Below are 56,827 nucleotides of genomic sequence, written 5' to 3'. Positions count from 1 at the left end.
GGGCCGCACGTGCCGCATGTGACGAGAGCACAAATCTGCCACCGCCTCTGCCGCCGGCTGATGCTGCTCACGTTCAAGGGAGTTGACGTCAATGAACAGGCGCGATGCGTTGGCCGTCCTGATCGGACTGTCTGGCGCTTTGTCTTTCGCTTTCGACACCGCTGCCCATAGCGAGGAGGACCGCCTCGCCATCAAGGGCTACGACCCTGTAGCCTATTTCACCGAGGCCAAGCCGATGATCGGCGATCCGCAGTATCAGTATGAATTGGATGGCGCCTTGTACCGCTTCGCCTCGACGCGCCACCTCGATCTCTTCAAGGCCGACCCTGATCGATATCTGCCACAGTACCAAAATTGGTGCACTGCGGCACTATCGAGGGGCTACAGGTTGGTTGCTGATCCGAACAATTGGGTGATTCACGAAGGCCGCCTGTACGTTTTCGGAGGGCCGGCCGGTCCAGGGAAATTTGCTGCCGATCCGGCGGTTATGGTGAGCAACGCAGACGCGAATTATCCGCGATTGCCGGATCTTCCTAAATGGCCACCGCAATAGCGCCTCACAAGCCCGCCCGCCTGAGTCCCTCCTTCAGATACGCCGGATAGGCCGGATCTCTGAAGCGCGAGCCAAGAAAGTCAAAGCTCATATCGAGCTGCGGCAGGCGTTGCCGTATCTCGGTAACGTAGAGGGCCGCCTGCTCCTGGCGCCCAAGCTGTGCCGCTGCCGCTGCGGCCGGGACATTGAACATCGGGAAATTCGGAAACCGGGAGATTCCACGTTCGGCGACACGCAGGGCATCTTCGTGCCGGCGTGCGAGATAGTAGCTGATGGCGAGATCGAAATGATAGTTCGGCTGGAGCATCGGATCGTATTTCAAAGCCAGCTCAAGCGACTCGATGGCGCCGGGAAGGTCCCCATCAAACGATCGGAGGGTTCCCCGGACCGCCAACGCATTGGCGTCACTCGGATTGAGATCGATCGCACGCTGCAGCGCGTTGCGCGCCTGATCGTATTCGGTGCGGATCAGCAGGATGCGACCAAGGGTGCGGTGCCCATCAGGCTCATCGGGAGCGAGCGCGATAGCACGGCGGGCGAGTTTCTCGGCACGGGCAAGCTCGCGGTCGGGGAACTCCGTCCAGCCCAGAACCACCTGCGAGTAAATGGCTTCGCCTAGAAGAGCATGGGTGGTGGCATAATTCGGATCCAGTTCGATCGCCTTGGTCATCAACTCTCGAACCTGTCGATTGGCGGTCCGAGACGCGGCATGGCCGACAGCTCGGGCGCGCAACAAGAGGTCGAAGGCGTTCTGGTCTGGTCTGGCTTCCTTGAAATGACGCTGCACCTCCACCTGAGTGATATTGGCCGCCAGCGTGCCAGCAATGTGCCGCGCGATGCTGTCCTGAAATTCGAACAGGTCTGACAGCTCGCCATCATATCGATCAGACCACAACACGGTAGCAGCGTCCGCGTCAGTCAGCTGCGCGGAGATCCGCACGCGGTCCTTGGATGCTTTGATGCTGCCGTCAACCATGTATGCTGCGCCAAGTTCGGAGGCGATTTCGGCCTGCCGCGCCTGCCCACCCTTGTACCGCAAGACGGCATTGCGGCCGATCACCCGCAAGTTCTTGAAGCGGCCGAGGGCATTGATCACCTCTTCGGTGACGCCGTCGGCGAAGTACTCCTGTGCCTCGTCGCCGGTCTGGTTTGTAAATGGCAGCACGGCGACGATGGGAAGTGTAGGGCCGCTGTCTGGTTTGATTGTCGCGGGACTCGCGGCTTGCTGTTCTGGGGCAGGGGCTCGGCCCAGACCGGACCAGGTGGCCAAGGCTGCGATGGCGATGAGGATCACGGCCAGACCGGCCATCGCCAGCGGAAGTCTGCTCGCCCTGCCGCCCCGAATACCGGAAACCCGTTTGATCCCTGTTGCTGATGAAGCCGGGTCGATCCGGTAGATCCTGACGGGGTTGGCGATGTTCTTCAGGTGCTGCTCGCCGGCGTCGAACGCCTCAATGTCGAGCTTGTCCCGCACCTGCCGGTAGGCATCGTCGGAGAGGCAGATGCCGCCCGGCTCCGAGATCTGTTCGAGACGCGCAGCGACGTTCACACCATTGCCGAAGATATCGCCGTCTTCGATGATGACGTCGCCGATGTTGATGCCGACGCGCAGCTCGATGCGTCGTCCTTCCGGAACGGCCCTGTTTCGCTCGAGCATGGCGCGCTGCACGGCAACGGCGCAGGCCACCGCCTCAACGACAGAGGGAAACTCCAGCAGCAGACCGTCGCCGGTCGTCTTGATGATATGACCCTTGTGCTCGGCGATGAGAGGGTCGATCAGCTCCTTGCGGTGCGCCTTGAGGGCGGCCAGCGTCTGCGTCTCGTCCTCGCCCATCAGGCGCGAGTAACCTACGACATCGGTCGCGACGATGGCGGCAAGGCGACGTTCTGCTGTGGAGCTTGGCACCTCGGCTCCCCGGTCGATCTGGATCTCTCGCCATTGTAGCCCACGACGCCGGAACCGTCGTGGCGAATCGCCAGTCTCTCTCCGTCGGTCGCACGCCGATCGGGGGTACCCGCATTGTGGATCAGAACCGAAAGTCGACCCCTAGCGGATGGCAAGTCGTTGATTTCCAAAGGAGTGGGGTCATGATCGGCGCCGATGATGAGCCCACCGAACCTATGAATTTGCCCGCAAAGTCGTGCGCTTGCTGCCGCCAATCGGCCCGGGGGTCTCAACTTTCGGGGCTAATTCACAGTCTCGCCTCGCGAAGGTCCGCAAGGAGATCAACGTGACGACGTTGCCGGATGTCACCGTGTAGGTCCGGAAATGGCGCTCTTTGCTCGTTTCCGGCGACAGATTCAAGCGGCAAGGTTCTCGGCCATTGGCGGCAGCCAGCCTGATTGAGTTTGATCCTAATCTTAGAACGCTGCCCTCAAAGTTTCAAAAAGCGTCCTTTGCGCTTCCATTGGACGTGCGGCGCTCTCGGATCGGAACCCGAATATTCTCAGCTATCGAGTTCGGACGTTCTCGAGCGTTTGTAGCCGATAGCCGGGATGACACAGTTTGACCGAAGCAGTCACTCGGATCCCTATCCTGCCGCTCGAAAGAGGGCATTCAAGGGAGGTAGACTTCTGACCGCGTCCCATCTCGTTCGATCGGAAATGATCCCTGGCGCGAACTGACAGCGTTGGCACCCTGCGCTGTGGCTGATCGCTCAGCTAGTGAGCAAGTTGCTTGTAGGAAAAGAGCCAAAGCCTCGCTCCTTGTTTGCGTTTGAAGGCGGCGTCTGTCGATTTGAGTTGTGTTTGACACGGGGGCGCTATGGCAATAGCGTGCTTAACTGGTATCAAAGGTATGCCAAGTGATTGGTGTTCAGATCAAGCAGCGGAAGCTTTCGGACGAGGTCGCAGAACACCTCGAGCGGATGATCCGCAAGGGAGAACTGGCCGAAGCCGAGCGGCTGCCGTCGGAACGGGAGCTCATGCGGCAGTTCGGGGTCGGGCGGCCCTCAATCCGTGAGGCGCTGCTGCATCTGAGCAAGATGGGCCTTGTCGAGGTGAGATCCGGCGAGCGTGCCCGCGTCACCCGCCCCACGCCCCAATTCGTAATCGACGCCCTTTCAGGGCCGGCGCGACACATGATTTCGGCCCCGGGCGGGGTTCAGGACTTCCAGAGCGCACGTTTGTTTTTCGAGGTCGGGCTTGCCCGCAACGCCGCTGTGAATGCCACGCCAGAGGACATTGAAAGCCTTAAGGCGGCGCTAGAGGTGAACCGGCAGTCGATCGGCGACCTCACGCGCTTCGAACGCACTGGCGTGGACTTCCATTACGTGCTGGCGGTCATCACCCGCAATCGGATCTTCACGGCTATCCATGCGGCGTTGGCCGAATGGCTGCTCGAACAGCGGCGGACGACTTTGGCCGAAGGTGAAGACCGCAAGGCCTACGAGGCCCATCGCCAGATTTTCGAGGCGATCGCGGCGCGCGATCCGGACGAGTCCGAAGCGGCGATGCGCAGGCATCTGGAATATGTGTCGAGGCGCTATCTGGAAATCGCGAGGCCCATGTGATGACCAGCTTCGTCGTCTGGGTCGATTTCCGCCTCAAGCCGGGCGCCCGAGACAGCTTCCGAAAGCTCGTCGACGCCAATGCGACCGCGTCGGTACGCAACGAGGTCGGCTGCCGCCGCTTTGACGTGACGGAGGCGCGCGGCGAACCGGACCGGGTCGTGCTCTACGAGATTTACGACAGCGAGGCCGCCTTCGACGAACACTGCCGGACGGCGCATTTCGATGAATTCAACACGCACAGCGCGCCGCTCGTCGACACCAAGTTGGTGACGATCTGCGACCTCGTTCTCGAAGCTACGCCTTGAAGAAAGCATAGCCGGATTGCTCTTTGGGCGAAGGGGAGGAAATGTATGTCAGAGCCTAGTCTCAAGGGGTTGGCTGCGCACCGACGGGTCAAGCTCGGCACACTCGTCGCCGAATTCGCGACGCCGGGAATCGGGCACATTCTGAAATCCGCCGGCTGCGACTTCGTCTTCTTCGATATGGAGCATTCGGGCTTCAGCGTGGAAACGGTGAAGAGCGCGATCCGCTATTTCGAGGCGGCCGACCTGCCGGTCATGGTGCGTGTGCCCTCGCAGGACTACCATTTCCTCGCCCGCGCCATGGACATGGGCGCTGAAGGGCTGATCGCGCCGATGGTGAGTACGGTCGAACAGGCTCAGCACATCATCAATTCGATGAAATACCATCCTGCTGGCGCTCGCGGCGTAGCGCTACAGATCGCGCATGACCGCTACCGTCCGGGCTCGGTCACAGATAAATTCGAAACGGCCAACCAGCGCTCGGTGTTTATCTGCCTGATCGAGACCGCCGACGGCGTCAAGAACATCGACGGCATCGCGGGACTGGACGGGGTCGACTGTCTGTGGGTCGGACATTTCGATCTGTCGGTCTCACTCGGCGTTCCCGGCGACTTCGCCCATCCGATCTTCACCGCGGCGATGGACAAGATCGTTGCCGCCGCCAAGAAGCACAACAAATCGCTTGGACGCCTGGTACCAACCGTCCAGCAGGGTCACGACTTTTACGCGAAAGGCTTCGATTTCATCTGTTATTCGGGTGACGTCTGGGTTCTGCACGATGCGATGGCCGACGCGGTCTCGAAGATCCGGGCCGGGTGCGAGTGAGGCGGAGGAGACGATGGCCAACACAATGTTCAGGGTGGCGCTCTCCGGTGATTTCCGCAAGCCGGACGGCGCGCCGACCTATCCCGACTTCGACCTGGAGCCGCTGCGCAATGCGCCCGGCATCGAGATGGCGTTCCTGGAGCCGAACAATCCGCTGCGCGGCGATCAGCTTGAGGACTTCGATGCATTGATCCTGCTCAGCCATCGCTTCGATGCGACCAGTGTCCCCAAGAGCGGCCGCCTCGCCGTCGTTGCCCGTTTCGGAGTCGGCTACGATACCGTCGACGTCGAGGCCTGCACCGCCGCCGGCATCGCCCTTGTCATCACGCCCGACGGGGTGCGGCGGCCGGTCGCCGTATCCGTCATCACCTTCATGTTGGCACTGACCGGCAAACTGCTCACCAAAGACGCGCTGACCCGCAAGGGGCCTGCCGGGTTCAATCAGCGTTCGGATCATATGGGCGTTGGTCTCGTCGGGCGTACGTTGGGGGCGCTCGGCATCGGCAATATAGGCGCCGAGGTCTTTCGCTTGGCCAAGCCCTTCGACATGAAATTCGTCGCCCATGATCCATTCGCCGACAGCAAGTTCGCTGCCGAACTGGGCATCGAACTGGTCGGGCTGGAGGATCTGTTCCGCCGCGCCGATGTGCTGTCGGTGAGCTGTCCGCTAACGCCTCAGACCCACCACATCGTCAATGCCGAGCGGCTCGCCCTGATGAAGCCGACGGCTTACCTGATCAATACCGCGCGCGGTCCGATCGTCGACCAGGAGGCGCTGACGGAAGTGCTGCAGGAGCGCCGCATCGCCGGCGCGGGGCTCGACGTGCTGGAGCAGGAGCCGCCGGATGCCGACGACCCGATCCTCAAGCTCGATAACATTATCCTGACGCCGCACGCGCTCTGCTGGACCGACCAGTGTTTTGCCGGAAACGGTGCTGCGGACGTCAAGGCGGTCATCGAGGTGCAGCACGGCCGCGAGCCGCGCGGCGTGGTCAATCGCGAGGTGCTTTCAAGCGAGGCATGGAAGAATCGGCTGGCCGGTTTCGCCGCCCGCTTCGGGACATAGGGGTACGAGCATTCGGCGCGCCGCCACAGGCTTCGCGGCGGCTTCACGGGAGAAACACTCGATCGCCGCGCCCGCGGACGAGTGAAGGCAAACGAAAATGGGAGGACCAAGTACTATGAACGATCATGAAAAACGTGACTTTCAGGCAGGCCTCGAAGCAGAGGTCGACGCCTTTATGCGCGGCGAAACCACCCGCCGAACTTTCATAACCCGCTTCGGCCAGATGACCGGCATGCTGGCGGCGTCCGGACCGATCCTCGCCATGATGACGGATTGGGCGCTGGCGCAGCAGAAGCTCGAACTGGCAGACGCCGCTTCACCGCTCGGCCAGGCGCAGGCGGCGGCCATGAAGGCGTCGATGGAAGGCCCGGCGGATGGTTCCGCCTTCCGCGCCGTCGAGGCGGCCAAGGCGCATTCGGGCGTCACGCTGAACATGACCTACGAGGCAGGCCTGCAGGCTCTCGACCCGCGCAATTTCAGTGGACCGATGTGGGAGCAGCTTACGGGCATGAAGTCGAACGTGGTCGAACTGTCGAACCCGGACCAGTACTCCAAGGCGGTTGCCGAGCACATTGCCGGCTCAGGCGCCTATGACGTCCTCGACATCTCGCCAGCCTGGACGCCGTCGCTAGCCGATGGCGGCGTCATCGCACCCCTCGACGATTACATCGCCAAATACATGAACCCGGCCGACCTCGAGGACTATCATCCTCTTTACAAGGCGCTGCCGACCTACAAGGGCAAGATCTGGGGCTTCTTCGACGACGGCGACATGTTCGCCCTCTACTACCGCAAGGACATCTTCGAGGATCCGAAGATGGTGGAGGCCTACCAGGCCAAGTTCAACGCCAAGCTGGCGCCGCCGAAGACCTGGGAGGAATATGCCCAGATCGCCCAGTTCATCACAGACCAGCTGGCGCCGAACGTTTATGGCGCTGGCCATTTCCGCAAGGCGGGCAGTCCCGGCAACCAGTTCGACTTTCTGCAGCAGTACCGCGCCAACGGTGGAAAACTGTTCGGCGACGACATGAAGGCCGGCTTGGCTTCGGATGCCGGCGTCAAGACGCTGCAGAACATGATTGCAGCCAATGCGGCGTCGATCCCCGGCAACAATGAACTCGACGCCGTCTCGCTGTGGGCGGCGTTCCTGACCGGCAAGGTAGCGATGATCTACTCCTGGCCGCCGTCTGGCCGCATGGCCGCGAACTATTCGCAGTCGGCCACCGCAATCAACTTCATCCCGCAATCGCAGATCGCCGGCAAGGTCGGCTACGCGGTCGTGCCCGGCAATCCTGAACATGCGACCGGCTACAACAAGGCGCTGTCGGCGGATTCGGCGAACCCCGAAGCGGCCTACCTTTTCATGCAATGGGCCTGCTCGCCACCCGTCTCGCTTGCGCGCTGCATGCTGCCCTACGCCCTGCGCGATCCCTACCGCATCTCCCACTTCAAATCCGAGCTTTACGGCGCGCTGTTCCCGAGCGCCAAGGAGTATCTGAGCAATCTTAACAACTCGGCCAATGTCGGCCTCCTCGACCCGATCATGCCCGGCGCACAGGACTATTTCCTAAGCATCGACCGCATGTGCACAGCTGTGTGGGCCGGTGCGGATCCGAAGGCGTCGCTAGAAACAGCGGCGGCCGAGTGGAATGAGACGACCGACCGGCTCGGCGTCGATTCGCAGAAGGCATTCTACACCGAGTTCCTGAAACTGCCGGGTGCTACTGCCGACAACACGGTGGAGAAGCTCGGCATGGCGGTCACCCTCTGAGCTCGGCCTGCATCAGGGACGCCGGCCGGCATTCTTGACCAAAATCGGTGTTGCGGGCGCTTGGTCCGCAACACCTCGTCGCAACCGCCAGGCAGGTTTTGGGATGTAATCGATGCAGCATACCGCAACCATCAGTCGCTTGAAGGCCGCCGGCGCCCCGCCACGGCTGTCGGGCTTCGCAAATTGGGCGGACCGCCACTTCAAATGGCTGCTGGTGGCGCCAGCAGTACTGCTGATCCTGGCGCTCTCGGTCTATCCGCTGCTGTTCTCGCTGGTCGTGTCTTTCATCAACTATGATTTCCAGGTGCCGGGCCACGCCTTTGTCGGATTGAAGAATTTCGAGCGCGTCGTCTTCGATCCCGTCGCGCGCTGGTCGCTTTTGCTGACAGCGTGGCTGTCGGGGATTAGCGTCGCTATCGAATTCGTTCTCGGACTTCTCGTGGCGCTGACCATGGTTCGCAGCTTTCCGGGCCGCGGCGTGATCATGTCGATCCTGATCGTGCCGCTGTTCATCAGCCCGGTCATCGTCGGCCAGGCCTGGACGCTGCTGCTGCAGCGGCCTTTCGGGCCGACCAACTACATCTTGACGCAACTTCTGGGGCAGGAGGTGACGATCGGCTGGATGACCGAATCGCCATGGCTCTATGTTTCGCTGATCATCGCCGATGTCTGGCAGTGGACACCGTTCATGTTCGTCATCCTGCTCGCCGGGCTTACCGCCATTCCGCCGAACCTTTACGAGGCGGCGGAACTCGACGGGGTCAATGCCTGGCAAGCGTTCTGGGCGATAACCCTGCCGCATCTTGCGCCAATGATGCTGCTGGCGCTGACCTTTCGGCTGCTCGATGCAATCCGCATGTTCGATACTATTTTCATCATGACCGGCGGCGGGCCAGGCACGCGGACCTACACAGCTTCCTACTATCTCTACACGGTCGGCTTCACCCAATTCCATCTGTCGCAGGCGACCGCCGGAAGCTGGTTGTTCCTGATCTTCACCGCGCTCGTGGTAATGCTGCTGGTGCGACGGCTTTTGAAGACGGAGCCGGTCTGATGGCGGCCGTCGCGCCTGTCCGTCGCCCGAAACGCCGGTCGATACCGGTCGGCCGCATCCTGCTGCTCGGCTTCTTCCTGGTCTTCGTGTTGTGGCCGCTCTACTGGATGTTCAACACCTCGATCAAGCCGAGCGACGACTATCTCACCGTGCCGCCCGTCTGGTTCCCAACCGCACCCACCCTTGTCCACTATGAAGCTGCGCTGTTCGCCTATCGCGGCCTCGACGGGCTGATCAACAGCCTGATCATCTCGCTGTCGGCAACGGTGCTCTCGGCCCTGTTCGGCACGCTGATGGCCTACAGCCTGGCGCGCTACAACACCGGCGGCCAGCATCTGTCGTTCTGGGTGCTGTCGCAGCGCTTCCTGCCGCCCATCGGCATCGTGCTGCCGGTGTTCCTGATCTACCGCGGCGTTGGCCTCTACGACACGCATATCGGCCTGATCATCGCCTATACGGTGTTCACGCTGCCGGTGTCGGTATGGATGATGTTCGCTTATTTCCGCGGCATGCCGAAATCGATGGAGGAGGCGGCCCTTGTCGACGGCTGCACGCGGTGGGAGGCGTTCTGGCGCGTCGCAGTGCCGCTCGCCGCGCCAGGCATCGTCGCGGCGGCGGTCTTCGCCTTCATCGCCTGCTGGACGGAGTTCTTCTTCGCGCTGATTCTGACCAGCCGCACTGCTTTCACGCTGCCAACGGTGTTTCGCGCCTTCATCGGTTTCCAGGGCGCGCAATATGGCGAGGCGGCAGCCCTGGCCATCGTCTCCCTCGTACCGTCGATCGCGCTGGGAGTACTTGCCCAACGACATCTCGTGCGCGGGCTCACGCTCGGCGCTGTTCGCGGATAGAAAGGGTCGGCATGGCCGAAGTCAGGATCACCGGCTTGCACAAGCGCTACGGCGCCTTCCATGCCGTGCGCGGCATAGACCTGGACATTCGCGACGGCGAGTTCACCGTGCTGGTCGGCCCGTCCGGCTGTGGCAAGAGTACGCTGCTGAGGACCATTGCAGGGCTGGAGGAGAGTTCGGAAGGCACGATCGAGATCGGCGGCGAAGTGGTCAACGATTTCCGACCGCGCGACCGTGACGTGGCGATGGTGTTCCAGGACTATGCGCTTTATCCCCACATGAACGTGGCGAAAAACATTGGCTTCGGCCTAAAGGCGCGAAAAATGCCGAAATCGGAGGTGGAGACGCGCGTCGCCGAGGCGGCGCGCATGCTTGGCATCACCCCGCTGCTCGGGCGCTTTCCGCGCCAATTGTCCGGCGGGCAGCGCCAGCGGGTCGCCATCGGCCGCGCCATTGTCCGCAGCCCGCGCATTTTCCTGTTCGACGAGCCGCTGTCCAACCTCGACGCGCAGCTTCGCGACGAGATGCGCGGCGAGATCAAGCGCCTTCACCAGGACATTGCGACAACGATGATCTACGTCACCCATGACCAGATCGAAGCGATGACTCTGGCTGACCGCATCGTGCTGATGCGCGACGGAATGATCGAGCAGCAGGGCGCGCCGCTCGAGCTGTTCGAGCGCCCCGCCTCGACCTTCGTCGCTGGCTTTCTCGGTTCGCCGCGGATGAGCTTCCTGCCGGGCACGCTGAAGTTGGACGGCAGCGCTGCCGCCATCCGGCTCTCCGAGGCGCTGCTTCCGGTCGCCCCCGGCCGGAGCCTGAATGGCGCCATTGACGGACAGGCGGTGCTGCTTGGACTGCGGCCAGAACATCTGACGCGCGCGCATGCTGCGACACCTGCGCAGGGCACGTTTCGCTACGACGCAACGATCGACCTGCTGCAGCCGACCGGCTCGCGCAGCTATGCGACCTTCCGCCTGGCCGGCGCGCCGGTGATGGCGGAACTGCAGGCGCACGACGTCAGTCGTCCCGGCGAGAGACTGCCGATCGACATCAACATGAACCGGGCCTCGATTTTCGACGCCAAGACCGAGAGAGCGATTTGACCACGGCAGCACCTCGAGCAATCCGCTTGTGTGGGACCGAACAGGTCGATCCGCAGTTGCGGACACTGCGCGCGGGACCCTTGTCGGTCGAGTTTGACAATGGGGCGATACGCTATGTGCGGATCGGCGGGGTCGAGGTTCTGCGCGCGATTTCATTTCTCGTACGGGACGAGAACTGGGGAACCGAGACGCCCGTTCTCGATGACCTTCAGATCGATGAAAAGCCGGATGCGTTCAGCGTCGCCTATCGTGGAACATGCGCGGGTGCGTGCGGTCGGCTGGTCTACCAGGCGCGGATCGCAGGCGGGAGCGACGGTGCGATGTCGTTTGTGGTGGAGGCAGAGCCCGAAACTGACGTATTGACCAACAGAACCGGCTTCGTCGTGCTGCATCCGATCGAGGGTTTGGCCGGCAAGCCGGTAAAGGTGCTGCACGAGGACGGCCGCGAAAAACTCTCGCTTTTTCCGGACACCATCGATCCTAGGTGTCCGTTCACCGACATTCGCGCGCTTTCGCACGAGATCGTGCCTGGAATCTGGGCCACATGCACCATGGAAGGTGACGCCTTTGAGATGGAGGATCAGCGCAATTGGTCCGACGCCTCCTACAAAACCTATGTCCGTCCCCTGCGTCGCCCGTGGCCCTACAGATTGCCGAAAGGCGAGAAATTCACGCAGGCCGTCCGACTTCAGCTGTTGGGAACGCTCCCTGCCGGGTCTTCCAAAAACCCCGATCCATCCATCAACCTGACGATTGGCAGAGCCATCGGTCGAGTGCCCCGCATTGGCATCGGCGTCGCTGCCGACGAGGCGAAGCACGCGTTTGAAGTCGCCGAGCTCATTCGACCATTGGCTCCGCAGTGGGTGGTCTGCCAAGTCGATCTCCGGTTCGGGCACGGCCAGGATGAACTTGAAGGTTACACCGCCCTGGCACAGTTGACCGGCGCTGGCGTCGTACTTGAGATCATCACCAAGGGCACGCTCGATCCTTTCGGCGAATTGGCGCCTCTCGCGGATGCTGTCCAAAGCCTTCGCCTCAATCCAGAAGCTGTCTCCGTCTTTCCGGCGCAGGACATGAAGTCGGTGCAGCCGGGAGCACCGTGGCCGGCGATGCCCACCTTCGAGCAAAACTACGCCGCCGCCCGCCGGGCTTTCCCCGGGGTGCCGCTGGGCGGCGGCATGGCCGCATACTTCACCGAGCTAAACCGCAAGCGTCCGCCAACCGGAGCGCTCGACTACGCAACCTTCACCACCTGTCCAAACGTGCATGCTGCAGATGATGTCTCCGTAATGGAGACGCTTCAGGCTATCCCCCATCTGATCCGCTCTACCCGTGCTTTCATGGGCGACCGCTTGCCCCTGCGTATAGGTCCCAGTCAGCTAGGCTGCCGCGAGAACCCCTACGGCAAGTCCACTGCGCCGAATGAAGCGAACGGTCGCGTCTGTCTGAGCCGCATCGATCCTCGGCAGCGCGGCCTGTTCAATGCGGCTTGGACAGTCGGATATTTCGCGGCCTGCGCGCACGAGGGAATCGAGGCCGTCGCATTCGGCGACTTCACCGGCCCGTGCGGATACGTCTACAGGAAGGCCGATTTCGTGCAGCCGTGGTTTGACGAACAGGATGGCCGAATGGTGTATCCCGCTTTCCATGTCATGGCAGGCCTCTCAAAACTCAGTGGGGCCACCCTGCTGTCCGTGGCAACTTCCGGAGCTGACACCATCGCGGAGATCGCGGCCGAAAAAGACGGGCGCACGACGCTGTGGCTCTCGAATCTTACTGCCAAAAAGCAATCAGTGCAGCTTTCGGATACGCCGAACAGCGCCCGCATTGCTCTTCTTGCTGCCGACCAGTTCGAGCGGGCGGCAGCCGATCCGAACTTCATGGAAAGTCCCGGAAGACGGTTGGATGACCAATTCATCTCTCTTGACGCCTACGCCGTGGCGCGAGTCGATCTCCACCGTTCGTCTTCGACATAGCCCGGTGGACGGTAGATTGGTGGGGTTGATGTAGCGGAGAACAGAGTCAACGTCCGCTCTTGCGTTCAGTGTCGGATGCCCGTTATGGCGCTCTTTGCTAGGTCCCGCCGACCAGTTCAAGCAGCAAGGTTCTCGGCAATTGGCGGCAGCCAGTCTGATTTGAGTTTGAGCCCAATCTTCGAAACGCTGCCCTCAAAATTTTGAATGGCGCCAGCGCCCCGGGGCATGCGGCGGGAGCACCTTCGCGCCACGCCACGCGGTTCAACGCCCCGAGGGGATAATAGCGTCACACTTGTTACTCCCACTGGTCGTTTTCCGGTGCCAAACTATTTTAGGCCCAACAACCAGCGATGAGCAGCGAATGAGCCGTGCTTCAGCGACGCGGGAATTCGCCCAGATCAGGAGGAAGCCATGACTTCAGCAGCCAAGAGCGAACGGAAAAGTGGACAGACTGCCATGCGCACGCCACCGGTGGTGTCGCCGCAGGAGTGGGAAGCGGCCCACGAGCAGCTGCTCGTGAAGGAAAAGGCCCAGACCCGCGCCCGTGACGCGCTGGCCGCCGAGCGGCGGCGGATGCCGTGGATGGTGGTGGAGAAGAATTATGCGTTCGAGGGGCCTGACGGGAAGGTGAGCCTGCTCGACCTGTTCGATGGTCGGCGTCAGCTGATCGTCTACCGCGCCTTCTTCGAGCCGGGAGTGTTTGGCTGGCCCGACCATGCCTGCCGCGGCTGCTCCATGGTGGCCGACCAGGTCGCCCACCTCGCCCATCTGAACGCCCGTGACACCACTCTCGTCTTTGTCTCGCGTGCGCCGCAGGCGGATATCGCGCGGTTGAAGGCGCGGATGGGCTGGGAGATACCATGGTTCACCCTCACCGACAGCTTCGACGCCGATTTCGGCGTCGACGAGTGGCACGGCCACAACGTGTTCATCCGCGACGGCGACCGCGTGTTCCGCACCTACTTCATCAACAACCGCGGCGACGAGCAGATGGGCGGCACCTGGAACTATCTCGACATCACGCCGCTGGGCCGGCAGGAGGTCTGGGAGGACTCGCCCGAAGGCTATCCCCAGACCCCAGCCTACAAATGGTGGAACTGGCACGACAGCTACGCCGCGGATCCGGCAGCCGACAAGAAGTGGGCCGAGGTGTCGGAGGCCGGAGAGGCGGCGTTCCGGGAGGCGAGCACGAAGCAATGAGCCAGACCTGATCCGCTGAGATCGACGGCGGCGGCGTCGAAACGCAGGAATCCTCTTCCCAGCGGCGCTGGCGCGGCGGCTCATGAGCGATCCCTGCGCTGTTGCCGTGTTGTTCCCCCAACCGGACAACCTCGGAGGGCGTCCGGCGGTAGTGCTGGATCAAGTCAATTGATCACGGCCGATTCACGCTGTTCGTCAGCCCATTGACGTACATGACCAGGTTCAGCGGATCGAACCTGAGGCCGTGGAACTTGGCCGCGAATCGCCCGCCGCGGTCGATCACGTGCGTCACCAAGCCATGCATCTGCTGGCCGCCTTCGAGCGGATCGAAACGGACGTTGTATTGCTCGGACAGCTTGCGCGTCGCATCCTCCGCCTGCCCTTCGCGGGTGGTCAGGAAGGTCCAGTTGCGCGGGTCGAGCCCGTGCGCTTCGCCGTATCCCTTCATGACCTCGGGCGTGTCTGACTTCGGGTCTGTCGTCACCGTCAGGAACTGCACCAGGTCCTTCATGGGCGTTTCGTTGACCATCGCCTGGACGCGGGCGATCAGGTCGGAGTGCAGCGGGCAGACGTCGGTGCAACTCGCGAACACGAAATTGAGTACAACGACCTTGTCGGCGAAGTCCGAGAGGCGGACCGGATTGCCTTCGTCGTCGGCCAGATCGAATCCCGGCGCTGCGGGAGCGTCGATCGCCTGGAAATACTTCTCCTCGCTGCCCATAAGCCTGTCGAGATCGGCGCCCGGATGATGGGCAAATGCGGGAAGCGCGAGGACAGACGTGACGGCCATCGCGGCGAGAAGTGTTTTTCTGTTCATCTCCGTTCTCCGGTTTGGTCGAGTTCTCGTACGATGATCCCTTCGAAGAAGGAAACCATCTCGGGGGTGTCCCATTCGGCGGGTCCGGCGAGCCGCGCGAGCTCGTTTCCGTCGGGGCCGATCAGAAGCGTGGCTGGCAGGCCGAACAGTCCCAACGCGCGGATCGCAGTCCCGTCCTGGTCGATGAAGACGGGGAGTTTGACCCCGATCTCGTCGAAGAACTTCCGGACTGCGCCGGCTCCCGCTCGGTCCACCGAAAGGGCGACGACATCGAATCCCTCGCCGCCCAGCCGCCCCTGAAGGCGGTTGAGCGTGGGCATTTCGGCCCGGCAGGGCGCACACCAGGTCGCCCAGACGTTGAGCAGCACCATCTTGCCGCGCCAATCTTCGAGAGATTGCGGCTCTCCCGCCTCGTCGGCGAGGATGAGCTCGGGCAAGGGCTGCGGCTCCTCGTGCAGCGGCATCACTGTCGGTTCCTGCGCGTGCGCGTTGCCCACGGCCACAACGACGGCAAGTATCAGCGTCGACAGGATCGTCTTCACTGCGTCTTCTCCTGCTCGCGGCGGCTCATCTCCGACTGGTAGGCGCGCTCCCGCTCCGGCCATGTGCTCTTGATGAAGGCGAGAACGGCGCGGATCTCCTCGTCGCTCAAAATGTCCTCGAATCCCGGCATGGTCGCTAGCGTACCCGTTGCCCACCACGGCGGCTGGACCCTCTTTGGTGATCCGGAACAGCACCCCGTCCGGGTGGTGCCAGGTGTGCCCGGACGCATCGTGCGGCGGGGCGGGCATGCGTCCCGAGGGAAGCTGCCTCTTCCAGTCAGGCTGGCCTTCGAGGCTGGCCCCGTGGCAGGAGGCGCAGTTCGCGGAATAGAGCTGCCGTCCCCGCGCAATTGCCGCGGCCTCGCTTGCTCCGAACGACCAGATCAAAGCGAGGGCGGCAACTCCCAAGAGCGCCGCGAAGCCGAGGACAACAGCCTGCCTGCTCATTTGCGGCCGCTGAAGAACAGGTACTTCACCAAGGTCGCGACCGCGAGAACGAGCGCAACTGCGAGCAGGAGCCAGCCCACACCCATGCCCAGCATCATGCCGCCCATGCCTTCCATCATTCCGCGGTCCATCGTTGTCGGCTCCTTTTCCGCGTCTCGTTGCAGGCCTATTCCCGCGCGTATACGCCGCCCACGCTGCCAGACTTGGTGATCTCCAGCATCTCGAACGGCGCTTCCTTGGTGCCGCTCATTCCCGGCGAGCCCATTGGCATGCCGGGCAGCGTCACGCCATTGATGTCGGGCCGCTCCGTGAGCAGCTTCTTGACCGTGCCGACGGGGACGTGGCCGCTGACGACGTAGCCATCCACGAATGACAGGTGGCAGCCCTGGAATTCGTCCGCGATGCCTGCCTCGCGGCTCATCTCGGCGAGGTCGTGGGTGGCCTTGCTGGTGACGGTGAAGCCGTTCTCCCGCAGGTACTCGGCATAGCCTTCGCAGCAGCCGCACTGCGGGTTCTTGTAGAGACTGACGTCCTTCTCGCCCGCGAGCGCCGGGACGGCAGCCCAGACGAAGGAAGCGAGGGCGACGGCATTCAGGATAGTACGCATTTTCGGTTCTCCTTTTGAGGGATTGGTCAGGCGACGCGGAAGACGCCCATCATCCCGGCGGCCTGGTGTTCGAGTATGTGGCAATGGAGCATCCAGTCGCCCGGATTGTCGGCAACGAGGGCGATCTCCACCCGCTCGCGCGGAGACATGAGCACCGTGTCCTGCCACTCGCGGTGCTTGCTCGGCTTGCCGTTCCGGGAGATCACCCGGAAGGAATGGCCGTGCAGGTGGATCGGATGATGCCAGGCCGTCGCGTTGGTCATCGCGATGGCATGGCTCTTGTCCCGCGCAAGCGTCAGCATCGGGTCCATGACGTGCCCTTCCGCCGCGATGCCGTTGATGAACCAGATGCCGCCGGAGTGCATCATGTTCATCATGCCGCCCATGCTGCCCATCATGCCGCCAACGGCGCCGGGGAAATGCTTGCGCGTGTCGCCCATGCTGCCGCCCATCTCCTGCATGACCATGGCTCCCATCATGCCGCCGTTGAAGGTGACCTCGTGCCGGACGGCCGATGCAAGGTCCGGCTCCGGCAGCGGGTTGGGCGGGAGGGCGACAGGCCAGTCGGGAGCCGCCTGCCTGAGCGGATTACCGGCATAGGCTAGGTCGACCAGGCGGTATTCGAGGCCCTCGTAGAAGCGGTCGATCACGGAAACCCGGCTTCCGGCGTCAGCCGTCATGTCGAGGATGAGGTCGGCGCGCATCGCGGGCCCCAGCACGACCAGTCCGCCTTCTGGCGCATGCGGCTCCACTGGCTGCCCGTCCAGCGCAATGACGGCAGGCTGATGGTTCCCGAAGTCGAGGCCGAAAATGCGGGCGTTGGCGGCGTTGATCAGCCGCAGCCGGATGCGTTCTCCCTTTCGCACCTGAAAGACATCCGGCACGCGGCCATTGATCGTGACCGTGTTTCCGACCCGGCCGTTGTGCATCATGTCATGGCGGTTGCCGAAGTCTTCCCGCATCTCGGCGGTTTTGGTCAGCCGCCAGTCGGACAGCACCCATGTGACTTCGCGGTCGACCCGGATGGGATCGGCTTCCTCCACGATCAGCGGGCCGTAGAGGCCTCTGCCGACCTGCTCGAAACTGCGATGGTGCGGATGGTACCAGAAGGTGCCTGCGTCGACGGCATCGAACTCGTAGGCAAAGGTCTCGCCGGGCCAGATCGGCGCCTGCGTGAGGTGCGGCACGCCGTCCATCGCGTTCGGGACTCGCAAACCGTGCCAGTGCACCGTCGTCTCTTCGTTGAGTTTGTTCTCGACCGCCACCCGCAGGCGTTCTCCCTGGCGGATGCGAATTTCCGGACCGGGCAGGCTGCCGTCATAGCACCAGATGGGGGTATCGCCATGCGGCTCTGGCGCGATCTGGGCGCGTCCCGGTCCGGCGCGGATCCGGAACTCGCGAAGGCCTGCGGCGTCGGATCGCGGTGGAAGCACCACGCCCGCCGAAACGGCGGCGGCCGATGCGAGGAAGGTTCGACGCGTCAGCGCCGGCACACGTGGATAGGGCATTGGATCAACCATTCCGGAATAGGATTTTTTGACGCGCGGACGTAGCCGGGCGCGTCGACGGGTCGGTCGCGAGCGGATGCCGCGGCCGTGTCAGCTCAGGAAGGTGGTTCGGGGAGGATAGGGCTCAGGCGGACCGGTGCGGCCGTCGGACGGTTCGCCGGGAGGCAAGGATACGATACCGGCGAAATGCGGCAGCTCGGCCGCGGCAGGCGTGCAGATCGCGACAAGCGAGGTAACGCAGAACTGGTCGCATGCCGACGTCTGGCCGTCATCGCCGGGACAGTCCTGGCAGTCGGGCATGTCGCCGTCCATCTCAGCCATCGACATCTTCAGGGACATGTCCGTCAAAGCCGCGGCATGCGCCGCCGTGCCGAGGGCGAAGGCCGCGAGGAAGAAGACTGCGAGGATGCGGACGAACCTGCTCATTGGGTAGACAGTAGTCCTGGCTCTGCGCCGTGTCCAGATTCGGTCGCAGGTGAACCATGACCGCCGCAAACGGATGCCGACGGGAGGCGATTTGTTGCAGGCTGCCTTGGAATGTCTGACTAGGTTCCGGAAATTGTCTGGCGTGAGATTATGACCGCCTTTGGTGCCATTGCGCTGGCTTCTGGACCGCGGCGGCATTAAGCGGTTCCGAGTAGCCTAAGACGCGAAGTCCGCTAGTTATGATTCTAGAGTGGCCGGCCGGCGCGGATCATGGAGCGTGCAATTGCGAGCTGCGCCCCGACCTCGGCGTTTCCTTTTGCGGGAGCCGCGCCGCCTTCACTGAGTTGGAAGCGGCTGTGGAAGGGCCTCCAGCATGCCGGCGAGGCGGCCAAGGAGATGAAGAAGCGGCCGACGATGCAGTGGGTTAAGCCGGGTTCACTAGCGTCACGCACCGCTGTCACGGCAAGAACAATTCGCACTCCGAGTTCCTTGTGTCGTCAGGCAGTTATCCATCCGGCCCTAGGCTCAAAACCCAACGGAAGATCAGTTGACTTTGGGCCGCAACGGCTCATCCTTGACTTGTTGGCCTACCTTTCCGACCAACTTTTGACAGGGAGGAAGCAATGGAAGCCGTCAATCGTAGATCCACACTTGCACTCGGTCTTACAGTGGCCGCAACGCCACTGATCGCTTGGGCGACCCCAGCCGCCGCACAGACTTACGGCCCCGATGAGGGCAAGGAGGTCGGCCCCGGTGTCAGAGTTGTAGCGCTTGGTGAGCGGGCTTCGGTCATACCAGCTTATAAAACGGTCATGCTACGCGATGTTGTAATCCAACCCGGGGCGAAGACGCCGGACAACGTGATGAAGAATGACATGCTCTGCCACCTGACCGAGGGAGAACTTTCTGTCGTTCAGAACGAGAAAAAGTTCACCGTCAAGAAGGGCGATGTTTGGACCTGCGCCAAAGCAGATACGACCGAAGGCACCCAGAACACGAGCAGTGCCGTCGCAATCATGCGGGTCATCGATTTGATGCCCGCATGAAGTAAGCGATGGGTGGAAGTGTGGCTATGGCTGCCCTAAAAGAGAAACCCGAGCGCCTATCTGTCGTGGTGGGGGCACATCCAGCGACGGGCCGCCTTCCATCCCGGCCATTGTCGATCACCGGCTGATTGAGTTTTGACCCTAGTCCCCCGACAGCTGCTTGATCTGTTTCCTGATTTCCTTGGATCGCCACGCGAAACGATGGCGATGATCGCCAGTAGTTCGGCCAGTTCGCGGCGGCGGCGCAACCGGCGAACAGCAGATCTCCCCGCGTCCAGCCTGCTCCCAGCATGCAGTCGACGATCGCCTGAAAGCTTGGCTCCATCGCCTCCTGGCAGTCGATCTCACGGTCGGGATAGTCGCCCTGTCCTTCTCGCTCGGTTCCGCCTCGCCGATGTCGAGCTGCGGTATTTGGGCGACAGCTATCGGGAGCGGCTTCGATAGGAGAGACCCCAGCAATTGGATGCACGCATTCGGCTGGGACAAAGCCGCTGGAAGCGGCGACGATCGCTTGCAGGGCTCAGATCGCTCCGCCGCCATTCATGCCGACTTGACGATCGACAATGTGCGTTTGTAGGTGGCCGGTTTGGTGCGGAAATTCGCGGCGGGAGCAGGTCGGCCGACGTGAAAGCCCTGGATCTTATCGATGTCGAAGTCGCGGATAAGGGCCAGCTGCTCGTCGGTTTCCACCCCCTCGACCAGGATTTTATGGCCGCGATTTCGCACCAGGGCAATAATGTCCTGCAGCATGGCCTTGCCCCTTGGGGTGCCGCAGTCATGCAGGAACGAGCGGTCGATCTTCACCGTATCGAAATCGATGAGACGAAGCCATGAGAGGCCCGCGAAGCCCGTCCCGAAGTCGTCAAGCCATACCCTGACGCCCAGCAGCGTCAGGTCGCTGATGCAGCGCAGAATGTCGGAGTGCATCTCCATCTCCAGCCCTTCGGTGATTTCGAGGGCCAGCCTGCTGCCGGCGACGCCGGTCTCGCTCAAAATCGTCGCAACCGAAGCTGCGAAGCCGGGCGTCTTGAGCTGAATTGGAGAGACGTTGACGCTGACGACACGGACGTGATCGTCCGCCAGGAGTTCAGTGCACACTGTCCTTATGGCCCAGCGCCCGAGTTCCAGGACCGCGCCGGTTCGTTCCGCAACAGGAATGAACAGACTCGGCGGAACCGATGTGCCGTCCAGCATTTTGAGGCGCATCAGAGCCTCGACGGCTTCAACCCGGCCAGACGCCACATTCTGGATGGGCTGATAGACGAGTGAAACGAGATCCTGGCCGATCGCGATCTTCAGCAAAGCCGCAATATTCTCGCTCTCGTCGCTGCTCTGGGGATCGTTTGGATCGAACAGCCAGGTACAATTGCGACCGCCTGCTTTTGCCAGATAGAGCGCACGATCAGCCTCGTGGATGATCTTCTCCAGCTTGGCGCCGGTCTGCGGCCTGGTGAAGGCAGCACCAACGCTCACCGTCACCACCGAGGTGCCGTCCCTGCGCTGCTGGTGGGGAAGCGCGAGGTTCTCCACCGTGCTTCGAATGGCTTCCGCGAGACCTGCAACCTGTTCCTTTTTCTCCATGCGAGCCAGGACGATGAATTCTTCCCCGCCGTAGCGGCCGATTGAGCCATTGTGGTGCTTGATCATTTCGGCAAGGGCATTGGCGACAAGTATCAGGCAGCGGTCGCCTTCCTGATGTCCGTAGTAGTCGTTGAACCTTTTGAAGAAGTCCACGTCGATGAGTATCGCCACAAAACCGCTGCCATGCCTTTGCCAGTCGCTCCAGTAGTCGCGCAGCTTCTCGTCAATCGCCCGCCGGTTCTCCAGGCCCGTAAGCGGATCGGTTCTCGACAGACTCAACAGCGCCTGTCCGCGCTCGGTGGCTTCCTTGTGCTGGATTTTGGCTTCGAGGGCGTTGAGGAAGACGTTGTAACGTTCCTCGTTCAGCTTCCAGTTAACGTAAGATGTAAATGTGAAGCATGATATGTAGAAAGTTCCAAATACCATCTTGTATGCTAATGCGGAAGGCACAAAGTAGTTTACAATATACAGTATTATTAGAATTATACTTGAAGTCACGATAGACAGGCTGAATTTAAACGTGAAAAATAGATTTGCGCTCATCATAAAGATGGTGCCGAAGACCATGTAATAAGAGACGCTTTCCTTGTCCGCGCCCATAACCGCTGGGGACAACCAACCAACATAGCCAAAGATGATGGCAGCGGCGCAAGTCACGTCAATCCATTCCGTGGCGACCCCCCGGCGAAGTTGTGCTTCCAGGGTCAACAGCGCCGTCACTCCGACCGCGAAGCGGGCCGTGATCGTATAGAGTGCGACATCCGGTATCAGCAGCAGATCCGTTGCCGAAAACAGCAGGTAGATGGTAACGGCGATCCAAAGCCCCGGCCTGGCGTCCATTCTTCGCTTCGCCTGGCCTTCCTCTCGGTAGAGTTTGCGGAGCTCGTCGGACCGCGGCTCGTAGCGCCGCTCAAGCGGTTCCGCATGGGCCATATCGGCCAATGCGGATGACGCATATTCGTTCGTCACCCTAAGCCCCATTTGAACCGGGCTTTGCATGCCGAACTCATTTCTAGCTTCTGCCCCCACGCCGGCCGACTCCTCAGGCGCGACAGCGAATTGCGGCGCCTCGCAAGCAATATGCAGTCGCGCATATAGGTTTGCGTTAACTCGTATCGGGAATCTGACCCGCAAGGCGTCCAAAAAACCAGCATGGTTGGCGGGAATTTAACGACACCGCTAAAATGCCGGAGATGTGTCTTGGCAAAGATAAAATTTTAGGCAATATCTAACTATATCTAGTTAAATGTAATTATGGAGTTCTGCGGTGGCAACCATCCTCGATGGCAAAAGTCTGATTACTGCCGAGATGATCGCCGCCAGTCTCCCTCGAAGAAAGCTCGAGCCTCATAGCGAAGCGTTCGAAACCGCCCGCGTCGAGCTTGCACTCATTCTCCACATCACGCACCAGCAGATCGAGCAGCAGAAGGACCCCGCGGAGGTCATTCGCCGTCTGATGTCGCATCTCGAAGCAATGCGTATCAAGGTTCATCCGGACGTTTGGCAAGCATTGATACCGGTGGTGCGGAACCACCCGGTCCTGGAGTACTTTCTTGAGGATCCGCTCACGCGGTGGTCCCACGACAAGCCCAGAGGTTATTCCGGCGACGCACAGTTGCTCGACTACATTTATTGTGATCCGCACGTGGCGGAGAGCGTGGCAAACGCCTCGGAGGTCGGCAAGGCGCTCTACAGGCATACCAAGGATGTGCCGTCGTGCGTCGCGGCGCGCGAACGACGCGATCTTTTGACCCGATATGTCGATGATATTGCGACCAGGAATGGACCGCAAACCGAGGTCCTGGCGATCGCGGCCGGCCATTTGAGGGAGGCCAATCGCTCGTCCGCCTTACAGGAGGGCCGTCTCAAGCGCTGGGTTGCGCTCGATCAGGATCCTCAGAGCGTTGGATTGATCACGCGCGACTTTCACGGCAGCGCGGTAGAGGCCATCGACGGCTCGGTGCGAACCATGCTCACGAGGGGCCACAAGCTTGGCAAGTTCGACTTCATCTATGCCTCCGGCCTTTACGACTACCTTGCGCACAACGTCGCCGTGAAGCTCACGAAAACCTGCCTGCAGATGTTGAAGCCGAACGGGACATTCCTCTTCGCGAACTATGCCGAGGGCAACCCTGACGCCGGCTACCGGGAGACGTTCATGAACTGGGTGTTGCTGCTGCGGTCGGAGGCCGATATGTGGAACATCATCAATGCCAGCGTCGACCGAAACACCGTCGAGGCGCAGGTGTTCTTTGGCGAGAACCGCAACGTCCTCTACGGCGTCATCGAAAAGCGCGGATAGCGACCGCCTGGGCTGCAAGCTTGTCGGCGGTTGACGCAGCCAGTCCGATCGCGATTTGACCTAACCTTCGAACGCCGCCCTTAACGTCTCGAATGGCGCCAGCGCGCCGCGCACCTGGACGACGGCGGCGGCGACGCGATGCGCGTGCAGCACCGCCACGGTCGGGGCATGGCCGGCAAGCCGGGCGGCGAGATAGGCGCCATTGAAGGAATCGCCGGCGCCGGTGGTGTCGACCGGGGCGGCGACATGTACGGCCGGAACGGGTTGCGCGATCCCGTTTGCGGCGATCAGCGCCGGCTCCTCGCCGTTCTTGACGACGACTTCGCCGACCAGCTTTCCCAGCCGTTCCGCGGTTTTTTGCGGCGCTGCGTCGCCGAACAGCATCTGCTCGTCGGGAAAGGTCGGCAGCGCGATGTCGGTGACTGCCAGCGCATCGAGGATCGCGGTCTGTGCATCCTCGCGCCGGCGCCACAGCCGCGGCCGATAATTGGGATCGAAGGCGACAAGCGAGCCGTCGGCGCGCGCCTTGGCCACCGCCGCCAAAAGTGTCTTGCGCGCGGCGTCGCCCAGGATTGCCAAAGTGATTCCGGAAAAGTAAACAAGCGCCTGATTTTCAAGGCTTTTCGCCAAAGCGACCGCGTCGGAGGCAAGCTGCCTCGCGGCGGCGTCGCCGCGCCAGTAGGTGAAGGAGCGTTCGGCGCCAGTCAGCGTGATTGCATAAAGGCCGGGCCGGGCGCCTGGTATAATCGGGCTGGCGCCGATGCCGATGCCGTTTCGCGCGAAGAAATCGATCTGGTCGCGCGAGAACGGGTCGTCGCCGAAGGCCGACACATAGGTCGCCGGCCGGTCACCGCTCAGCGCATGCAGCGCCCACAGCGTATTGAATGTGTCGCCGGCAAAGCCCATGCGCCAGTTCGGACCGGCCTGGCCTGAAAGCTCGAGCATGCATTCACCGATCGATGCGACGCCGTTTCCTGCCATGTATCTCTCCTGGTGCATGTCGCCCACAGCTTGCGCGGCGGTTTTGGGATAACGACATGCACAAAACCAAAGACCGGTGCTGTAGCTTTTTGCGGGCGCCAGCGCCATGCTTGGCGGCAGCGGATTTTTGCGCCGGCGGCGTTTTCTCAGCTGCGCGACGGGACGCGATCCGCTCAGTGAGACGTTATTTCTGGAAGAGGAACAGGTTTGGCATCGTTATGGCGCTACGTTCTGGCAGGTGTTGGTCTGGCTGCCTTGCTGGCCGGCGTTCTCGGCGCCGTCTATCTGACCGCGCCGCAAGCGCCTCGGCTCGCCGGCTCCGAGATTGCCCGGTCGAAAGAGACGGCGAACGGCCTGTTTGTAGCCAGTTTCGAGCCGGAGCGGGGCGTTATCCGTCAAGGCGAGCTGCAATCCTGGCTGCTGACCCTGAAGACAAATGCGGGCACCCCGGTGGAGGGCGCTGCGATCTCGATATCCGGCGGCATGCCGCAGCACAGGCACGGTCTGCCGACCAGCCCGCACGCGACCGATTATCTGGGCGATGGCCGCTATCGCATCGGCGGGGTGAAATTCACAATGAGCGGATTGTGGCAATTGCATTTCGCCATTTCCGCGGCGGCCGGATCCGACACGGTGGTCTTCAATGTGCTGCTCTGAGCGCTGGAGCAAGATGAACCGCTTTTCGCGACTTTTCGCGCTGCTGGCGATGGCTGTGCTTGCCGGCTGCGGCAAGCCTGAGTTTTCCGATGCCGAAAAGAAGACCATCGCCTCGCTGGCGCTGTCAGCCCTGCCGCCGCTGAAAGCCGACACCACAAACCGCTTCGCCGACGTGCCGGCCGCCGCCGCGCTCGGCGCGACGCTGTTTTTCGACGCCGGGATGAGCGGCGACGGCAAGGTTTCCTGCTCGACCTGCCACAAGATCGACCGGCAGTTCCAGGACGATCTGCCGCGAGCGGTCGGTGTCGGCCGCACCAACCGGCGCACCATGCCGCTGGCCGGCGTTGCGCATGACGGATGGTTCTTCTGGGACGGGCGGCGCGACAGTCTCTGGGCGCAGGCGCTGGCGCCGCTGGAAAATCCGCTGGAGCAGGCCGGCAACCGCGCCGCCTACGCGCATTATATCAAGGCGCGATTCGGCGAGCGCTACGAGCGCATCTTCCGACCGCTGCCCGACCTTTCAAATGTGCCGGCCAATGCCAGTCCGCTCGGCAGCGATGCCGAGAAGGCTGCCTGGAATGCCATGTCCGATGCGCAAGCCGAGGACGTCAACCGCGTCTTCGCCAATATCGGCAAGGCGATCGCCGCCTTCGAGCGATCGATCGCGCCGCCGCAGACGCGCTTCGACCGGTTCGCCGCCGCTTTGGATACCGGTATACAGGCACCGCAAGGCGACGATGCCTTGTCGCCCGAAGAAATCCTCGGGCTAAAGCTGTTCATCGGCAAGGCCAATTGCGTGACCTGCCATACCGGGCCGCGTTTTACGGACGGCGGTTTTCACAATACCGGCGTGCCGTCGGTGGCGAATCTGCCGCCGGATCGCGGCCGCATAGATGCGGTACGCCAAGTCGAGGCCGATCCGTTCAACTGTTTCGGCGCGTTTCGCGATGGCGACGCCAGCGCCTGCGGCGAGCTGCGTTTCATGGTCAAGGCCGGGCCGGAACTCGTGCGCGCCTACAAGACGCCGTCGCTGCGCGGCGCCGCCACCCGTCCGCCCTACATGCATGCCGGGCAGTTTTCCTCGCTCGAGGAGGTGGTGGCGCATTATTCGAAGGCGCCGGCAAGCGTCGAGGGTGTATCCGAGATCCACCCGCTGCAGCTTTCGGACCGCGAGCGCGCGGCGCTGGTGGCGTTCTTGAAGACGCTGGCGGAGTGAAGCCGGGTTTGTCTGCGACAAGAGCGGACCACTGTCTTGGGCCGCCCAGTGATGTAGCGCCCATTGTTGACACGATGCAGGGCCGCTGATCATGATAGCCTAGGCGCAAAGTGCGATACCTCAGGCTGTGGGAGGATAAAAATGCAGCCACTTGTCATCGACGCAAAGCCTCAACCTGTTTCAATTGACCCCGCCAAGACTGCAGTTCTCGTCGTGGACATGCAGAATGACTTCGGCTCGAAAGGCGGGATGTTCGACAGAGCCGGCATCGATATCTCCGGGATTCAACGGGCTGTCGGCCCTACTGCAAGCGTAATAGCGGCCGCTCGCAAATTGAGACTGCCCGTCATTTATCTGAAGATGGGGTATCATTCCGACCTTTCGGATCTCGGGACATCGGATGCCCCCAATCGTCTCCGACATCTCCAGATCTTTGGGGTCGGTGAGAACATGACAGCGCCGGATGGCAGCGAGAGCCGGATTCTGATCCGCGACACCTGGGGAACGGATATCGTCAGCGGCCTAAAGCCGGAGGCGGGGGATGTTGTCCTCTACAAAACCCGGTTCAGCGGCTTCTACGAGACCGAACTCGATGCTGTTCTGAAGACCGCAGGCATCAAACAGCTCATCGTGACAGGATGCACGACCAGCGTGTGTGTGGAATCGACAATTCGGGACGCCTTTTTCAGGGACTATCACTGCATCCTGCTGACGGATTGCACGAGCGAGCCCATCGCGTTGGACTCCCCAAGGAGCAACCATGACGCCTCGATTACGCTCATGCAGATACTCTTTGGATGGACATCGACGTCCGACGATTTCCTGAGGGCAATCGAGGGGCAAATTCAGGAGCGTCTTGAACGAGCCGGATGAACTGACGAGCTCATTGGGCGCCTACCGGTCCTTCACCGTCTCCATCGCCACGAAGGTCGAGGTCTGGGCGACGTGGGGCAGGGCGGAGATGCGCTCGCCGAGCACGCGGCGGTAGGCGGCGATGTCGGTGGTGCGGACTTTCAGCAGATAATCGAAGCTCGACGCCATCATGTGGCATTGCTCGATCTCCGGCACCGCCTGCACTGCGCGGTTGAAGGCGTCGAGCGCGGCCGAGCGGGTGTCCGACAGTTTCACCTGGACGAAGGCGACATGGCCTTCGCCCATGCGCTCACGGTCGACGATCGCCTGGTAGCCTCGGATGATGCCGTCCTTTTCCAGCCGCTTGACCCGCGCCTGCACCGGCGTCTTCGACAGGCCGACCTTTGCCGCGAGTTCCGACATCGAAAGCCGGCCGTCGCTGCCCAGCGCCGACAGGATGTTCCTGTCGATGCGGTCCAATTGGTCTTCTGTCATCAAATATCTGGTCAAATTGGAGGAAATTTGGCCGAATGATAGATCAATCGACCTATCCTGTCGATTTCTTTGGACCGATCGAAACTACACTTTGTGCTAGCTTGCGTCATTCGGTCCGGTGACCGCCGGACCGCTCACTGATGCTCGCTCCACAGGACCGTCATGCCAGCGCTCGAACCCATCCGCCAGCAGATCCGTGCCAATTACTTGCCTGACGAAGACGAGGCCGTGAAGCGGCTGGCCGAGGCGACAGGGCTTTCGGCGAAAGAGCGCAAAGCAATCTCGGCCCGCGCCGCCGATCTGGTGCGGGCGGTGCGCGGCTCGTCCGATCCGCGGCTGATGGAAGTTTTTCTGTCCGCTTACGGCCTGTCCACCAAGGAGGGCGTCGCGCTGATGTGCCTGGCCGAAGCGCTGCTGCGGGTGCCGGACACCGAGACGATGGACGACCTCATCGCCGACAAGATCGCGCCGCATGACTGGTCGGCGCATTCGGGCGGCTCGAGCTCGATCTTCGTCAATGCGTCGACCTGGGCGCTGATGCTGACCGGCCGGGTGCTCGACGAAGGCGAGGACGGCGTCGAAGGCACGCTGCGCGCCATGGTGCGCCGGCTGGGCGAGCCGGTCATCCGCAGGGCGGTCGCCGCCGCCATGCGCGAAATGGGCGAGCAGTTCGTGCTCGGCCGCACTATTGCCGAGGCCGTCAAGCGCGGCCGGCCGATGACCCAGAAAGGCTATCTCTATTCCTTTGACATGCTGGGCGAGGCGGCCCGCACCGAGGCCGACGCACTGCGCTATCTCAAGGCCTATGCCGACGCCATCTCGTCGCTCGATGCCGGCGCCAACGGCCCCGACATCCGCCAGAATCACGGCATCTCGGTCAAGCTGTCGGCGCTGCATCCGCGCTATGAGGCGACGCAGAAAGAAAAAATGCTGCCTGTGATGGCCGAGCGGCTTTTGTCGCTGGCGCTGGCGGCGCGCCATTCGCGCATGGGCCTCAACATCGACGCCGAGGAGGCCGACCGCCTCGACCTGTCGCTCGAAATCATCGAGCGGGTGCTGGCCGAGCCGGAGCTTGCCGGCTGGAACGGCTTTGGCGTCGTCGTCCAGGCCTACGGTCCGCGCGCCGCCTTCGTCATCGACTGGCTCTATGCGCTGGCGAAGAAGCACGACCGCACCATCATGGTGCGGCTGGTCAAGGGCGCTTATTGGGACACCGAGATCAAGCGGGCGCAGGCGCTCGGGCTCGACGGCTATCCGGTCTTCACCCGCAAGGCCAACACCGACGTCTCCTATCTGGCCTGCGCGAAAAAGCTGCTGTCGATGACCGACCGCATCTATCCGCAATTCGCCACCCACAACGCCCACACCGTCGCCGCCGTCCTGTCGATGGCCGGCGATCGCGACTCCTTCGAATTCCAGCGCCTGCACGGCATGGGCGAGGCACTGCACGAGACGGTGCGGCGGGCCGAGGGCACGCGCTGCCGCATCTACGCGCCGGTCGGCGCGCATTCCGACCTGCTTGCCTATCTGGTCCGCCGGCTGCTCGAAAACGGCGCCAACTCCTCCTTCGTCCACCAACTCACCGACGAGGAGGTCGAGCCGGAGGATATTGCCCGCGACCCGCTTGAAACCGTCGAGAAACAGACGCCGGCCGCCAATCCGGCGATCCCCCGCCCGTCGGCGATCTTCGGTGCTGCCCGCCGCAATTCGAAGGGGTTCGACATCACCGATCCGGTGACGCTGGCCGCGACCGACAAGGCCAGGGCTGAATTCGCCGGGCCGGACCGCTGGCACGCCAGGCCGATCACCCGTGCCACCGGCTACGGCAATCAGCGTCCGGTGGTCAATCCGGCAAAGCCCGAGGAAGTGGTCGGCACGGTCAGCGAGGCCACCGCCAAGCAGGTTGCGACCGCCATGCGCATCGCGGTGGAGGCGCAACCGGCTTGGGCGAAGCGCGCCGTCGCCGAGCGCGCCGCCATCCTCAACCGCGCGGCCGACCTCTATGAGGCCAACGCCATCGAATTCTTCGCGCTCGCCACACGCGAGGCCGGCAAATCGCTGGCCGACGGCGTCGCCGAAGTGCGCGAGGCAGTCGATTTCCTGCGCTATTACGCGACCGAGGCGGCCAATGCCGAAACGGGAACCGAGGCGCGCGGCGTGATCGCGTGCATCTCGCCATGGAATTTTCCGCTCGCCATCTTCACCGGCCAGATTGCGGCAGCACTCGTCACCGGCAATTCGGTCATCGCCAAGCCGGCCGAGCAAACGCCGCTGATTGCCTTCCGCGCCGTCGAATTGCTGCGCGAAGCCGGTGTGCCGGAAGACGTCATCCAGCTTCTGCCCGGCGACGGTCCCTCGGTCGGCGGCCCGCTGACCGCCGACCCGCGCATTGCCGGCGTCTGCTTCACCGGCTCGACCGAGGTCGCCAAGCTGATCGAAAAGCAGCTGGCCGAGACCGCCGCGCCCGACGCCATGCTGATCGCCGAGACCGGCGGGTTGAATGCGATGATCGTCGATTCCACTGCGCTGCCCGAGCAGGCGGTGCGCGACATCCTGGCCTCGGCCTTCCAGAGCGCCGGCCAGCGCTGCTCGGCGCTGCGCGTGCTCTACGTGCAGAAGGACGTCGAGAAGAAGATGCTGGACATGCTGAAAGGCGCGATGGAAGCGCTCAGCCTCGGCGATCCCTGGCGGATCTCGACCGATGTCGGGCCAGTCATCGACGAGGAGGCACAAAAATCGATCCGCGACTATTGCACTGAGATGGGCCTGCAGGGCCGGCTGATCGCCAAGCTCGAAGCGCCGAAGGATGGCCGCTTCGTGGCGCCGCATGTCTTTCGGGTCAAGGGCATCGAGGACATCGAGCGCGAGGTGTTCGGGCCGGTGCTGCATGTCGCCAGCTTCGACGCCGACGATATCGACGGGGTCATCGCCGCGATCAACCGCAAGGGTTATGGCCTGACCTTCGGCCTGCACACCCGCATCGAAGGCCGCGCTCAGCATTTCGTCGACGGCATCCATGCCGGCAACATCTATGTCAACCGCAACCAGATCGGCGCCGTGGTCGGCTCGCAGCCGTTCGGCGGCGAAGGACTTTCCGGCACCGGACCGAAGGCCGGCGGGCCGCACTATCTCAGGCGGTTCCGCAAGGGGCCGCAGGCGGGCACGCCTGTTCTTGACGGCCGCAAAGTGACGGCGACCGAGCTCGCCGACAATCTGCCGGACCCGACGCTTGGCGGCTGGTCGACGCGGGCGGATCGCGTTGCCGTGCTGAGGAAGCATTTGCGCGGCAAGGGTGCCGCGGCCATCGGTGCCGCCGCCAGCATCGATTTCGGCCAGGTCGATTTGCCCGGGCCGACCGGCGAGGCCAACACGCTGTCGCTGTCGCCGCGCGGCCGCGCGCTGTGCCTCGGACCGGACGCCGACACGCTGCTTGCCCAGACCATCCAGGCGCTCGCCGCCGGCAATGCGGTGCTGGCCGTCGCGCCGGGTGCGCCGGCAGCACTCTCACCACTGACCGGCAAGGGCCTGCCGCTGGCGGCCATCGACGGCCGGCCCGACCCGGTCGAGGCACGCGCGCTTCGTGTCGACGTCGTTGCCTTTTCCGGCACGCCTGAGGCCGCTCGCATCGTGCGCAAGGTGATCGCCGACCGCGCCGGCCCGATCGTGCCGCTGGTCAGCGAAGTGCTCAACCCGGCCGCCTATGCGCATGAGCGCGCCGTCTGCGTCGACACCACGGCCGCCGGCGGCAATGCCAGCCTGCTGGCCGCGGCGTAGGGTCGGCCGGGGCTTTCCTGCATTCCCACGATTGGCGAAGGCCGAGATGACGGCCGATCTCCCCCCTCGTGGGGGAGATGTCCGGCAGGACAGAGGGGGGCGTGAAGGATCGCCGGCTTTGCTTTTTTCTGCCCGCCATGCGCCGAAGGTTGCGGTCTGAAATTGATCGAGTTGTGCGCGTCAAGTTCTGCGAAAAGAGTGATGGTAGGAGCAGGCATGCCTTTGATCAGCAGGCCGGCGGGACAGCGCCCCCCTCTGCCCTGCCGGGCATCTCCCCCACAAGGGGGGAAATTGGCAGCTTCGCCGACGGCGCCCTATTTCGTCAGGCGCCGATCGTTCGGCAAAAGCCCAAGGGAACCATGGGTCGCCTGAGACTACTCACGCGCCCTCGACGACCGAAAAGCCCTCGAACTGCGGATGGCCGAGATAGTGCACCTTGGTGGAGCCGGCGTTGCGGTGCGCGGCGCGGAAATTTTCGGACTTGGTCCAGGCGACGAAATCCTCATGGCTCGCCCACACCGTGTGCGAGGCAAACAGCGTGTAGCCTTCGGCCTCGTTGACCGGACCGCGCAGCAGATGAAATTCTTTAAAGCCTTTCATCTCCGAAAGACTTGAATCACGGTTCTTCCAGACGTCCTCGAAAGCGGCTTCCGAGCCATTCTGGACCTTGAAGCGGTTCATGGCGATGTACATTGGCCGTCCTTTCGTGACTGCAGTTCATGATGCGTGTTGGAATGCCTGAATCAATGAGGGCAGGCTGTTAAAATGGACCGATCCGCGCCTTGAACACCCAACTTGACTTGCCGGTTTCGCTTGGAATGGGAGGGAACGGCGCCTGCTTGCGCACCAGTGTCAAAGCGAATTGGTCAAGCTCCGCAGAACCTGAGCTTTCGGCAAGCTGTATATCGCTGATGCTGCCGTCGGCCATGACAACGAAAACGACCCTGGCATTGTTGCGAGCGCTGGCCTGTATCGCTTTCGAAACACGACGGTTGGCGCGGGCAAGCTTCTTCTGAACTTCACCGCTGTAGCGGGATTCTATCGCATTGCCTGCCGCTGCCTGCTCCTTGCCCTTGCTGGAAGTCACCGTGTCGCGTTCCTCGCCATCCGCCGCGCCGCGGGGATCGTTCGTCTCGCTGTCTCCGCCAAGACCTGGTGTCGCGCTTGGCCTTGGCGTCGGGATCGGCGGCTGCCCTATATCGGCAGGAGGCGCCTCGGTGTTTTCGGCCGGAGCAGCCGGCTCTGCCGGTGTTTCGATCTTCGGAGCCACGCTCTGCTCGTCCAGCCGCGGAGTGTCGGCCATCAACATGTCTGGCGCCGCAGTGGGTTGCTCGACAATCTGCGGCAAGGGCGCGGGCACGGCCATTTCCCTGATCGGCCGGTCACCGGTGGGCCGGTCGGCAGGCGTCTCTGGCTTGATCTGGGGCTTGACCTCAGGCTTGGCCGGCTGCGGGTCCGGCACCAGGGTGACGTTCAGCGCGCCCGGGACCTGACGATCCAAGTCGCTGCCGACCACGTTGGGGCCGGTTTGATCGGCGCCTTCCATCTCAATTGCGTCCCCGGCATCAAACGTGCCGGCAGGTGCGACGAGAAAAGCAGCCGCCACCGCGGCATGAAACAGGCAGGAGGCGACGATCGCCGCCGTCCATTTGCGGCTCAAGGCTGACGGTCGGGCCGGCGCAAGCGATCCGGTCGGCACAATCGCCAGTTCGCCATCGGCGTCGGGGAGGGGACTGATGTTCTGCATGGCTCGCGGCGAGACCTGCCGCAACCGGCGCGGACTTGTCAAATCAACATCATTTGCCCTGGCGGCAACAGGCCGGCCAGCGCGGTCTGCCTTCTCAGACCCCGAAGGCGATGCCGGTCTTGGTCTCGGTCTTCAGTCCACGCATGCAAGCGTCCGGCTTGATGCCGGTGCCGGCGCATTCGGTCGAGCTGTTGATCAGCACGCGGCTGACCTTGGCGCAGTCGGCGCCGGCAAGATCGAAACGCGTCACCTTGGTCTTGCCCGCCGGCAGGTCCTTGAAGTCGAGCACCGTCAGCCGGTCGACGACGCCGGCCTCGTTGAACAGCGCGATCTCGAACGCTGCTTTCGAGAGGTCGGCGCCGAGCGTGTTGTTGACCACGAACGTCAGACGGCAGCCTTTTTCGGAGGCCTGCGCGCCATTGAGCTCAAGCGTGAGAGCTGGGGCCGGCGCAGACTGTTGCGCCCACGCCGGACCCATCGCAAGCGGCATGGCCAGCACCGAGGTCAGCAGGCGAAGCGATGCCGTCAAGCTTTTCATTGTCGTCAGCCTCCAAATCGCATTGTCGCCGCCAGCTTCAGCGTGACGCCAGGCTCGTAAACTACAACAGTGGCGGGTGCATTCAACGGGTTGGTGTATTTGACGCCGAACAAATTGTCAGCGCGAAAATCGACCTTGAGATTGTCGGTCGCCTGGTAGCTGGCGAAGACGTTGACCAGCGTGTAGTCCCTGGCCACCGGATTGCCCTTCGGCCTGCCATTATACTGCACCTCGCCGCCGACGGTCAGCTTGTCCTCCAGAAAGCGGAAGCCGAGTTGCCCGGTGACCTGCGAAGAGGGGACGGTGACAAGGTCTGCCCGCTCGCCGTCGTAGGAGATGGTGTGGCCATCGATGATCGACGCGGAAAGCCGGGCGAAACCCCAGCCGGCGTCATAAACGGCTTCCATTTCAAAGCCGCGGATCCTGGCTTCTGCAAAGTTCTGGTACTGGAAGCAGATCGGGATGCCGGGGCCGAACGGGCAGCCGCTGGTCGGGTCGAAGGCCGACAGGGTGACGCCTTCGATGTAGTCGTCGACATCGTTGTTGAAGTAGGCCGCCTTGAAACGAAACGCGTCGCCGGCCTCGACGATGTCGTCGTGCTTGTAGTTGACACCGAATTCGACGGTCTTGCCGGTTTCAGGCTTCAGATCGGGATTGGGGAGGAAGGGAAAGCTGACGCCTGCCGGATGATTGCCGCTGATGAGGGTTTCCGACAGCGACGGGGAGCGATATCCCTCGGCATAGGTGCCGTAGAATTGCAGTCCCGCAAGGCCGGCGGTTTCGAACGGCGAGACGCCGACGGTGATGCGCGGCGACAGCCGGTCGCCTGAGGTTTCGCCGACATCGCTTTCGAGCTTGTAGCTGTCGTAACGCAGCCCGGCGATGATTTCGAGCCAGTCCCAGGTGAGCTTGTCCTGGATGTAGGCGCCGGAAACATTTCGCTTGCCCGAAGGGGTATAGAAACTGGCGCCGCCTGCGGCGCCACCGGTCTCGACATCGTCGCCAACCCAGTCGCCGCCATAGGTCAGTTCGTGCGCAATTCCGGCGGTCTCGAACCGCGAGGTGTTCCAGATGTCGATGCCCGAAGTGCCGACATCGAAGGTCGACATCGAGCCCGCCGGCAGGACGATGGGAAGACCGGTGACTGGATCAAAGCGGTTTTGCGGAACCAGGCTCGTCATCTCCATATTGGTCTTGTTGTAGGACGCGTTGACGTGGAGATCGAGCCAGCTCTTGTCCGCATCGGTGATGTTGTAGCGCGCCGTGAAGGTATTCGCCTCCAGGTCGACGTCATTCACCGGCGTGCCGCCGCTGACCTCGTTCCAGCCGTCGCTCGTGCCATTCCAGCCCAGCTTCAGTTCGCTGTTTTCGTTGGGGCGGATGGTTGTCTTCAGCAAGCCGCTCAAAACGTCGAAGCCGGTGCCGTCGACCGTATCGCCGCCGCCATCCTTGTAGTCGTCGTAGTCGCGATAGACGATGTTGCCGAGGACATCCCAATTTTCGTTGAAACGGTAGGCGCCGGCAGCGCTGGTCGTCCAGCCTTCGCCATTGCTCTCATAGCGCCCGGTCGCGGACGCCGCCCATGTCTCGCCGTCGCGAAGATAGTCGTCCGCGTCCTTGGTCTCGAACAGGACGACGCCGCCAATGGCGCCCGAGCCGTAGGTGTTGGCGACCGGGCCGCGAATGACGTCGACGGATTTGATGAGTTCCGGGTCGATATAGAAGGTCGATTGCGGGCCGTGGTCGGAGCGCTGGAAATTCTGCCGCGCACCGTCGACGATCACCGCGACGCGGCCGAAATCCTGCAAGCCACGGATGTTGATGCTGGAGCTGACGCGCCTCGCGTCGGCCTGGACCGCTACACCCGGCACACCCAACAGCATGTCGTTGGGCGTCGTCGCCATGCGGCGTTGCAATTGCTCCTGATCGACATGGCTGACCGAAGCCAGGGAATCGATCGCCGTCTCGCCGGTGCGGCTGACGACCAGGATCTGGTCGAGCAGCGTTGCGCCTGCCGCGGCCGTCACAGCCTGTTCAGGCGTCTGCGCCTGTTCGGCCTGCTGCTGATCTGTTGCAGGTTGGCCGGCCTGTTGGGCACTGGCCGACTGAGCATGGGCCGACGGGGTGAGCAGAGCGATCGCCGCAGCGCCCGCCAGCAATGCCGCCATGCCCTTTGCCATTGATCGATGCGCCGGATCTGGACTGCTATTCGCCAGACCCAGCCGTCCCCAAATCGCCAACCCCATGCCCCAACTCCAAAAATCCTGGTTCGATGCTGGCAGGCTTAATGCGCCGGCATTTTTCGTCGTGTCCGGCTTCTTAAATCTTGACTCATCTAGTCCGGTATTGCACTGACTAGTAAACATGAGTATTAAAGTCAAGAAATGAATCGGCATTTCACGCAGCGCCGCGCCAGCCGACCAGGCCCGGCCCAGGAAAGGGATCGAACCAGATGAACACGCACAATCCCAAAGACTTTCGGCCCAATGACTTTCGGCCCAATGACTTTCGCGATCGCGTCCGCCGTTCCGACGACAATTCGGCTCGTTTCGATCGGGTTCCGTTGACGGTGAGGACCCTGTCCAGCAACGCGCTGTTCCAGGGCGAGCACGAGATCGGCATCGAGCATCACGGAGCGCTCTACCGACTAAAAATCACCCGCCAGGGCAAGCTCATCCTCAACAAGTAGGTAATAAAAATATGGACCAGCGCGTAAGGCCCGCGCCGCACGAGATCCGGCGGGCGCGGGCAGACAATCCGAAGACGCGCGAGCGCGATCTCGCCGCCCAGCTTGGCATTTCGGAGGCCGAGCTGGTCGCCGCGCATTGCGGCGACGGCGTCCTCCGCGTCGAGCCGCGCGTCAATGATCTTTTGACCGGCCTCGAGGCCGTCGGCGAGGTCATGGCGCTGACGCGCAATGAAAGCGCCGTGCACGAGAAGATCGGCGTCTACGACAAGGTCGTGACCGGCAACCACAATGCCATGGTGCTCGGCGAGAACATCGACCTGCGCATCTTCCCGAAAGCCTGGGCGCACGGCTTTGCCGTCGAAAAGCGCGACGGCGGCGATATCAGGCGCAGCCTGCAGTTCTTCGATGCGGCAGGCGAGGCGGTGCACAAGGTGCATCTGCGGCCGGCGTCGAACCTCTATGCCTATCAGAAGCTGGTTGCCGAGCTGGAATCGCCGAACCAGGAGTCGAGCGTCGCGATTTCAGAGGAAGGGTCGATTTCAGAAGGCGGGCCTGAAAGCGAGGCCGAGGCTTCCGCCGCTTCCGCTGACGTCGACGATCTGCGCGACCGCTGGAGCCGTCTGACCGACGTGCATCAGTTCTTCGGCATGCTGAAGACGCTGAAGCTCGACCGCCGCCAGGCGTTGCGCATGGTTGGCCAGGATTACGCCTGGCTGCTCGACCACGATGCCGTCAGCGCCATGTTCCATCATGCCGCCGACGGCGAGATGCCGATCATGTGCTTTGTCGGCAATCGCGGCTGCATCCAGATCCATTCGGGCCCGATCAAGTCGATCAAGCCGATGGGGCCGTGGATCAACGTCTTGGACGAGACCTTCCACCTGCATCTGCGGACCGACCACATCCAAGAGGTCTGGGGCGTGCGCAAGCCGACCAAGGATGGCCATGTCACGTCTCTCGAAGCCTATGGCGCCGACGGCAAGATGATCATCCAGTTCTTCGGCAAGCGCCACGAAGGCGAAAGCGAGCGCGAGGACTGGCGGTTTCTGGCAGAGAACCTGCCGCGCATTCCAAGCTCGACCGCAGCCTAAGGACAACGACAATGGCTGCTTTGCTTAAACGGGCGCGTGTTTTTAGAATGGCGGTTGGGGCCACGATGTGCCTTTGCGTGGCCTTTGCGCTGCCGGCCCGCGCTGCCGAAGGCACGGAGGTTTTTGCGGACCCGTCGAAGATAGCGGCCATTGGCGGTTCGATCACCGAGATCATCTTTGCGCTCGGCGAGCAGGACCGGCTGGTCGCTCGCGATTCGACCAGCCGATATCCCGAGGCGGCGCTCAAGCTGCCTGACGTCGGTTACATGCGCCAGCTGTCGCCAGAAGGCGTGCTATCGGTCAATCCGTCGGGCATCCTGGCGCTGCACGGCAGCGGGCCGAAGGAAACCGTCGACGTGCTGAAGAAGACGAGCATCCCGTTCATCGAGGTGCCCGAGCGCTACGACCACGAAGGTATTCTCGAAAAGATCCGCATCGTCGGCAAGGCGCTTGGCGCCGACGCCAAGGCCGCTGCGCTGGCAGCCGAGATCGATGCCAAGCTGAAGGCCGCCGAAAAGCAGACGTCCGCGATCAAGGACCGCAAGCGCGTCCTGTTCGTTCTGTCGATGCGGGGCGGCAAGATGCTCGCTTCCGGCGGCGACACCGCGGCCGACGGCATCATCAGACTTTCGGGCGGCGTCAATGCGATCGACGGCTTCTCCGGCTACAAGCAACTGTCCGACGAGGCTGTCATCACCGCCAGGCCCGACGTGATCCTGATGATGAACAATGCCGGTCCCGGCGTATCGGACGACGAATTGTTCGCGAACCCGTCCATCCGGTCGACACCGGCGGGTGCGGCGCGCAAGGTGGTCCGCATGGATGGCGGTTATCTGCTCGGCTTCGGGCCGCGCACCGCCGACGTCATCCGCGACCTTGCCGCCTCGCTTTATGGCGGGCAGGCCGCGGACTGAGCGGGCGCCCGATGGTGGATCAATCGATCGCTGGTTCGAGCACTATGGCGACAGCATCCGACGGCGACCGCTCGGGGCGCGCGCGCATCGCCATCCTGGCTTTGTGCCTCGGACTTGCCGTTGCCGTCCTGTTGTCGCTGACCTCAGGCGCATCCGATGCCTCGGCCGTCAGCGTCGTCGGCGACTGGCTGTTGGGTGCAGCACCCGGCAACGAGGCGCTGAGCGCGCGCGACCGCCTGATCGTCTACGACATCCGCCTGCCGCGCGTCACGCTCGGTGTGCTGATCGGCGCAGCGCTGGCCGTCTCCGGCGCGGTGATGCAAGGGCTGTTCCGCAACCCGCTGGCAGACCCCGGTCTCATCGGCGTTTCGGCCGGAGCGAGCCTCGGCGCGGTGTCCGTCATCGTGCTTGGCGCCACAGTGCTGGCGCCGATAACTTCGATGCTGGGCACACTCGCTCTGCCGCTGGCGGCGTTCTGCGGCGGGCTGGTGACGACATTGGTGCTTTATCAGGTGGCCACCCGGCGCGGCCAAACCTCGGTCGCCACCATGCTGCTCGCCGGCATCGCGCTGGCGGCCCTTGCCATGGCGCTGACTGGTATCCTGATCTTCATGGCCGACGACCGGCAGTTGCGCGACCTGACTTTTTGGCAGCTCGGCTCGCTCGCCGGCGCGACCTGGCAAAAAATCGGCTCCGTTGGGCCTGTGATCGTGCTGGCGCTGGCGGCGATGCCGTTCGTGGCGCGCGGCCTCAACGCGCTGGCGCTGGGCGAAGCCACCGCCGGCCATCTCGGCATTCCGGTTCAGCGGCTGAAATACACGGCCATCGTCGGCGTCTCGGCGGCGGTCGGGGCGTCTGTCGCCGTCAGCGGCGGCATCGGCTTTGTCGGCATCGTCGTGCCGCATCTGCTGCGCCTGGCCATCGGCCCGGACAATCGTTATCTGCTGCCGGCCTCGGCCCTGCTTGGCGCTTGCCTGCTGCTGCTAGCCGATGCCGTCGCCCGCACCATCGTGGCGCCGGCGGAACTGCCGATCGGAATCGTCACCGCGATCGCCGGCGCTCCGTTCTTCCTTTGGATCCTGCTGCGCAAGCGTGGGGTTATAGACCTATGAGAGGGGGGCCTGTGTGAGCAGACCTGTTAGAGAGTTTGCATGATCGAAGCGCGGGATGTCTCGGTGGCGATCGGCGGCAAGGGCATCGTCGCCAATGTCGATTTCGACATGCGGCCCGGTGAGATCGCGGCCATCGTCGGTCCCAACGGTTCGGGCAAGACGACCTTCCTGAGGGCGCTGTCCGGCGATCTTGCCTATTCGGGAGAGGTCACCATCAACGGTCGTGACCTGTCGGTGATGAAGCCGGTCGAGGCAGCCATGCTGCGCGCCGTGCTGCCGCAGGCGACGACGCCGTCGTTTCCGTTCACGGTGCGCGAGATCGTCAGGCTTGGCCTGCTCGGCGGGCGCTCGGGCGCGCTGCCCGGCGAGGACGCGCGCCTGCCCGAACGGGCGCTGGCGCGCGTCGATCTCGACGGCTTTGCCGGCCGTTTCTACCAGGAGCTTTCGGGCGGCGAGCAGCAGCGCGTGCAGTTGGCCCGTGTGCTTTGCCAGGTCTGGGCGCCGGTCCTCGACGGCAAACCGCGCTATCTCTTCGTCGACGAGCCGGTTTCCAGCCTCGACATCAAGCACCAATTGATCATCATGAACATCGCCCGAGATTTCGCCAGGCGGGGCGGCGGCGTTGTCGCGATCCTGCATGACCTCAACTTGACGGCGATGTATGCCGACCGGATCTTCGTCATGCACCGCGGCAGGCTTGCCGCCACCGGCACACCGCAGGACGTGCTCAGCGACGATCTGATCGAAAAAGTGTTCGATTGCCGGCTCCGGGTCGGCGTGCTGCCGGCCGGAGACATGCCGTTCGTCCTGCCGCAGTCAGCGGCGTAAGTTCCAGCTGGCAAGGTCGGCGCCGCCCCTTCTTCCTTCTCCCCTTGTGGGAGAAGGTGGATTGGCGCGCAGCGCCAAGACGGTTGAGGGGTGTTGGACGGAACGCTGTTGGTGCCAAGCTGGAACACCCCTCATCCGACCTCGCTTCGCGAGGCCACCTTCTCCCACAAGGGGAGAAGGGAGAGTTGCAAGCGCTGTTCGGCTATGGCTCGACCCGGATCAAGCGGCCGGCGCCCTTTGCACCAGCATGTCGATGCCGAGCAGGTGGCGCACGTTCGGGCGCGCTGCCACCATGTCGGCGATCGTATAGCGCTCGAGCACGGCGAAGAAGGCATTGAGCGCCTCGCGCAGCGACGAATTCAGTGCGCAACTGTCGACCAGCGGACATTCGGCAGCGTCGTTCTCGAAGCATTCAGCCATGGCGAAGCTCTCTTCGGTCACGCGCACGACCTCGAACAATGTGATCGATTCGGCCGCGCGGCCGAGCCTGACGCCGCCGTTCCTGCCGCGCACCGTCTCGACCAGACCATGCTCGACCAAAGGCTGCAGGATCTTGAAGAGAAAAAGTTCAGACACCGAGTAGGCGGCCGCAATCTCCGGGATGCGGCTCAGCCGGTCGGTATTCGCGGCGCAATACATCAGGATGCGCATGGCGTAGTTGGTCTGGCGTGTCAGCCGCATTGTGTCCTCACGAAGCAGTAGCTCAACCCTAATATGGCCTATACCTTGGAACAATTCCAGACAAGCACCGCATAATAGTTGAATATGTTTATCAGCTTTGTGTGGGCGGTCGTGCAAACCACGACCCTGATATGGCGCGCATTCGGGTGAGCGGATTACTAAGTTAACTCCGCGACATAGACCAGGAGCAGTTCATCCATGTCACAATCATCACCGGCTTGGGCGTCCGCCCGGTTCGATGCCGACGCGGAGGCCAAGCTTTCGGCGCTTCGGCGCACAAAATTCGTCGCCACCGCAGCGCTCGCGCTCTGCGTCCTCATCTTTGCGGTGGCCAAGTCGTTCGAGGGCCGCTATCCGTGGCTGGGTTTCGTCGCCGCTTTCGCCGAGGCGGCGACGATCGGCGGGCTGGCCGACTGGTATGCGGTGGTGGCGTTGTTCAGACGGCCGCTCGGCCTGCCGATCCCGCACACCGCGATCATCCCGGAGAACCAGAACCGCATCGCCGACAATCTCGGCCGCTTCATCGAGGTCAATTTCCTGGCGCCCGAACCGGTGCGGGAAAAGCTTGCCGAGGTCGATTTTTCCGCACTCGTCGCCGACTGGCTGGCCGACCCCAACCGGGCCGCCGATCTGTCGCATTTCGTCGGCCGGCTGGTGCCGCAGACACTGACGGCGATCGAGCAATCCGGCCTGCGCGGCTTCGTCAGCAGCCGCATGCTGGAGCAGATCGAAAAGGTGCCGCTGGCGCCGCTCGCCGCCGAGTTGCTGTCGGCGCTGACCGATGATCGCCGCCACCAAAGACTGTTCGACGAATTCACCAAGGTCGTCGGCCGCTTCCTGAGCGACGAGGCGGCGCTGGCGACGATGCGCGAGAAGATCCGCGAGGAATTGCCGTCGCTGTTCAACCTGTTTCGCGCCGACGCGTATCTGCTGAAGAAGATCGTCGCCTCGGCCGGTTCGTTGCTCGACGAGGTGCGGGCCGATCCCGACCACCCGATGCGCGCCGAATTCGACCGTTTTGTCCTGAGCTTCGTCGAGCGGCTGAGGACATCCAAGCAATACGCCAAGCGCGCCGAGAAACTGAAGCGCGATTTCCTCGCCCGGCCGGAGCTGAAGGCGCTGGCCGGCGACATGTGGGAAAGCCTCAGTGTGTTCATCGAGCAGGACGCCAAGGCGCCGAATTCGATGATCCGCGCCCATCTCGCTAACATGTTCGTCGAGGTCGGCCGCCATCTTGCCGGCGACGCCCAGATCAGGGCCGACATGAACCAGGGGTTTATCGTTGCGCTGTCGTCGTTCGTCGAAAGCCAGAAGAGCGGCGTCTCGAAATTCATCGCCGATCAGGTCAAGCGCTGGGACCTTGCGCAACTGACCAGGCTGATCGAAATGAACATCGGCAGGGACCTGCAATATATCCGCTTCAACGGCATGGTCATCGGCGGCCTGGCCGGCGTCGTGCTCCACACTTTGGAACGGCTGTTCCTCGTCGGATGAGGCGCGATGTGTGCGCGGCTGAATGGACCGTGGGGCTCCAGTGCCCTATTGTTCTCTTCAGCTGCCGCATTCGCAGCAACAGGGGAGACGCCACCATGGCAAAGCGACCGGAATCCGACACCTTCATCGACATGTTCGGCAGGTTCGGCCGCGACCTGAAGCTGCCGAGCGTCGATGTCGAGGCGATCCTCAGCCATCATCGCAAGAACCTCGAAGCACTGGAAAAGTCGGCTAGGGCAAGTGCTGCCGGAGCGTCGTCGATGCTCTCTAGGCAACGCGAGATGCTGCAGGACACGCTGCACGAGATCGCCGACATGGCACAGGACTACAGGGCGCCGGGCGATCCTCGGGAGCTGATGGCCAAGCAAACGGCGTTCGCCAGGAAATCCTTCGAAACCGCATTGAAGAATGCCGGCGAGGTGGCCGAGCTGGCCAGGAAATCCGGCACCGAATCGGTCGAGATCCTGCGCGAGCGCATCAAGGAGGCGATGGAGGAAATCCGCAGCGGCTACGACAAGAAGTAGGCTGTTTCCCAAGCCGCTGGACTTTTCTGTCGTCATCCCGGCTGGCGAAAGCCTTGGTGTTGGTCCCGCCGAGGCGCACAAAGTTCCTTTTGCTCGATAATCCTGTTGCCAGCTCTACACCGGCACTGGCGCGATCCGGCCGAGGATATCGCGGCGGAACACACCGAGCGAATTGACAGAGGCGGCCGGTTCGTGGTCCGGAGGCAGGGCAAGCGATCGGGAAAGCAGGAATGACGCAAATACGGCTGAGGCCGCCGCCGACCTACGAACAGCTCAGAACGATGACAGGGCAGGAGCTTGGCGTGTCGGACTGGACGACGGTCGACCAGAGCCGCATCGACCAGTTCGCCGAATGCACCGGCGACCGCCAATGGATCCATGTCGATCCAGAGCGGGCGAAGCGGCAGAGCCCGTTCCGCGCCACCATCGCGCACGGCTATCTGACGCTGTCGATCATCGGCGCGCTGGCGCTCGACATGGGCATCGTGCCGGAAAACACGCAAGCCGTCTTCAATTATGGTTTTGACAAGGTGCGGTTCCTGGCGCCGGTCAGGGCCGGCGCGCGCATCAGGCTGCGCATCACGCTGCTGTCCATGGAGGACAAAGGCCCCGGCCAGTATCTGATGAAGGCGGCCAACATCGTCGAGATCGAAGGTGAGAAGAAGCCGGCGCTGACCGCCGAAACACTGGTCATGCTCTATGAGCGGCGGCGCAGGCGGGCAGGGCCGTGAGGAGAGCCAAGCACCATCTTGCCTTCTCCCCTTGTGGGAGAAGGTGGATCGGCGCGCAGCGCCAAGACGGTTGAGGGGTGTTGGCCGGAGTGCTGTTGGTGCCAAGCTGGATCACCCCTCATCCGACCTCGCTTCGCGAGGCCACCTTCTCCCACAAGGGGAGAAGGGCAGTGCGGGAAAATCAACGCGACATCGCCTCTTCGAGCGTCCTGAAAATTCTCTCGTCTGCCGACTGCGCGACGTTGAAGCGCAGGAAACGGCTGGCGGTTTGGGACAGGCTGAACGCATTGCCGGGCGCCAGCACGACATTGGCCGACAGGGCGCGGCGGGCTATTTCCGCTGCATCGACGCCTTCCGGCAGTCTGCACCACAAGAACATGCCGGTCGGCTGGTCGATCCACGGCATGATGCCGATCGCCTTCAGGCGGCTGCCTGTCTCAGCCATGGCGCGTGAAAGCCGCGTGCGCAGCAAATCGACGTGCTTGCGATAGCTGCCGTCCTTCAGCAGCGTCAGCACCAGTTCGGAGGCAAGCCTGCCGCTGCCGAAGGACGTGGCGATCTTGAGGTCGGTCAGCCCTTCCATCCAGTCGCGCGGAGCCGCGATGAAGCCGCAGCGCACCGACGCCGAAAGCGTCTTGGAGAAGCTGCCGATATGGACGACGCGACCAAGACCGTCGAACGCCGCCAGCCTGGGTGCCGGGGTGTGTTCGAAGTCGGCAAAGATATCGTCTTCGATGATCGTCAGATCCGATTGGTCGGCGAGCTTGAGCAATCGGTGGGCGACGACCGGCGACAGAATTGCACCCGTTGGATTGTGAAGCGCGGAATTGGTGATGTAGAGGCGCGGCCGGTGATCGATCAGCGCCTGCGCGAACAGCTCGATATCCGGTCCCGACGGCGTGTAGGGAACGCCGACCACCTTGGCCCGATGAGCGCGCAACAGGGCATGGAAGTTGAAATAGCAGGGGTCGTCCACCAGCACCGTGTCGCCCGGTTCCAGCAGGAACCGGCACAGGAGATCGATGGCCTGGGTGCCCGATTCCGTCAGCATGATCTGGTCGGGATACGCCTCGATGCCGTGCTCTGCCATGCGCCGTGCGAGCAGATGACGCAGCGGCGGCAGCCCGAGCGGAGTGCCGTAATCGGTCAGCGTGACATCATCGCCGCGTGCCATTGTCCGTAGCGCCCGGCGCAATCCGGCCTCCGGCATCCACGCGGCCGGCAGCCAGCCGCAACCGGGTTTGAGCACGCCGTCGCCGGCTTCCAGCGACTGGCGCGAAACCCAGAGCGGATCGACGGCACGGTCAAGCCTGGGGCCGATCTCGGCCAGCGACAAGGGAGCCAGCGGCCCGGCGGCATAAAAGCCCGAACCTGGACGCGAGCGGATGATGCCTTCTGCGGCAAGACGCTCATAGGCTTCGACCACTGTGGATTTCGAAACCTGCATGGTTTTCGCGAAACCCCGGATCGAAGGCAATCGTGTTCCCGGTGTCAGGCTGCGCGCGGCAATCCTGTGCCTGATCGTCGCCATGACGCTTTCGACAAGCGTCCCGCTGCCCACATTTGCCGTCGTCTGCTCGTCCATCCGTACTGCTCAATCTACCATGACAGTTTTGTCGAACTGTACTTCATTGTCTCTGGCGGCGCCATAGGTCCGGCCCGATAGAGGGCGAGAACATCAGGAGCATGCGATGGACAAGACGGCGGGCGGCTGGATCAACGGATTCGTAGGAGTACTGATTTTCAGCGGATCGCTTCCGGCAACGCGGGTTGCGGTGATGGATTTCGATCCGACCTTCCTGACCGTCGCCCGCGCTGCCACGGCAGGCATCCTCGGCCTGGCGCTTCTGCTCGTTTTTCGCCAGAAGCGTCCGGAACGGCAGGATCTGTTGTCGCTGGCCATCGTCGCGCTCGGCGTCGTGGTCGGCTTTCCGCTGCTGACCGCGCTGGCGCTCAAGCACGTCACCTCGGCCCATTCCATCATCTTCATCGGCCTGTTGCCGCTGGCGACCGCGATCTTCGGCGTCATTCGCGGCGGCGATCGCCCCAAACCGGCTTTCTGGCTGTTTTCATGTCTTGGCAGCGCCCTTGTTGCCGGTTTTGCAGTGACCCAAGGCGTCTCGGCCTCGCCGTTTGGCGACATGCTGATGCTGGCGGCAATCATCGTGTGCGGACTGGGCTATGCGGAAGGCGCCACGCTGTCGCGCAAGCTTGGCGGCTGGCAGGTGATCTCATGGGCGCTGGTGTTGTCGCTGCCGGTCATGCTGGCGCTGACGCTCATCACCATGCCACCGTCGATCGAAAACGTCGGCAAGGCCGCCTGGATCGGCCTCGCCTATGTCTCGCTGTTCAGCATGCTGATCGGTTTTGTGTTCTGGTATCGCGGACTGGCGCAAGGCGGCATCGCCGCGGTCGGGCAGTTGCAGCTTCTGCAGCCTTTCTTCGGCCTCGGCCTAGCGGCAATGCTGCTGCACGAGCAAGTCAGCCCCGCCATGATCGCCGTCACCGCTGCCGTCGTGCTCTGCGTGGTCGGTGCGAAGAAATATTCGAGATAGGCGGCGGCCCTTCTTCCTTCTCCCCTTGTGGGAGAAGGTGGATTGGCGCGCAGCGCCGAGACGGAAGAGGGGTGCTGGCCGGAGTGCTGTCGGTGCCAAGCTGGAGCACCCCTCATCCGGCCGCGGAGCCTGTCCTCGGGCTTGCCGGAGGCAAGACCCGTGGGCGGCCACCTTCTCCCAAAAGGGGAGAAGGGAGAGCCGCACGGCTAGAACTTCGTCACGACGCCGATGCCGATGCCTTCGAAGCCGCCCATCGCCATCAAGGCCGCGGGCGCCTCATCGAGGCTGATCCGCTTGCCGACCAGCAATTCGGGTTTCAGCTTGCCGGTACGGATCATCTCCATCATCGCCTGGTAGCGGTAGGCTTGCATGCCGTGGCTGCCGCGGATTTCGAGCTCGAAGGCGATCACCTTGTCCATCGGGATCTGCGGCCTGGCGTGATCGCCGAGCATCAGCCCGACCTGCACATGGCGGCCGCGCCGGCGCAGGTTCGCGATCGAGTTGAACGAGGTCGTCGGATGGCCGAGCGCGTCCATCGACATGTGCGCGCCGCCATTGGTGATCTGCTTGACCGCCTTGACCACGTTCGGCGTCCTGGCGGCATTGATCGTCGCCACCGCGCCGATTTTTTTGGCGAAGTCCAGCTTCTCGTCGGTCAGGTCGATGGCGATCACGTTGGCGCCCATGGCGCTGGCGATCATGATCGCCGACAGGCCGACGCCGCCGCAGCCATGCACGGCCACCCATTCGCCTGGCGTCACCCGGCCCTGGTCGACAATGGCGCGGAACGAGGTGACGAAGCGGCAGCCAAGGCTGGCGGCGGTGGCGAATTCCATCTCGTCCGGCAAGCGGACCAGATTGGTGTCGGCATGGTCGATGGCGACATATTCGGCGAACGAGCCCCAGCCGGTGAAGCCGGGCTGGGTCTGGTGCTCGCAGACCTGATGGTTGCCGGAGCTGCATTCGAAGCAACGGCCGCAGCCGACGGCGAACGGCACGGTGACGCGCTCGCCGGTCTTCCAGCGGGTCACCTGGCTGCCGGCGGCCACCACGACGCCGGCAAGCTCGTGGCCCGGCACATGCGGCAGGCGGATGCCGTCGTCGTGGCCCATCCAGCCATGCCAGTCGCTGCGGCAGAGCCCGGTCGCCTCGACCTTGATGACAACGCCGCCCAGTGCCGGCTCCGGATCGGCAACAGTCTGGATCGTCGGCACCTCGCCGAATTTTTCGAAGACAACGGCTTTCATCGGCAATTCCTCATTAGGATGTGTTGATATTCAGGTGATGCCGGCGTGCGAACGGCGGTTTCCTGCGCTTCCGGTGCTCACGTACCCAAAAGTACGCTCCGCTCCGGTTCTCGGAAACCACCATTCTCGGCTCGGCCTGACCTGAATCTCAAACACCCTAATCCAACTTGCTCTACTCGGCATCGATCTGGTTCTCGGGTGCGGCCCTTTGGAAGGCCGGCAGCGCCATGCAGGCGGCGTGGATCCGTGCGATCGTCGGATAGGGCGTCAGGTCGACGCCGAAACGGGCGTTGCTGGTGACCTGCGCGGCCAGGCAGATGTCGGCCAGCCCCGGCGTGTCACCATGGCAGAACGTTTTTGTTTCAGGCGATGAAACAAGAATCTTTTCAAGCGGCTGAAAGCCTTCGTTCACCCAGTGGCGGAACCAGTTGGCGACGTCTTCGTCGCCGGCGCCGAACAGCGTGCGCAGCGAGGTCAGCACGCGCAGGTTGTTCACCGGATGGATGTCGCAGGCGATCATCTGCGCCAGCATCCTGACGCGGGCCCGGCCAGGCGCGTCCTGCGGCAAAAGCGGCGGTTCGGGCCTGGTCTCGTCGAGAAATTCGATGATCGCCAGCGATTGCGTCAGCAGCGTGCCGTCGCCCAGGATCAGCGCCGGCACCAGTCCTTGCGGATTGACCGAGAGATAGGCTGGCTCGAGATGCTCGCCGTGGCGCAGATGATGCGGCACATATTGGTAGGTCAGGCCCTTCATCTCCAGTGCGATCCGCACCCGGTAGGAGGTGGAGGAGCGGTAGTAGTTATGCAGGACGAGGTCGCTCATTCCTGCACATTCGGCCGATTTGGACGACCGGGCAAGGCATGGTCGTCCGGAAATTGCCATCTCCGCCCTTCGGCCAGCGATGGCGATGTACTATTTGCCAATAATCTGGCCATGGTCGCTGGGCTATTCTATCCTGCCCTGAATTGAAACGAACGCCATGACCGCAGTCAACGATCGCGCCCGGTTTCTGATCATCGACGACCACCCGCTGTTTCGCGAGGCGCTGCACAGCGCTGTGCAGATGGCCTATCCGGACGTCGACACTGTCGAGGCGCGTTCGATCACCGAGGCGTTTGAGCTTCTGGCGGACGCCAAGCCGTTCGATCTCGCGCTGCTCGACCTCAGCATGCCGGACGTGCATGGCTTCGACGGACTGCTGCAGCTTCGGACCCGCTATCCGCGCCTGCCGGTGGTCATCGTTTCGGGGCATGAGGAGCCCAAGATCATTTCAGAGGCGCTGTCCTATGGCGCGGCCGGCTTCATCCCGAAATCGGCGCGCAAGAGCGACCTGGCCGCCGCCATCCGCTCGGTGATGGAAGGCGCGATCTACGTGCCCGAAACCTATGAGGGCCAGCCGCCGGACGCCGACAGCACCGACCGCGCCGAGATGGTGCAGCGGCTTGCCAAACTGACGCCGCAGCAATTGCGGGTGCTGCAGATGCTGCGCCAGGGCCTGCTCAACAAGCAGATCGCCTACGAGCTGCAGGTCGGCGAAACCACCGTCAAGGCGCATGTCTCCGAGATCCTGCGCAAACTCAACGTCTACAGCCGGACGCAAGCCGTCATCGAGGTTTCGAAGCTCGACAGTGCCGAGCTGTTTCGCGGCCAGGCGGGGTTTTAGGCGCACCCGTTAGGGTGAATAAACGTCACCGAGAACTTACCTTTTCCGAAATCACGGTGACAGTGCACCATTTTCCTGTCGCTCGCGGTCTTCTGCCAACGTCTTTGGGATCAAGCCAAGAGATGCGCCAGCAGGGCGCGCAGCTGCGCCGGTTTCAGCGGTTTGCGCATCAGCTCGATGCCGGCGGCGCGGGCGGCTTTGGCGACGGTCTCCGAACCGTCGGCGGTGACGATCAGCGCCGGCACGGCGCGGCCGAGATAATCGCGGACCTCGGCGATCGTGGTGGTGCCGAGGTCGCCGCCGTCGAGATGCTGGTCGGCGATGACGATGTCCGGCACCCAGTCCGTATCGCCGAGCATCTCGATCGCGGCATCGGTCGAGGTGGCGGGGCGCACCAGGCATTGCCAGCGCTCGAGCAGGGATGTCATCGCCTGCAGCACCTCGACGTCGTTCTCGACCAGCAGCACCTTCGTGCCGAACAGACCGTAGCCGCGCGGCCGCTCCATGTCGGCGCTGCTGGCAATGGCATCGACGCTGGCGCCGATCCCGACCGGAACGTCGATGTGGAAAATCGTGCCGTGCCCGACTTTCGACGAAAACGTCACGGGATGGCCGAGTGCGGCGGCGATGCGGCGCACGATGGCCAGGCCCAGTCCCAGCCCACCGCCGGCTAGCCCGGCATCGGTCGGGAACGTGCCGCGGTGGAACTCCTCGAACACCGCCTCGCGCTGGTCGTCGGGGATACCGCAGCCGGTATCGGCGACATCGATGCGGATCGTGTCGCCGCGATGCCTGGTGCCGACCAGCACGCCGCCGGAGCGGGTGTAGCGCAGCGCGTTGGAAAGGATGTTCTGCAGGATGCGGCGCAGCAAGGTGCGGTCCGAGCGCACGACGGCGTTGACCGGCCGGAATTTCAGCGTCAGGCCCTTCAATTCGGCGACCGGCAGGAAATCCGAGCGCAGCGACGAAAACAGCACCTCCAGGCTGACGTCGCCGATATCGGGCTGCACGACGCCGGCATCGAGCTTGGAGATGTCGAGCAGGGTGCGGAGCAGATCCTCCATCGTCTCCAGCGAGCGCTCGACCTGCCGGACCAGTTTTTTGCCTTCGTCGCTGGTCTGCACTTCGGCCAGCGCCGAGACGGAGAGATGCGCGGCGTTCAGCGGTTGCAACACGTCGTGACTGGCGGCTGCCAGGAACCTGGTCTTGGACAGGTTCGCCAGTTCGGCGTTTTCCTTGGCCGCGCTCAAATCGATGTTGGATTGTTCCAATCGACGCAGTGTCGAGTGCAGTTCCTCGGTGCGCGTACGCACTCGATTCTCGAGCGAAATCGCGGTCTGGAACAGCGAGAACGCGTTGCCTTGCTGATCCATCGAGCGCTCGACGCGGCTGACAAGGGCTGCGTTGATCTTCTTCAGCTTCTCCAGGTCGTTGATGTCCCTGAGCGGCATAAAACCTCCTACTCCGCCGCCTGCCGCTCTCCGAAGGCGATGCCCGTGAACGTCTGGTTCAGATGCATCGACCGGTACTGCTCGCCATAGGTGCCGAAGCCGATGACGTTGTTGACCTTGTAGAGTTCCGACATCTCCCGGAAGACCTGGCGGTTGCGCGCATCGAGCCTGCGCAGCACGCAGTCAAAGGCGAGGATCATGTCGATGCCGCCAAGCCTGTCCTCGACATCCCTAAAGGCGGCACGCGTCGATTCAACCATGTTCTTGGGTCGGGCGATGGACAGGACGACGCCATCGTCGATGGCGCAGAAGAACGACAGCGAGCCGTCCGCGTGCATCTTCTGGATCGAGCGGCAGTAAAATTCGCCGCCGACTTTCACCACCACCGGGTGCGAAGCGAAACTGAGCGGCGTCAGCATCTGCGGGATGACGCCGACCGAGGCGGCATATTCCTCGGCGGCATTGGTGGCGTTGAATTCGCGCACGGTGCGGTGATCGGGATCGGACGCGGTCACCACCAGCTTCTCGTCGGTGGGGACGAAATTGTCGGTCTTGAACACGTGGAAAGGAATTTCCGTGGTGATCAGCACGATGATGGCGCAGTCGCAGGCAACCTTGCCGTTCGAGATCAGCCGCGTCGTCTCGAACTTCAAATCATCGCCGGCCGACCCGCCGATCAGTGGAATATCGTCGAGCCCCCAATGGATGGCGGAGGTGACCGCTTCCTCGGCATAGGACAGCCCGTCGATCAGGCAGAGCGCGAAAGTGGTGTCGGCTCGCTCGTGCCCGACGCGGCCGCGTAACGAACGCCTCAGCGCCTCGACTTCGCCGGTGATCCCGTCCATGCTCGATGACGACAGATTTTCGACCATGGTGCTGGCTGCCGAAAAAGATGCGGAGGGAAGCAGCATGGCCATGACCTGGCCGTCCTCCAGGCCTTTGGGCGTAATCTCGCCGGCCGTCGAGCAGCCGGCATAGCGGAGTGCCGGCGCGTGGTTGTTCAGCGCTTCCGAAAGGGCGACTGCCTCAAGCAGGCTTTGCGAGAAAAACAGCAGGGCAAATCCAGCGTCGATGGCCGCGGCTTCCACTGCCACCGCCCGCGCGAACGCATCCGCGTCGGGTTCGTCGGTGGTGAGAACCGATAGGCCGCATGCATAGCGCGTCCGTGAACTGGCCAGCGGCTTCCTCCTCTATTTCCTCCGACGCTCTTTTTGTGCGCGGCTGTTTTTTTGTGCTCCTGTCGCGCCGGCGTCGAAACCATTGTTGTCTTCAAGTGCTACTTTGGCAATGAGCCAACATGACGGAATTGAATTTTCTGCTGTTTTTGACAGCATCGGCGCTCAGAAACGTCAGATCCAAAACCACAGCGGAAGGGAGTTATCCATGGACGCCCAGGTCAGGAAGCTATTCGAACGCTACGAGCGGCTTTTCCGGAAATCCCTCGCCGGTGATGCCGACATGGACGAAGTCACGTCGGTCTATGCTTCCGCCTTCATTGCAGCGTCGCCTGCCGGCGTCATGGTCGGGAAGAACGACGACCAGCTCAAGCAGGCTATGGAACAAGGCTATGCTCGCTATCGAGCGATCGGCACCAAGGAGATGCGAATACGCGATGTTGGCATTTCGCCGATAGACGAGCATCATTGCGTTGCCCACGTCGCCTGGACGTCGATCTTTGCGCGCAAAGGCCAAACCGACGTCACGATCGATTTCGACGTCCACTACCTCGTGCAGAAACTGGCGGGAGCCTAAAATATTTGGCTGGGTGTCAGGCGACGAGCAGGAGGTTCTCAGAAAGCACGGCATCGGCTGAAATCGGCCTGGCCAGCACCATTGCCGCTGATGGCCGGCAGGCGGCATCGCCAGGCGACCATGGTTTCGCTTCGCTCGGCCGTTTGCCTGTCTTTGCGTGACCGAAAGTACAATAGGCGGATTTTCGGCCGAACTGCATTCTCGCAATCTCGGCATTCCGCGGCACTATTTCCCGTGCTTTATGCGGTATAAGAATAGCGGACAGATGGAGGGCTCGGGCACCACCGACGCCAAAAAACGACCAAGGTAGCACCCAGGGAGGTTTCATGTCGGAGATATCATTGACGGTGAACGGAAAGCGGGTCAGCGGCGCTGCCGAAGACCGGACGCTTCTGGTTCATTTCTTGAGGGAGAATCTCGGCCTGACCGGGACGCATGTCGGCTGCGACACCTCGCAATGCGGCGCCTGTGTGATCCATGTCGACGGCAAGGCGGTAAAATCCTGCACGATGCTTGCGGTGCAAGCCTCCGGGTCGAGCGTCGTGACCATCGAAGGTCTGGCTGACGGCGCCGACCTCCATCCGATGCAGGCGGCGTTCAAGGAGCATCACGGCCTGCAATGCGGTTTCTGCACGCCGGGCATGATCATGGCGGCGACCGACATGGTCAACCGCCATCCCGAAGGCCTCGACGAGGCCACGGTGCGGGCCGAGCTCGAAGGCAATATCTGCCGCTGCACCGGCTACCACAACATCGTGAAGGCGATCCTCGCCGCATCGGAGACGATGTCTTCGAAGGGCAAGGACAAGCAAGCTGCATGAGGGCAGTAAGGGAGTAGGGCAGTAAGGCAGTAGGGGAATTCGGCTCAAATCCCTACTGCCCTACTGCCTTACTCCCCTATTCCCCTACTTTTTCGGGAGGAATTTCTGCGATGGGCATTGAAGGTGTTGGCGCTCGTGTAGCGCGCAAGGAAGACAAGCGGTTCATTACCGGCGCTGGGCGCTATGTCGACGACATGGTGGTTCCCGGCATGAAGCATGCGGCCTTCGTGCGCAGTCCGCACGCGCATGCTGAGATCAAGAAGATCGATGTCAAAAAAGCCCAGGCCATGCCGGGTGTCATCGGCGTGCTGACCGGCAAGGAGCTCAAGGCCGACGGCATCGGCAATATCATCTGCGGCTGGATGATCCATTCCAAGGACGGCTCGCCGATGAAGATGGGGGCGTGGTCGCCGCTGGCCTTCGACAGGGTCCGCTATGTCGGCGACGCGGTGGTCGTCGTGGTCGCCGAGACCAAGGGGCAGGCGCGCGACGCGGCCGAAGCGGTCGACATCAGCTACGAGGAACTGAAGGCAGTCGTCGACGCTCCCAAGGCGCTCGAAAGGAGTGCGCCACAGATCCATCCGGAAGCCGACGGCAATCTGATTTTCGACTGGGAGCTCGGCGACAGCGCGGCGACCAACGCGGCAATCAAGGCGGCTGCCCACATCACCCGCATGAAGATCGTCAACAACCGGCTGGTGCCCAACGCGATGGAGCCGCGCGCAGCGCTTGGTCACTACGACAAGGCCGAGGACCACTATACCTGCTGGACGACCTCGCAGAACCCGCATCTCGCGCGCCTGGTGATGAGCGCCTTCTACAATGTCGCGCCGGAAAACAAGCTGCGCGTCATCGCGCCGGATGTCGGCGGCGGCTTCGGTTCGAAGATCTACATCTATCCGGAAGAAATCGTCTGCCTGTGGGCCTCGAAGAAGACCGGCGTGCCGGTCAAATGGGTGGCCGACCGCACCGAGAGCTTTCTCACCGACGCCCATGGCCGCGACCATGTCTCGACGGTCGAAATGGCGTTCGACAAGGACAACAGGATCACCGGGCTGAAGGTCGACACCATCGCCAATCTCGGCGCCTACATGTCGCTGTTCTCGTCCTGCGTGCCGACCTATCTCTACGCGACGCTGTTGTCGGGCCAGTACGACATCCCGGCGATCCACGCCAATGTGCGCGCCGTCTACACCAACACCGCGCCGGTCGACGCCTATCGCGGGGCAGGGCGGCCGGAGGCCACCTATCTGCTCGAACGCACCATGGAGACCGCCGCACGCGAGCTGGGCGTGTCTCCGGCGGAGCTTCGCCGAAAGAACTTCATCACCTCGTTCCCGCACCAGACACCGGTCATCATGAACTATGATGCCGGCGATTATGCCGCTTCGCTGGACGCGGCGATGGCCGCTGCCGATTATGCCGGTTTTGCCCAGCGCAAGGCCGACGCCGCCAGCAGAGGCAAGCTGCGCGGCATCGGCATGAGCTGCTATATCGAGGCCTGCGGGCTGGCGCCGTCGGCGGCGGTCGGCAGTCTTGGAGCGGGTGTCGGCCTTTGGGAAAGTGCCGAGGTGCGCGTCAACGCCGCCGGAACCATCGAGGTGCTGACCGGCTCGCACAGCCACGGCCAGGGCCATGAGACGACCTTCGCCCAGCTGGTCAACCAGCGCTTCGGCGTGCCGATCGACAGCGTCTCGATCGTCCATGGCGATACCGACAAGGTGCAGATGGGCATGGGCACCTACGGCTCGCGCTCGGGCGCCGTCGGCATGTCGGCCGTCGCCAAGGCGCTCGACAAGGTCGAGGCCAAGGCCAAGAAGATCGCCGCCCATCTGCTCGAGGCCGACGAGGGCGACATCGTCATCGAAAATGGCGCCCTGAAGGTCGCCGGCACCGACAAACAAGTGCCGTGGTTCCAGATGGCGCTTGCTGCCTACACCGCCCACAACCTGCCCGGCGGGATGGAGCCGGGGTTGAAGGAGACCTCATTCTACGATCCGTCGAACTTCACCTTCCCGGCCGGCTGCTATGTCTGCGAGGTCGAGATCGATCCCGAGACCGGCGTGACCGAGGTCGTCCAGTTCGTCGCGGCTGACGATTTCGGCAACATCATCAACCCGATGATCGTCGAAGGCCAGGTGCATGGCGGCGTCGCCCAGGGAATCGGCCAGGCCTTGCTGGAGGGTACGCGCTACGATGCCAGCGGTCAGCTTTTGACGGCGAGCTACATGGACTACGCCATGCCGCGCGCCGACGACCTGCCGTCGTTCAAGGTCTCGACCTCGAACACGCCGTGCCCGGGCAATCCGCTCGGAATCAAGGGCTGCGGCGAGGCCGGCGCCATCGGCTCGCCGCCGGCCGTGATCAACGCCATCACCGACGCCATCGGCATCACCGATATCGCCATGCCGGCATCGCCGTCCACGGTCTGGGCAGCGATCCGGGCGACAACGAAACACTGAAAGGAGTGAGTAGTGAATAGTGAATAGTGAATAGTGAATAGTGAATAGAAGCGCTTCGCTAAGGCGGCACCTCACTACTAACTACTAACTACTAACTACTAACTACTAACTACTAACTACTACTCACTACTCACTACTCACTACTCACTACTCACTACTCACTATCTCGCACGGGAGAATCCCATGTACCCAGTCAACTATCACCGCGCCGCCTCGGTCGCCGATGCCGCCAAGCTGCTCAAGAGCGGCGATGCAAAGCTGTTGTCGGGCGGCATGACGCTGATCCCGGCGATGAAGACGCGGCTTGCCGCGCCTTCCGACCTGGTCGACCTGTCGCGGATCAAGGAACTGCAAGGCGTCAAGGTGTCGGGCAAGACCGTCACCATCGGCGCTGCCACCACGCATCACGATGTCGCCAGCGACGAGAAGCTGAACAACGCGTGTCCGGCTCTCGCCCATATGGCGTCCCGGATCGGCGATCCGGCGGTGCGCTACAAGGGCACAATCGGCGGCTCGATCGCCAACAACGACCCCGCCGCCGATTATCCGGCGGCACTTCTGGCCCTCGACGCCACCGTCGTCACCAACAAGCGCGAGATCGCCGCCGACGCATTCTTCACGGGGCTGTTCGAAACGGCGCTGGAGGACGGCGAGATCGTCACCGCAGTGACCTTCACCGCGCCGGCCAAGGCGGCCTATGAAAAGTTCCGCAATCCGGCATCGCGCTATGCGATCGTCGGTGTGTTCGTGGCCAACGGTGCGGATGGAGTCCGCGTTGCCGTGACTGGGGCCGGCGACAGCGGCGTCTTTCGTTCGAAGGAAATCGAGGCGGCGCTTGCCACGAATTTCGACGCCGCCGCCCTCAACGGAGTGAAAGTGCCGGCGAATGATTTGATGAGCGACATCCACGCCTCGGCCGATTATCGCGCCAATCTGATCGTGGTGATGGCCAAGCGCGCGGTGGCCGCCGCCAACGGCTGAAGGAGGGAGTAGGGCAGTAGGGCAGTAGGGCAGTAGGGCAGTAGGGCAGTAGGGCAGTAGGGCAGTAGGGCAGTAGGGCAG

51 protein-coding genes and 2 pseudogenes are annotated in these 56,827 nt (G+C 62.9%); 31 read left to right on the top strand and 22 right to left on the bottom strand.

The annotated features are described in order from the left end of the window. Positions 1–91: 91 nt before the first annotated feature. Positions 92–553 carry a YHS domain-containing (seleno)protein gene (locus tag AC0L2B_RS09855; protein WP_473745141.1) on the top strand — a complete coding sequence of 154 codons (462 nt, stop codon included), beginning with the start codon at positions 92–94 and terminating at the stop codon, positions 551–553. Positions 554–557: 4 nt separating this feature from the next. On the opposite strand, the gene AC0L2B_RS09850 is transcribed toward AC0L2B_RS09855, so the two are convergent. Then, a complete protein-coding gene (locus AC0L2B_RS09850) occupies positions 558–2,459 on the bottom strand; it encodes an adenylate/guanylate cyclase domain-containing protein (RefSeq protein ID WP_473745140.1) in 1,902 nt (633 codons plus the stop codon). An 898-nt stretch (positions 2,460–3,357) separates the two neighbouring features. Between AC0L2B_RS09850 and nanR the strand changes: the two genes are divergently transcribed. From nanR to AC0L2B_RS09800, 10 genes are all read left to right on the top strand, one after another. Then, positions 3,358–4,065, top strand: coding sequence for a transcriptional regulator NanR (nanR, locus tag AC0L2B_RS09845; RefSeq protein ID WP_473745139.1), 708 nt, complete (start codon positions 3,358–3,360; stop codon positions 4,063–4,065). Further along, positions 4,065–4,370: a putative quinol monooxygenase gene (locus AC0L2B_RS09840; RefSeq protein WP_084831641.1), complete on the top strand. Its 306-nt coding sequence runs from the start codon at positions 4,065–4,067 to the stop codon at positions 4,368–4,370. The genes nanR and AC0L2B_RS09840 overlap by 1 nt, the downstream gene beginning before the upstream one ends. Positions 4,371–4,415: 45 nt before the next feature. Beyond that, the gene (locus AC0L2B_RS09835; RefSeq protein ID WP_473745138.1) at positions 4,416–5,192 is read left to right on the top strand and encodes an HpcH/HpaI aldolase family protein; all 777 of its coding nucleotides are present in this window, start codon (positions 4,416–4,418) and stop codon (positions 5,190–5,192) included. Positions 5,193–5,205: 13 nt separating this feature from the next. Further along, complete coding sequence (locus tag AC0L2B_RS09830) at positions 5,206–6,258, top strand: NAD(P)-dependent oxidoreductase (RefSeq protein WP_473745137.1); 1,053 nt, start codon at positions 5,206–5,208, stop codon at positions 6,256–6,258. 115 nt (positions 6,259–6,373) lie between these two features. After that, the gene (locus AC0L2B_RS09825; protein ID WP_473745136.1) at positions 6,374–8,029 is read left to right on the top strand and encodes an extracellular solute-binding protein; all 1,656 of its coding nucleotides are present in this window, start codon (positions 6,374–6,376) and stop codon (positions 8,027–8,029) included. Between the two features lie 112 nt (positions 8,030–8,141). Beyond that, on the top strand, positions 8,142–9,083 hold the full coding sequence (locus AC0L2B_RS09820) for a carbohydrate ABC transporter permease (RefSeq protein WP_287242094.1): 942 nt from the start codon (positions 8,142–8,144) through the stop codon (positions 9,081–9,083). After that, positions 9,083–9,931 carry a carbohydrate ABC transporter permease gene (locus AC0L2B_RS09815; protein ID WP_128246859.1) on the top strand — a complete coding sequence of 283 codons (849 nt, stop codon included), beginning with the start codon at positions 9,083–9,085 and terminating at the stop codon, positions 9,929–9,931. The genes AC0L2B_RS09820 and AC0L2B_RS09815 overlap by 1 nt, the downstream gene beginning before the upstream one ends. 11 nt (positions 9,932–9,942) lie before the next feature. After that, a complete protein-coding gene (locus tag AC0L2B_RS09810) occupies positions 9,943–11,037 on the top strand; it encodes an ABC transporter ATP-binding protein (RefSeq protein WP_091598167.1) in 1,095 nt (364 codons plus the stop codon). Then, positions 11,034–13,013: a D-apionate lactonase family protein gene (locus tag AC0L2B_RS09805; protein WP_473745135.1), complete on the top strand. Its 1,980-nt coding sequence runs from the start codon at positions 11,034–11,036 to the stop codon at positions 13,011–13,013. Before AC0L2B_RS09810 ends, AC0L2B_RS09805 begins: the two co-directional genes overlap by 4 nt. A 411-nt stretch (positions 13,014–13,424) precedes the next feature. Then, positions 13,425–14,213: a DUF899 domain-containing protein gene (locus tag AC0L2B_RS09800; RefSeq protein WP_473745134.1), complete on the top strand. Its 789-nt coding sequence runs from the start codon at positions 13,425–13,427 to the stop codon at positions 14,211–14,213. 172 nt (positions 14,214–14,385) lie between these two features. On the opposite strand, the gene AC0L2B_RS09795 is transcribed toward AC0L2B_RS09800, so the two are convergent. The 8 genes and pseudogenes from AC0L2B_RS09795 to AC0L2B_RS09760 form a co-directional block, all read right to left on the bottom strand. Next, the gene (locus AC0L2B_RS09795; RefSeq protein ID WP_091598162.1) at positions 14,386–15,030 is read right to left on the bottom strand and encodes an SCO family protein; all 645 of its coding nucleotides are present in this window, start codon (positions 15,028–15,030) and stop codon (positions 14,386–14,388) included. Further along, on the bottom strand, positions 15,027–15,572 hold the full coding sequence (locus AC0L2B_RS09790) for a TlpA family protein disulfide reductase (RefSeq protein WP_473745212.1): 546 nt from the start codon (positions 15,570–15,572) through the stop codon (positions 15,027–15,029). Before AC0L2B_RS09790 ends, AC0L2B_RS09795 begins: the two co-directional genes overlap by 4 nt. Then, entirely contained in the window at positions 15,569–15,703 is a 135-nt protein-coding gene (locus AC0L2B_RS09785; RefSeq protein WP_473745214.1) for a c-type cytochrome, read from the bottom strand. The genes AC0L2B_RS09790 and AC0L2B_RS09785 overlap by 4 nt, the downstream gene beginning before the upstream one ends. Positions 15,704–15,878: 175 nt before the next feature. Further along, a pseudogene (locus tag AC0L2B_RS09780) lies at positions 15,879–16,019 on the bottom strand (hypothetical protein); the annotation flags it as partial. Beyond that, positions 16,016–16,150, bottom strand: coding sequence for a hypothetical protein (locus AC0L2B_RS09775; RefSeq protein ID WP_473745133.1), 135 nt, complete (start codon positions 16,148–16,150; stop codon positions 16,016–16,018). The gene AC0L2B_RS09775 and the pseudogene AC0L2B_RS09780, both read right to left, overlap by 4 nt. Before the next feature lie 35 nt (positions 16,151–16,185). Then, a complete protein-coding gene (locus tag AC0L2B_RS09770; protein WP_473745132.1) occupies positions 16,186–16,626 on the bottom strand; it encodes a DUF411 domain-containing protein in 441 nt (146 codons plus the stop codon). Positions 16,627–16,652: 26 nt separating this feature from the next. Continuing rightward, positions 16,653–18,134, bottom strand: coding sequence for a multicopper oxidase family protein (locus AC0L2B_RS09765; RefSeq protein ID WP_473745131.1), 1,482 nt, complete (start codon positions 18,132–18,134; stop codon positions 16,653–16,655). Between the two features lie 90 nt (positions 18,135–18,224). After that, a complete protein-coding gene (locus AC0L2B_RS09760) occupies positions 18,225–18,560 on the bottom strand; it encodes a hypothetical protein (RefSeq protein ID WP_473745130.1) in 336 nt (111 codons plus the stop codon). A gap of 623 nt (positions 18,561–19,183) precedes the next feature. Here AC0L2B_RS09760 and AC0L2B_RS09755 point away from each other — a divergent pair. Then, positions 19,184–19,606 carry a hypothetical protein gene (locus AC0L2B_RS09755; RefSeq protein ID WP_091598150.1) on the top strand — a complete coding sequence of 141 codons (423 nt, stop codon included), beginning with the start codon at positions 19,184–19,186 and terminating at the stop codon, positions 19,604–19,606. Positions 19,607–20,146: 540 nt separating this feature from the next. On the opposite strand, the gene AC0L2B_RS09750 is transcribed toward AC0L2B_RS09755, so the two are convergent. Continuing rightward, positions 20,147–22,120 (bottom strand): putative bifunctional diguanylate cyclase/phosphodiesterase, encoded by a 1,974-nt coding sequence (locus AC0L2B_RS09750; protein WP_473745211.1) that lies wholly within the window; start codon positions 22,118–22,120, stop codon positions 20,147–20,149. 334 nt (positions 22,121–22,454) lie between these two features. On the opposite strand from AC0L2B_RS09750, the gene AC0L2B_RS09745 reads away from it, so the two are divergent. Beyond that, positions 22,455–23,489 (top strand): class I SAM-dependent methyltransferase, encoded by a 1,035-nt coding sequence (locus AC0L2B_RS09745; RefSeq protein ID WP_473745129.1) that lies wholly within the window; start codon positions 22,455–22,457, stop codon positions 23,487–23,489. A gap of 60 nt (positions 23,490–23,549) precedes the next feature. Here the strand turns inward: AC0L2B_RS09745 and AC0L2B_RS09740 are convergent, their stop codons facing one another. Further along, positions 23,550–24,470, bottom strand: coding sequence for a sugar kinase (locus AC0L2B_RS09740; protein WP_473745128.1), 921 nt, complete (start codon positions 24,468–24,470; stop codon positions 23,550–23,552). Between the two features lie 207 nt (positions 24,471–24,677). On the opposite strand from AC0L2B_RS09740, the gene AC0L2B_RS09735 reads away from it, so the two are divergent. The 3 genes from AC0L2B_RS09735 (at position 24,678) to AC0L2B_RS09725 (ending at position 27,216) form a co-directional block, all read left to right on the top strand. Beyond that, positions 24,678–25,127, top strand: coding sequence for a FixH family protein (locus tag AC0L2B_RS09735; protein WP_473745127.1), 450 nt, complete (start codon positions 24,678–24,680; stop codon positions 25,125–25,127). A gap of 13 nt (positions 25,128–25,140) precedes the next feature. After that, entirely contained in the window at positions 25,141–26,343 is a 1,203-nt protein-coding gene (locus tag AC0L2B_RS09730) for a cytochrome-c peroxidase (protein WP_473745126.1), read from the top strand. Between the two features lie 141 nt (positions 26,344–26,484). Continuing rightward, a complete protein-coding gene (locus AC0L2B_RS09725) occupies positions 26,485–27,216 on the top strand; it encodes a cysteine hydrolase family protein (RefSeq protein WP_473745125.1) in 732 nt (243 codons plus the stop codon). A 21-nt stretch (positions 27,217–27,237) separates the two neighbouring features. Here AC0L2B_RS09725 and AC0L2B_RS09720 read toward each other — a convergent pair whose 3' ends face one another. Beyond that, the gene (locus AC0L2B_RS09720; protein WP_023803583.1) at positions 27,238–27,690 is read right to left on the bottom strand and encodes an Lrp/AsnC family transcriptional regulator; all 453 of its coding nucleotides are present in this window, start codon (positions 27,688–27,690) and stop codon (positions 27,238–27,240) included. Positions 27,691–27,852: 162 nt separating this feature from the next. Here AC0L2B_RS09720 and putA point away from each other — a divergent pair, with 162 nt between their 5' ends. Then, a complete protein-coding gene (gene putA, locus AC0L2B_RS09715) occupies positions 27,853–31,464 on the top strand; it encodes a bifunctional proline dehydrogenase/L-glutamate gamma-semialdehyde dehydrogenase PutA (RefSeq protein ID WP_473745124.1) in 3,612 nt (1,203 codons plus the stop codon). Positions 31,465–31,842: 378 nt separating this feature from the next. Here the strand turns inward: putA and hmuQ are convergent, their stop codons facing one another. The 4 genes from hmuQ to AC0L2B_RS09695 all read right to left on the bottom strand — a co-directional run bounded on the left by hmuQ (position 31,843) and on the right by AC0L2B_RS09695 (position 35,995). Next, positions 31,843–32,157 (bottom strand): heme-degrading protein HmuQ, encoded by a 315-nt coding sequence (gene hmuQ, locus AC0L2B_RS09710; protein ID WP_027156145.1) that lies wholly within the window; start codon positions 32,155–32,157, stop codon positions 31,843–31,845. 67 nt (positions 32,158–32,224) lie between these two features. Further along, complete coding sequence (locus AC0L2B_RS09705; RefSeq protein ID WP_473745123.1) at positions 32,225–33,211, bottom strand: energy transducer TonB family protein; 987 nt, start codon at positions 33,209–33,211, stop codon at positions 32,225–32,227. Positions 33,212–33,305: 94 nt separating this feature from the next. Beyond that, the gene (locus tag AC0L2B_RS09700; protein WP_091598130.1) at positions 33,306–33,749 is read right to left on the bottom strand and encodes a hypothetical protein; all 444 of its coding nucleotides are present in this window, start codon (positions 33,747–33,749) and stop codon (positions 33,306–33,308) included. Between the two features lie 5 nt (positions 33,750–33,754). Next, on the bottom strand, positions 33,755–35,995 hold the full coding sequence (locus AC0L2B_RS09695; protein WP_473745121.1) for a TonB-dependent hemoglobin/transferrin/lactoferrin family receptor: 2,241 nt from the start codon (positions 35,993–35,995) through the stop codon (positions 33,755–33,757). 206 nt (positions 35,996–36,201) lie between these two features. Between AC0L2B_RS09695 and hemP the strand changes: the two genes are divergently transcribed. The 5 genes from hemP to AC0L2B_RS09670 are packed head-to-tail and all read left to right on the top strand — an operon-like array spanning position 36,202 to position 40,383. Next, positions 36,202–36,438, top strand: coding sequence for a hemin uptake protein HemP (gene hemP / locus AC0L2B_RS09690; protein ID WP_128177236.1), 237 nt, complete (start codon positions 36,202–36,204; stop codon positions 36,436–36,438). Between the two features lie 11 nt (positions 36,439–36,449). After that, positions 36,450–37,529, top strand: coding sequence for a hemin-degrading factor (locus tag AC0L2B_RS09685; protein ID WP_473745120.1), 1,080 nt, complete (start codon positions 36,450–36,452; stop codon positions 37,527–37,529). A 47-nt stretch (positions 37,530–37,576) separates the two neighbouring features. Next, a complete protein-coding gene (locus tag AC0L2B_RS09680) occupies positions 37,577–38,443 on the top strand; it encodes a heme/hemin ABC transporter substrate-binding protein (RefSeq protein WP_473745210.1) in 867 nt (288 codons plus the stop codon). An 11-nt stretch (positions 38,444–38,454) separates the two neighbouring features. Continuing rightward, the gene (locus AC0L2B_RS09675; RefSeq protein ID WP_287235366.1) at positions 38,455–39,555 is read left to right on the top strand and encodes a FecCD family ABC transporter permease; all 1,101 of its coding nucleotides are present in this window, start codon (positions 38,455–38,457) and stop codon (positions 39,553–39,555) included. A gap of 39 nt (positions 39,556–39,594) precedes the next feature. Next, entirely contained in the window at positions 39,595–40,383 is a 789-nt protein-coding gene (locus tag AC0L2B_RS09670; protein WP_473745119.1) for a heme ABC transporter ATP-binding protein, read from the top strand. A gap of 219 nt (positions 40,384–40,602) precedes the next feature. Here AC0L2B_RS09670 and rirA read toward each other — a convergent pair whose 3' ends face one another. Further along, positions 40,603–41,064, bottom strand: coding sequence for an iron-responsive transcriptional regulator RirA (gene rirA, locus AC0L2B_RS09665; protein ID WP_473745118.1), 462 nt, complete (start codon positions 41,062–41,064; stop codon positions 40,603–40,605). A 198-nt stretch (positions 41,065–41,262) separates the two neighbouring features. On the opposite strand from rirA, the gene AC0L2B_RS09660 reads away from it, so the two are divergent. From AC0L2B_RS09660 to AC0L2B_RS09650, 3 genes are all read left to right on the top strand, one after another. Next, positions 41,263–42,558, top strand: coding sequence for a DUF445 domain-containing protein (locus tag AC0L2B_RS09660; protein WP_473745117.1), 1,296 nt, complete (start codon positions 41,263–41,265; stop codon positions 42,556–42,558). A gap of 95 nt (positions 42,559–42,653) precedes the next feature. Then, complete coding sequence (locus tag AC0L2B_RS09655) at positions 42,654–43,082, top strand: phasin family protein (protein ID WP_473745115.1); 429 nt, start codon at positions 42,654–42,656, stop codon at positions 43,080–43,082. Positions 43,083–43,312: 230 nt separating this feature from the next. Next, entirely contained in the window at positions 43,313–43,813 is a 501-nt protein-coding gene (locus AC0L2B_RS09650; protein ID WP_027156157.1) for a MaoC family dehydratase, read from the top strand. Positions 43,814–43,994: 181 nt separating this feature from the next. Here AC0L2B_RS09650 and AC0L2B_RS09645 read toward each other — a convergent pair whose 3' ends face one another. Then, entirely contained in the window at positions 43,995–45,398 is a 1,404-nt protein-coding gene (locus AC0L2B_RS09645) for an aminotransferase-like domain-containing protein (RefSeq protein ID WP_473745114.1), read from the bottom strand. Between the two features lie 106 nt (positions 45,399–45,504). On the opposite strand from AC0L2B_RS09645, the gene AC0L2B_RS09640 reads away from it, so the two are divergent. Next, entirely contained in the window at positions 45,505–46,368 is an 864-nt protein-coding gene (locus tag AC0L2B_RS09640; RefSeq protein WP_473745113.1) for a DMT family transporter, read from the top strand. A 206-nt stretch (positions 46,369–46,574) separates the two neighbouring features. Here AC0L2B_RS09640 and AC0L2B_RS09635 read toward each other — a convergent pair whose 3' ends face one another. Both AC0L2B_RS09635 and maiA read right to left on the bottom strand, forming a co-directional pair. Continuing rightward, positions 46,575–47,615 carry a zinc-dependent alcohol dehydrogenase family protein gene (locus AC0L2B_RS09635; protein WP_473745112.1) on the bottom strand — a complete coding sequence of 347 codons (1,041 nt, stop codon included), beginning with the start codon at positions 47,613–47,615 and terminating at the stop codon, positions 46,575–46,577. A 172-nt stretch (positions 47,616–47,787) separates the two neighbouring features. Further along, on the bottom strand, positions 47,788–48,438 hold the full coding sequence (maiA, locus tag AC0L2B_RS09630) for a maleylacetoacetate isomerase (RefSeq protein ID WP_473745111.1): 651 nt from the start codon (positions 48,436–48,438) through the stop codon (positions 47,788–47,790). Positions 48,439–48,595: 157 nt separating this feature from the next. On the opposite strand from maiA, the gene AC0L2B_RS09625 reads away from it, so the two are divergent. Further along, complete coding sequence (locus AC0L2B_RS09625) at positions 48,596–49,279, top strand: response regulator (RefSeq protein ID WP_023803603.1); 684 nt, start codon at positions 48,596–48,598, stop codon at positions 49,277–49,279. Positions 49,280–49,389: 110 nt separating this feature from the next. On the opposite strand, the gene AC0L2B_RS09620 is transcribed toward AC0L2B_RS09625, so the two are convergent. Next, positions 49,390–50,730 (bottom strand): ATP-binding response regulator, encoded by a 1,341-nt coding sequence (locus AC0L2B_RS09620; RefSeq protein ID WP_473745110.1) that lies wholly within the window; start codon positions 50,728–50,730, stop codon positions 49,390–49,392. 8 nt (positions 50,731–50,738) lie between these two features. Further along, the gene (locus tag AC0L2B_RS09615) at positions 50,739–51,818 is read right to left on the bottom strand and encodes an FIST N-terminal domain-containing protein (protein WP_473745109.1); all 1,080 of its coding nucleotides are present in this window, start codon (positions 51,816–51,818) and stop codon (positions 50,739–50,741) included. A gap of 295 nt (positions 51,819–52,113) precedes the next feature. Here AC0L2B_RS09615 and AC0L2B_RS09610 point away from each other — a divergent pair. The 4 genes and pseudogenes from AC0L2B_RS09610 to AC0L2B_RS09595 all read left to right on the top strand — a co-directional run bounded on the left by AC0L2B_RS09610 (position 52,114) and on the right by AC0L2B_RS09595 (position 56,746). After that, positions 52,114–52,543, top strand: a pseudogene (locus tag AC0L2B_RS09610) (nuclear transport factor 2 family protein). 265 nt (positions 52,544–52,808) lie between these two features. Further along, a complete protein-coding gene (locus AC0L2B_RS09605; RefSeq protein ID WP_091598300.1) occupies positions 52,809–53,303 on the top strand; it encodes a (2Fe-2S)-binding protein in 495 nt (164 codons plus the stop codon). Between the two features lie 110 nt (positions 53,304–53,413). Further along, entirely contained in the window at positions 53,414–55,765 is a 2,352-nt protein-coding gene (locus AC0L2B_RS09600; protein ID WP_473745108.1) for a xanthine dehydrogenase family protein molybdopterin-binding subunit, read from the top strand. A gap of 183 nt (positions 55,766–55,948) precedes the next feature. Beyond that, entirely contained in the window at positions 55,949–56,746 is a 798-nt protein-coding gene (locus tag AC0L2B_RS09595; protein WP_473745107.1) for an FAD binding domain-containing protein, read from the top strand. Positions 56,747–56,827: the final 81 nt, after the last annotated feature.

The organism is Mesorhizobium sp. WSM4815, assembly GCF_055811575.1.
This window is presented reverse-complemented; position numbering and strand designations above follow the sequence as displayed.

Bases quoted from the DNA above. Each gene is read 5' to 3' on its own strand.
- AC0L2B_RS09855 (WP_473745141.1), top strand. From the start codon at position 92: ATGAACAGGCGCGATGCGTTGGCCGTCCTGATCGGACTGTCTGGCGCT.
- AC0L2B_RS09840 (WP_084831641.1), top strand. From the start codon at position 4,065: ATGACCAGCTTCGTCGTCTGGGTCGATTTCCGCCTCAAGCCGGGCGCC.
- AC0L2B_RS09835 (WP_473745138.1), top strand. From the start codon at position 4,416: ATGTCAGAGCCTAGTCTCAAGGGGTTGGCTGCGCACCGACGGGTCAAG.
- AC0L2B_RS09830 (WP_473745137.1), top strand. From the start codon at position 5,206: ATGGCCAACACAATGTTCAGGGTGGCGCTCTCCGGTGATTTCCGCAAG.
- AC0L2B_RS09825 (WP_473745136.1), top strand. From the start codon at position 6,374: ATGAACGATCATGAAAAACGTGACTTTCAGGCAGGCCTCGAAGCAGAG.
- AC0L2B_RS09820 (WP_287242094.1), top strand. From the start codon at position 8,142: ATGCAGCATACCGCAACCATCAGTCGCTTGAAGGCCGCCGGCGCCCCG.
- AC0L2B_RS09815 (WP_128246859.1), top strand. From the start codon at position 9,083: ATGGCGGCCGTCGCGCCTGTCCGTCGCCCGAAACGCCGGTCGATACCG.
- AC0L2B_RS09810 (WP_091598167.1), top strand. From the start codon at position 9,943: ATGGCCGAAGTCAGGATCACCGGCTTGCACAAGCGCTACGGCGCCTTC.
- AC0L2B_RS09800 (WP_473745134.1), top strand. From the start codon at position 13,425: ATGACTTCAGCAGCCAAGAGCGAACGGAAAAGTGGACAGACTGCCATG.
- AC0L2B_RS09795 (WP_091598162.1), bottom strand. From the start codon at position 15,030: ATGAACAGAAAAACACTTCTCGCCGCGATGGCCGTCACGTCTGTCCTC.
- AC0L2B_RS09785 (WP_473745214.1), bottom strand. From the start codon at position 15,703: ATGCCGGGATTCGAGGACATTTTGAGCGACGAGGAGATCCGCGCCGTT.
- AC0L2B_RS09775 (WP_473745133.1), bottom strand. From the start codon at position 16,150: ATGGACCGCGGAATGATGGAAGGCATGGGCGGCATGATGCTGGGCATG.
- AC0L2B_RS09770 (WP_473745132.1), bottom strand. From the start codon at position 16,626: ATGCGTACTATCCTGAATGCCGTCGCCCTCGCTTCCTTCGTCTGGGCT.
- AC0L2B_RS09765 (WP_473745131.1), bottom strand. From the start codon at position 18,134: ATGCCCTATCCACGTGTGCCGGCGCTGACGCGTCGAACCTTCCTCGCA.
- AC0L2B_RS09760 (WP_473745130.1), bottom strand. From the start codon at position 18,560: ATGAGCAGGTTCGTCCGCATCCTCGCAGTCTTCTTCCTCGCGGCCTTC.
- AC0L2B_RS09755 (WP_091598150.1), top strand. From the start codon at position 19,184: ATGGAAGCCGTCAATCGTAGATCCACACTTGCACTCGGTCTTACAGTG.
- AC0L2B_RS09750 (WP_473745211.1), bottom strand. From the start codon at position 22,120: ATGGCCCATGCGGAACCGCTTGAGCGGCGCTACGAGCCGCGGTCCGAC.
- AC0L2B_RS09740 (WP_473745128.1), bottom strand. From the start codon at position 24,470: ATGGCAGGAAACGGCGTCGCATCGATCGGTGAATGCATGCTCGAGCTT.
- AC0L2B_RS09730 (WP_473745126.1), top strand. From the start codon at position 25,141: ATGAACCGCTTTTCGCGACTTTTCGCGCTGCTGGCGATGGCTGTGCTT.
- AC0L2B_RS09725 (WP_473745125.1), top strand. From the start codon at position 26,485: ATGCAGCCACTTGTCATCGACGCAAAGCCTCAACCTGTTTCAATTGAC.
- AC0L2B_RS09720 (WP_023803583.1), bottom strand. From the start codon at position 27,690: ATGACAGAAGACCAATTGGACCGCATCGACAGGAACATCCTGTCGGCG.
- putA (WP_473745124.1), top strand. From the start codon at position 27,853: ATGCCAGCGCTCGAACCCATCCGCCAGCAGATCCGTGCCAATTACTTG.
- hmuQ (WP_027156145.1), bottom strand. From the start codon at position 32,157: ATGTACATCGCCATGAACCGCTTCAAGGTCCAGAATGGCTCGGAAGCC.
- AC0L2B_RS09705 (WP_473745123.1), bottom strand. From the start codon at position 33,211: ATGCAGAACATCAGTCCCCTCCCCGACGCCGATGGCGAACTGGCGATT.
- AC0L2B_RS09700 (WP_091598130.1), bottom strand. From the start codon at position 33,749: ATGAAAAGCTTGACGGCATCGCTTCGCCTGCTGACCTCGGTGCTGGCC.
- AC0L2B_RS09695 (WP_473745121.1), bottom strand. From the start codon at position 35,995: ATGGGGTTGGCGATTTGGGGACGGCTGGGTCTGGCGAATAGCAGTCCA.
- hemP (WP_128177236.1), top strand. From the start codon at position 36,202: ATGAACACGCACAATCCCAAAGACTTTCGGCCCAATGACTTTCGGCCC.
- AC0L2B_RS09685 (WP_473745120.1), top strand. From the start codon at position 36,450: ATGGACCAGCGCGTAAGGCCCGCGCCGCACGAGATCCGGCGGGCGCGG.
- AC0L2B_RS09680 (WP_473745210.1), top strand. From the start codon at position 37,577: ATGGCGGTTGGGGCCACGATGTGCCTTTGCGTGGCCTTTGCGCTGCCG.
- AC0L2B_RS09675 (WP_287235366.1), top strand. From the start codon at position 38,455: ATGGTGGATCAATCGATCGCTGGTTCGAGCACTATGGCGACAGCATCC.
- AC0L2B_RS09670 (WP_473745119.1), top strand. From the start codon at position 39,595: ATGATCGAAGCGCGGGATGTCTCGGTGGCGATCGGCGGCAAGGGCATC.
- rirA (WP_473745118.1), bottom strand. From the start codon at position 41,064: ATGCGGCTGACACGCCAGACCAACTACGCCATGCGCATCCTGATGTAT.
- AC0L2B_RS09660 (WP_473745117.1), top strand. From the start codon at position 41,263: ATGTCACAATCATCACCGGCTTGGGCGTCCGCCCGGTTCGATGCCGAC.
- AC0L2B_RS09655 (WP_473745115.1), top strand. From the start codon at position 42,654: ATGGCAAAGCGACCGGAATCCGACACCTTCATCGACATGTTCGGCAGG.
- AC0L2B_RS09650 (WP_027156157.1), top strand. From the start codon at position 43,313: ATGACGCAAATACGGCTGAGGCCGCCGCCGACCTACGAACAGCTCAGA.
- AC0L2B_RS09645 (WP_473745114.1), bottom strand. From the start codon at position 45,398: ATGGACGAGCAGACGACGGCAAATGTGGGCAGCGGGACGCTTGTCGAA.
- AC0L2B_RS09640 (WP_473745113.1), top strand. From the start codon at position 45,505: ATGGACAAGACGGCGGGCGGCTGGATCAACGGATTCGTAGGAGTACTG.
- AC0L2B_RS09635 (WP_473745112.1), bottom strand. From the start codon at position 47,615: ATGAAAGCCGTTGTCTTCGAAAAATTCGGCGAGGTGCCGACGATCCAG.
- maiA (WP_473745111.1), bottom strand. From the start codon at position 48,438: ATGAGCGACCTCGTCCTGCATAACTACTACCGCTCCTCCACCTCCTAC.
- AC0L2B_RS09625 (WP_023803603.1), top strand. From the start codon at position 48,596: ATGACCGCAGTCAACGATCGCGCCCGGTTTCTGATCATCGACGACCAC.
- AC0L2B_RS09620 (WP_473745110.1), bottom strand. From the start codon at position 50,730: ATGCCGCTCAGGGACATCAACGACCTGGAGAAGCTGAAGAAGATCAAC.
- AC0L2B_RS09605 (WP_091598300.1), top strand. From the start codon at position 52,809: ATGTCGGAGATATCATTGACGGTGAACGGAAAGCGGGTCAGCGGCGCT.
- AC0L2B_RS09600 (WP_473745108.1), top strand. From the start codon at position 53,414: ATGGGCATTGAAGGTGTTGGCGCTCGTGTAGCGCGCAAGGAAGACAAG.
- AC0L2B_RS09595 (WP_473745107.1), top strand. From the start codon at position 55,949: ATGTACCCAGTCAACTATCACCGCGCCGCCTCGGTCGCCGATGCCGCC.